This is a genomic window from Thermodesulfobacterium hveragerdense DSM 12571, from assembly GCF_000423845.1.
GTDB lineage: Bacteria > Desulfobacterota > Thermodesulfobacteria > Thermodesulfobacteriales > Thermodesulfobacteriaceae > Thermodesulfobacterium > Thermodesulfobacterium hveragerdense.
The window spans coordinates 1-57,412 of sequence record NZ_AUIT01000002.1 but is presented as its reverse complement, the minus strand read 5'-3'; the positions used below and the strand labels follow the sequence as shown (position 1 = coordinate 57,412).

58 protein-coding genes, 4 tRNA genes and 1 pseudogene (1 of these 63 cut by a window edge) are annotated in these 57,412 nt (G+C 36.3%); 32 read left to right on the top strand and 31 right to left on the bottom strand.

All coding sequences use genetic code 11. The features are described from left to right. The 3 genes in view from G580_RS0101435 to G580_RS0101425 are tightly spaced (at most 18 nt apart) and all read left to right on the top strand, a layout consistent with a single transcriptional unit that may run on beyond the window. Positions 1-17 carry the final stretch of a Rho termination factor N-terminal domain-containing protein gene (locus G580_RS0101435; protein WP_028840723.1) on the top strand. It extends 337 nt beyond the left edge of the window, so 17 of the gene's 354 nt are visible here — the last part of the coding sequence; the start codon falls outside the window, past its left edge; the stop codon is at positions 15-17. 18 nt (positions 18-35) lie between these two features. After that, a complete protein-coding gene (locus tag G580_RS0101430; protein ID WP_028840722.1) occupies positions 36-923 on the top strand; it encodes a phosphoribosylaminoimidazolesuccinocarboxamide synthase in 888 nt (295 codons plus the stop codon). After that, a complete protein-coding gene (locus G580_RS0101425; protein ID WP_028840721.1) occupies positions 923-1,858 on the top strand; it encodes a ParB/RepB/Spo0J family partition protein in 936 nt (311 codons plus the stop codon). Before G580_RS0101430 ends, G580_RS0101425 begins: the two co-directional genes overlap by 1 nt. A 5-nt stretch (positions 1,859-1,863) precedes the next feature. On the opposite strand, the gene holA is transcribed toward G580_RS0101425, so the two are convergent. Genes holA through G580_RS0101405 form a run of 4 tightly spaced genes read right to left on the bottom strand, consistent with a single transcriptional unit; the run spans position 1,864 to position 7,568 of the window. Beyond that, positions 1,864-2,934: a DNA polymerase III subunit delta gene (gene holA, locus G580_RS0101420; RefSeq protein WP_028840720.1), complete on the bottom strand. Its 1,071-nt coding sequence runs from the start codon at positions 2,932-2,934 to the stop codon at positions 1,864-1,866. A gap of 7 nt (positions 2,935-2,941) precedes the next feature. Beyond that, positions 2,942-4,378: a pyruvate kinase gene (gene pyk / locus G580_RS0101415; RefSeq protein ID WP_028840719.1), complete on the bottom strand. Its 1,437-nt coding sequence runs from the start codon at positions 4,376-4,378 to the stop codon at positions 2,942-2,944. Further along, positions 4,375-6,204: a putative bifunctional diguanylate cyclase/phosphodiesterase gene (locus G580_RS0101410; protein ID WP_028840718.1), complete on the bottom strand. Its 1,830-nt coding sequence runs from the start codon at positions 6,202-6,204 to the stop codon at positions 4,375-4,377. Before G580_RS0101410 ends, pyk begins: the two co-directional genes overlap by 4 nt. A gap of 14 nt (positions 6,205-6,218) precedes the next feature. Further along, entirely contained in the window at positions 6,219-7,568 is a 1,350-nt protein-coding gene (locus G580_RS0101405; RefSeq protein ID WP_028840717.1) for a PAS domain S-box protein, read from the bottom strand. Positions 7,569-7,729: 161 nt separating this feature from the next. On the opposite strand from G580_RS0101405, the gene G580_RS0101395 reads away from it, so the two are divergent. The 9 genes from G580_RS0101395 to G580_RS0101355 all read left to right on the top strand — a co-directional run bounded on the left by G580_RS0101395 (position 7,730) and on the right by G580_RS0101355 (position 17,191). After that, entirely contained in the window at positions 7,730-8,164 is a 435-nt protein-coding gene (locus G580_RS0101395; protein WP_028840716.1) for an RrF2 family transcriptional regulator, read from the top strand. 27 nt (positions 8,165-8,191) lie between these two features. Then, positions 8,192-9,517: a cytochrome ubiquinol oxidase subunit I gene (locus G580_RS0101390; protein WP_028840715.1), complete on the top strand. Its 1,326-nt coding sequence runs from the start codon at positions 8,192-8,194 to the stop codon at positions 9,515-9,517. Between the two features lie 24 nt (positions 9,518-9,541). Continuing rightward, positions 9,542-10,561 (top strand): cytochrome d ubiquinol oxidase subunit II, encoded by a 1,020-nt coding sequence (gene cydB, locus G580_RS0101385; RefSeq protein WP_038041275.1) that lies wholly within the window; start codon positions 9,542-9,544, stop codon positions 10,559-10,561. 178 nt (positions 10,562-10,739) lie between these two features. Continuing rightward, entirely contained in the window at positions 10,740-12,539 is a 1,800-nt protein-coding gene (locus G580_RS0101380) for an aldehyde ferredoxin oxidoreductase family protein (protein ID WP_028840713.1), read from the top strand. Positions 12,540-12,651: 112 nt separating this feature from the next. Beyond that, positions 12,652-13,689, top strand: a complete 1,038-nt coding sequence (locus G580_RS0101375) for a tungsten cofactor oxidoreductase radical SAM maturase (RefSeq protein WP_028840712.1) — start codon at positions 12,652-12,654, stop codon at positions 13,687-13,689. A 19-nt stretch (positions 13,690-13,708) separates the two neighbouring features. After that, positions 13,709-13,930 (top strand): MoaD/ThiS family protein, encoded by a 222-nt coding sequence (locus tag G580_RS0101370; protein WP_028840711.1) that lies wholly within the window; start codon positions 13,709-13,711, stop codon positions 13,928-13,930. A 36-nt stretch (positions 13,931-13,966) separates the two neighbouring features. Beyond that, positions 13,967-14,620, top strand: a complete 654-nt coding sequence (locus tag G580_RS0101365; RefSeq protein WP_038041313.1) for a ThiF family adenylyltransferase — start codon at positions 13,967-13,969, stop codon at positions 14,618-14,620. 19 nt (positions 14,621-14,639) lie between these two features. Continuing rightward, the gene (locus tag G580_RS0101360; RefSeq protein WP_038041273.1) at positions 14,640-15,095 is read left to right on the top strand and encodes a Fur family transcriptional regulator; all 456 of its coding nucleotides are present in this window, start codon (positions 14,640-14,642) and stop codon (positions 15,093-15,095) included. A gap of 143 nt (positions 15,096-15,238) precedes the next feature. Next, on the top strand, positions 15,239-17,191 hold the full coding sequence (locus G580_RS0101355; protein ID WP_028840708.1) for a methyl-accepting chemotaxis protein: 1,953 nt from the start codon (positions 15,239-15,241) through the stop codon (positions 17,189-17,191). Positions 17,192-17,193: 2 nt separating this feature from the next. Here the strand turns inward: G580_RS0101355 and era are convergent, their stop codons facing one another. Genes era through G580_RS0101325 form a run of 6 tightly spaced genes read right to left on the bottom strand, consistent with a single transcriptional unit; the run spans position 17,194 to position 22,702 of the window. Next, positions 17,194-18,126, bottom strand: coding sequence for a GTPase Era (gene era / locus G580_RS0101350; protein WP_028840707.1), 933 nt, complete (start codon positions 18,124-18,126; stop codon positions 17,194-17,196). Between the two features lie 28 nt (positions 18,127-18,154). Beyond that, positions 18,155-18,508, bottom strand: coding sequence for a DUF1284 domain-containing protein (locus tag G580_RS0101345; RefSeq protein WP_028840706.1), 354 nt, complete (start codon positions 18,506-18,508; stop codon positions 18,155-18,157). After that, the gene (rnc, locus tag G580_RS0101340) at positions 18,498-19,220 is read right to left on the bottom strand and encodes a ribonuclease III (protein WP_028840705.1); all 723 of its coding nucleotides are present in this window, start codon (positions 19,218-19,220) and stop codon (positions 18,498-18,500) included. The genes G580_RS0101345 and rnc overlap by 11 nt, the downstream gene beginning before the upstream one ends. Before the next feature lie 12 nt (positions 19,221-19,232). Continuing rightward, positions 19,233-19,994 (bottom strand): septal ring lytic transglycosylase RlpA family protein, encoded by a 762-nt coding sequence (locus G580_RS0101335; protein WP_028840704.1) that lies wholly within the window; start codon positions 19,992-19,994, stop codon positions 19,233-19,235. Positions 19,995-19,997: 3 nt separating this feature from the next. Then, positions 19,998-20,975, bottom strand: a complete 978-nt coding sequence (hemB, locus tag G580_RS0101330) for a porphobilinogen synthase (RefSeq protein ID WP_028840703.1) — start codon at positions 20,973-20,975, stop codon at positions 19,998-20,000. Between the two features lie 8 nt (positions 20,976-20,983). Continuing rightward, the gene (locus tag G580_RS0101325) at positions 20,984-22,702 is read right to left on the bottom strand and encodes a phosphoheptose isomerase (protein ID WP_028840702.1); all 1,719 of its coding nucleotides are present in this window, start codon (positions 22,700-22,702) and stop codon (positions 20,984-20,986) included. Between the two features lie 321 nt (positions 22,703-23,023). Between G580_RS0101325 and G580_RS0101320 the strand changes: the two genes are divergently transcribed. Then, positions 23,024-23,101, top strand: a tRNA-Asp gene (locus G580_RS0101320). Between the two features lie 29 nt (positions 23,102-23,130). Here G580_RS0101320 and G580_RS0101315 read toward each other — a convergent pair. Then, positions 23,131-24,507 carry a deoxyribodipyrimidine photo-lyase gene (locus G580_RS0101315; protein WP_028840701.1) on the bottom strand — a complete coding sequence of 459 codons (1,377 nt, stop codon included), beginning with the start codon at positions 24,505-24,507 and terminating at the stop codon, positions 23,131-23,133. 244 nt (positions 24,508-24,751) lie between these two features. On the opposite strand from G580_RS0101315, the gene G580_RS09525 reads away from it, so the two are divergent. From G580_RS09525 to tsaD, 9 genes are all read left to right on the top strand, one after another. Next, on the top strand, positions 24,752-25,963 hold the full coding sequence (locus G580_RS09525; RefSeq protein WP_051172959.1) for a class I SAM-dependent methyltransferase: 1,212 nt from the start codon (positions 24,752-24,754) through the stop codon (positions 25,961-25,963). Continuing rightward, positions 25,941-27,434 carry a phytoene desaturase family protein gene (locus G580_RS0101305; RefSeq protein ID WP_028840700.1) on the top strand — a complete coding sequence of 498 codons (1,494 nt, stop codon included), beginning with the start codon at positions 25,941-25,943 and terminating at the stop codon, positions 27,432-27,434. The genes G580_RS09525 and G580_RS0101305 overlap by 23 nt, the downstream gene beginning before the upstream one ends. 2 nt (positions 27,435-27,436) lie before the next feature. Beyond that, positions 27,437-28,417, top strand: coding sequence for a sensor histidine kinase (locus G580_RS0101300; RefSeq protein ID WP_028840699.1), 981 nt, complete (start codon positions 27,437-27,439; stop codon positions 28,415-28,417). A gap of 63 nt (positions 28,418-28,480) precedes the next feature. After that, positions 28,481-29,206 carry a LytR/AlgR family response regulator transcription factor gene (locus G580_RS09520; RefSeq protein WP_051172957.1) on the top strand — a complete coding sequence of 242 codons (726 nt, stop codon included), beginning with the start codon at positions 28,481-28,483 and terminating at the stop codon, positions 29,204-29,206. 2 nt (positions 29,207-29,208) lie between these two features. Continuing rightward, positions 29,209-29,673: an EAL domain-containing protein gene (locus G580_RS10890; RefSeq protein ID WP_051172955.1), complete on the top strand. Its 465-nt coding sequence runs from the start codon at positions 29,209-29,211 to the stop codon at positions 29,671-29,673. Beyond that, on the top strand, positions 29,631-30,293 hold the full coding sequence (locus tag G580_RS10885) for an EAL domain-containing protein (RefSeq protein WP_051172952.1): 663 nt from the start codon (positions 29,631-29,633) through the stop codon (positions 30,291-30,293). Before G580_RS10890 ends, G580_RS10885 begins: the two co-directional genes overlap by 43 nt. Before the next feature lie 177 nt (positions 30,294-30,470). Continuing rightward, positions 30,471-31,181 (top strand): YdcF family protein, encoded by a 711-nt coding sequence (locus G580_RS10880; RefSeq protein WP_169357053.1) that lies wholly within the window; start codon positions 30,471-30,473, stop codon positions 31,179-31,181. A gap of 13 nt (positions 31,182-31,194) precedes the next feature. Continuing rightward, positions 31,195-31,776 carry a D-sedoheptulose 7-phosphate isomerase gene (locus tag G580_RS0101280; protein ID WP_051172950.1) on the top strand — a complete coding sequence of 194 codons (582 nt, stop codon included), beginning with the start codon at positions 31,195-31,197 and terminating at the stop codon, positions 31,774-31,776. 2 nt (positions 31,777-31,778) lie between these two features. Then, positions 31,779-32,777, top strand: coding sequence for a tRNA (adenosine(37)-N6)-threonylcarbamoyltransferase complex transferase subunit TsaD (gene tsaD / locus G580_RS0101275; RefSeq protein WP_028840696.1), 999 nt, complete (start codon positions 31,779-31,781; stop codon positions 32,775-32,777). Here tsaD and G580_RS0101270 read toward each other — a convergent pair. From G580_RS0101270 to argF, 9 genes are all read right to left on the bottom strand, one after another. Continuing rightward, positions 32,767-34,146 (bottom strand): sigma-54-dependent transcriptional regulator, encoded by a 1,380-nt coding sequence (locus G580_RS0101270; protein ID WP_028840695.1) that lies wholly within the window; start codon positions 34,144-34,146, stop codon positions 32,767-32,769. The two genes, tsaD and G580_RS0101270, sit on opposite strands and share 11 nt — an antisense overlap. A 44-nt stretch (positions 34,147-34,190) precedes the next feature. Continuing rightward, the gene (locus G580_RS0101265) at positions 34,191-34,967 is read right to left on the bottom strand and encodes a ZIP family metal transporter (RefSeq protein WP_038041270.1); all 777 of its coding nucleotides are present in this window, start codon (positions 34,965-34,967) and stop codon (positions 34,191-34,193) included. A gap of 10 nt (positions 34,968-34,977) precedes the next feature. Beyond that, positions 34,978-35,760, bottom strand: a complete 783-nt coding sequence (locus G580_RS09505; protein ID WP_051172948.1) for a tRNA lysidine(34) synthetase — start codon at positions 35,758-35,760, stop codon at positions 34,978-34,980. 8 nt (positions 35,761-35,768) lie between these two features. Further along, positions 35,769-37,148 carry an FAD-binding oxidoreductase gene (locus G580_RS0101255; RefSeq protein ID WP_028840693.1) on the bottom strand — a complete coding sequence of 460 codons (1,380 nt, stop codon included), beginning with the start codon at positions 37,146-37,148 and terminating at the stop codon, positions 35,769-35,771. After that, positions 37,132-38,478 (bottom strand): chromosomal replication initiator protein DnaA, encoded by a 1,347-nt coding sequence (locus G580_RS0101250; protein ID WP_028840692.1) that lies wholly within the window; start codon positions 38,476-38,478, stop codon positions 37,132-37,134. The genes G580_RS0101255 and G580_RS0101250 overlap by 17 nt, the downstream gene beginning before the upstream one ends. A 371-nt stretch (positions 38,479-38,849) precedes the next feature. Continuing rightward, a complete protein-coding gene (locus G580_RS0101240; protein ID WP_028840691.1) occupies positions 38,850-39,803 on the bottom strand; it encodes an ABC transporter ATP-binding protein in 954 nt (317 codons plus the stop codon). Then, entirely contained in the window at positions 39,796-40,746 is a 951-nt protein-coding gene (locus G580_RS0101235) for an ABC transporter ATP-binding protein (RefSeq protein WP_028840690.1), read from the bottom strand. Before G580_RS0101235 ends, G580_RS0101240 begins: the two co-directional genes overlap by 8 nt. Before the next feature lie 41 nt (positions 40,747-40,787). After that, a complete protein-coding gene (locus G580_RS0101230) occupies positions 40,788-41,270 on the bottom strand; it encodes an FKBP-type peptidyl-prolyl cis-trans isomerase (protein ID WP_028840689.1) in 483 nt (160 codons plus the stop codon). 38 nt (positions 41,271-41,308) lie between these two features. After that, on the bottom strand, positions 41,309-42,220 hold the full coding sequence (gene argF, locus G580_RS0101225) for an ornithine carbamoyltransferase (protein WP_028840688.1): 912 nt from the start codon (positions 42,218-42,220) through the stop codon (positions 41,309-41,311). Between the two features lie 260 nt (positions 42,221-42,480). Between argF and G580_RS0101215 the strand changes: the two genes are divergently transcribed. The 9 genes from G580_RS0101215 to G580_RS0101175 all read left to right on the top strand — a co-directional run bounded on the left by G580_RS0101215 (position 42,481) and on the right by G580_RS0101175 (position 47,228). Continuing rightward, positions 42,481-43,029: a pyruvate ferredoxin oxidoreductase subunit gamma gene (locus G580_RS0101215; RefSeq protein WP_028840687.1), complete on the top strand. Its 549-nt coding sequence runs from the start codon at positions 42,481-42,483 to the stop codon at positions 43,027-43,029. Positions 43,030-43,041: 12 nt separating this feature from the next. Continuing rightward, on the top strand, positions 43,042-43,335 hold the full coding sequence (locus G580_RS0101210) for a 4Fe-4S binding protein (RefSeq protein WP_028840686.1): 294 nt from the start codon (positions 43,042-43,044) through the stop codon (positions 43,333-43,335). 1 nt (position 43,336) lies between these two features. Beyond that, on the top strand, positions 43,337-44,506 hold the full coding sequence (locus G580_RS0101205) for a transketolase C-terminal domain-containing protein (protein WP_028840685.1): 1,170 nt from the start codon (positions 43,337-43,339) through the stop codon (positions 44,504-44,506). A 4-nt stretch (positions 44,507-44,510) separates the two neighbouring features. Then, complete coding sequence (porB, locus tag G580_RS0101200) at positions 44,511-45,482, top strand: pyruvate synthase subunit PorB (RefSeq protein ID WP_028840684.1); 972 nt, start codon at positions 44,511-44,513, stop codon at positions 45,480-45,482. 48 nt (positions 45,483-45,530) lie between these two features. After that, positions 45,531-45,604: transfer RNA gene (locus G580_RS0101195), tRNA-Gly, on the top strand. 30 nt (positions 45,605-45,634) lie between these two features. Beyond that, positions 45,635-46,318, top strand: a complete 684-nt coding sequence (locus G580_RS0101190) for a metal-dependent hydrolase (protein WP_028840683.1) — start codon at positions 45,635-45,637, stop codon at positions 46,316-46,318. A gap of 11 nt (positions 46,319-46,329) precedes the next feature. Beyond that, positions 46,330-47,022: a molybdopterin-guanine dinucleotide biosynthesis protein B gene (locus G580_RS0101185; protein ID WP_028840682.1), complete on the top strand. Its 693-nt coding sequence runs from the start codon at positions 46,330-46,332 to the stop codon at positions 47,020-47,022. A 45-nt stretch (positions 47,023-47,067) separates the two neighbouring features. Beyond that, positions 47,068-47,140 (top strand) — tRNA-Lys (locus tag G580_RS0101180). A gap of 13 nt (positions 47,141-47,153) precedes the next feature. Beyond that, positions 47,154-47,228 (top strand) — tRNA-Glu (locus tag G580_RS0101175). Between the two features lie 58 nt (positions 47,229-47,286). Here G580_RS0101175 and G580_RS11385 read toward each other — a convergent pair. The 11 genes from G580_RS11385 to G580_RS11920 form a co-directional block, all read right to left on the bottom strand. Continuing rightward, positions 47,287-47,463 (bottom strand): vWA domain-containing protein, encoded by a 177-nt coding sequence (locus tag G580_RS11385; protein ID WP_156874757.1) that lies wholly within the window; start codon positions 47,461-47,463, stop codon positions 47,287-47,289. A 661-nt stretch (positions 47,464-48,124) separates the two neighbouring features. After that, entirely contained in the window at positions 48,125-48,244 is a 120-nt protein-coding gene (locus G580_RS11215) for a transposase (protein WP_083960773.1), read from the bottom strand. A gap of 249 nt (positions 48,245-48,493) precedes the next feature. Then, the gene (locus G580_RS11380; RefSeq protein WP_156874756.1) at positions 48,494-48,649 is read right to left on the bottom strand and encodes a hypothetical protein; all 156 of its coding nucleotides are present in this window, start codon (positions 48,647-48,649) and stop codon (positions 48,494-48,496) included. A 49-nt stretch (positions 48,650-48,698) separates the two neighbouring features. After that, complete coding sequence (locus tag G580_RS09500; RefSeq protein ID WP_156874755.1) at positions 48,699-49,154, bottom strand: hypothetical protein; 456 nt, start codon at positions 49,152-49,154, stop codon at positions 48,699-48,701. Positions 49,155-49,179: 25 nt separating this feature from the next. Next, positions 49,180-49,896 (bottom strand): DUF4198 domain-containing protein, encoded by a 717-nt coding sequence (locus G580_RS0101150; RefSeq protein ID WP_028840680.1) that lies wholly within the window; start codon positions 49,894-49,896, stop codon positions 49,180-49,182. Between the two features lie 2 nt (positions 49,897-49,898). Next, positions 49,899-51,251, bottom strand: a complete 1,353-nt coding sequence (locus G580_RS0101145; protein WP_051172944.1) for an APC family permease — start codon at positions 51,249-51,251, stop codon at positions 49,899-49,901. Continuing rightward, positions 51,241-52,068 (bottom strand): SAM-dependent methyltransferase, encoded by an 828-nt coding sequence (locus G580_RS09495; RefSeq protein ID WP_051172943.1) that lies wholly within the window; start codon positions 52,066-52,068, stop codon positions 51,241-51,243. Before G580_RS09495 ends, G580_RS0101145 begins: the two co-directional genes overlap by 11 nt. A gap of 25 nt (positions 52,069-52,093) precedes the next feature. Next, a complete protein-coding gene (locus G580_RS09490; RefSeq protein WP_051172941.1) occupies positions 52,094-54,373 on the bottom strand; it encodes a TonB-dependent receptor in 2,280 nt (759 codons plus the stop codon). 216 nt (positions 54,374-54,589) lie between these two features. After that, the gene (gene chrA / locus G580_RS0101130; protein ID WP_038041267.1) at positions 54,590-55,720 is read right to left on the bottom strand and encodes a chromate efflux transporter; all 1,131 of its coding nucleotides are present in this window, start codon (positions 55,718-55,720) and stop codon (positions 54,590-54,592) included. 1 nt (position 55,721) lies between these two features. Further along, positions 55,722-56,471 (bottom strand): sulfite exporter TauE/SafE family protein, encoded by a 750-nt coding sequence (locus G580_RS0101125; protein WP_038041264.1) that lies wholly within the window; start codon positions 56,469-56,471, stop codon positions 55,722-55,724. A 19-nt stretch (positions 56,472-56,490) separates the two neighbouring features. Continuing rightward, positions 56,491-57,129: a hypothetical protein gene (locus G580_RS11920; RefSeq protein ID WP_028840676.1), complete on the bottom strand. Its 639-nt coding sequence runs from the start codon at positions 57,127-57,129 to the stop codon at positions 56,491-56,493. Between the two features lie 77 nt (positions 57,130-57,206). Here G580_RS11920 and G580_RS09485 point away from each other — a divergent pair. Further along, a pseudogene (locus G580_RS09485) lies at positions 57,207-57,412 on the top strand (IS256 family transposase); the annotation flags it as partial.

The following is a 57,412-nucleotide window of genomic DNA, read 5'->3' as shown; positions in this document are numbered from 1 at the left end:
CTAAATCCATAACTTAATCCGGGGAGGAAAAAATGATGAACCAATTTGTTTGGGAAACTAACTTGGAAAAAGTCCCCTTTCTTAAAAGAGGAAAGGTTAGAGACATCTATGACTTGGGGGATAAACTTCTTATCGTAGCTACCGACAGGATTTCAGCCTTTGATGTAGTTCTTCCTACTCCTATTCCAGATAAAGGGAAAGTTTTAACTCAGATGAGCCTTTTTTGGTTTGACTTTTTAAAAGACATCGTAGACAATCATCTGATTACCGCAAACCTTGAGGAGTATCCTGAGACACTAAAAGAATATAAAGAAATCTTGGCTCAACGCAGTATGTTAGTCAAAAAAACTAAGGTTTTACCTGTAGAATGTATCGTCCGTGGCTACATTACCGGGTCTGCCATGAAAGAATATCAGAAAACAGGACAAGTCTGTGGAATACCTTTACCACCAGGTCTAAAAGAGGCTGATAAACTCCCTGAGCCTATTTTTACTCCCTCAACCAAAGCAGAAATAGGAGAGCATGACATCAACATTACCTATCAGGAGATGGAAAAATTAGTAGGGGTTGAGATAGCTCGATTTTTAAAAGAAACCTCTTTAAAGATTTATAAAAAAGCCTCGGAGTATGCAGAAAGCAAGGGGATTATCATAGCAGATACTAAGTTTGAGTTTGGGGTTTATGAAGACAAAATCATCTTAATAGATGAGGTTTTAACCCCTGATTCTTCACGTTTTTGGCCCAAAGATGAGTATCAACCTGGAAAACCTCAGAAAAGCTTTGATAAACAGTTTATAAGAGATTGGTTAAAATCTATTTCTTGGGACCCTCAAAATCCCCCTAACATTCCTGAGGACATCATGTTAAAAACCAGAGAAAAATATTTAGAAGCCCTCTATAGGCTTACAGGAAAGACCTTGTAGTGTTAGGCCCAATAACATGTAATACCATAGACCTATCTTCTGTGTCGACAGAAGATAGGTCTTATCTTTTTTCTTTTCCTAAAAGAGACATTTTTTTGATTGAAAGTATCAAAAATTGGGGGTTATTACAACCCCCTGTCGTTTATCTTACAAAAGAAGGAAACGTTCAGATAATCTGTGGAGAAGGTAGAGTTTTAGCCTGTAAAACCCTTAGATGTAAAGAGATTAAAGCTCTGGTCTTAGAAAATCTCTCTCCTAAAGAGCTCCTTCTTATTTCTTTAGAAAGCAATCTTTTTCGTAACCTAAATTTAGTGGAAAAAGCTTGCTTTCTAAACAAAGCCATACCTCTTTTTCCCTTAAACGAAATCTTTATTCTGATGAAAAAAATCGATCTTCCTCCTAATATTATATGGCTTAAAATTTTACTTGAAATAAATAAATTAGACATTGAATTTAAAAATTTAATCATTAATGATAAACTAAACCTTCATATTTTGCAATTTTTTCAATTTTTAAATGAAACAGAAAAAAAAGAGTTTTTGTTGGTGATAACTCGGCTCAATCTGAGTTTTAGCGAACAAAGAGAGGTGTTAGAAAAACTTTTAGACCTAAAGCGTCGTTTAAGGTTATCTTGCTTATTACCTGAAGAGCTAAAAGATGCCTTAAACCATGAGGAGTTTAACCAGAGAAGAAAAACTTTTTTTGAAAGACTAAAAGGGCTTTATTACCCTACCCTATCCGCAAAAATAATGACTTTAAAACCCTATATTGAAAAATTACAAAAAAAACAGATAAACGTAAAACTATCTCCTTACTTAGAAAAAAAAGAAATAGAACTACTTTTTAAAGTTAAAGATGGTCAAGAATTGTCTCAAAAAATTGAGTCTTTAACCCAAAATAAAGAAGTTATTAAGAAAATTTTAGAAACAATCTAAAAACTTTAGGGTTGTAAGGTCTTTTGCCAGAGTTTGATAAAAAGTTCTTTAAAAACCTGATAAGGGTTTTTAAAATCTCTTTTTAAAGAAAGGTCAGCCTTGTATAGTTCCTCAAACACTTGGGTAAGATTTTTTATTTTTTCTAAATGCTTTTTAAGATTAAAAATTCGATAGGGATGCCGTTCAGTTAACACTTTAGGAATTTCTACTATAGGGTCGGTTTTGATCTCCTCCCATTTTTTGGAAAATTGACTAAACCTTTCTTCTTTTTTCAATTCAGGGTGTTTTTCCAAAAATTCTGCTAATATCTGAAAAATCTTAAAAGATTTATACAGATAACTTAAAATTCTATGAGGTTCTTCTTTATGGTCCAAAAGTTGTGCAACTATCCTGTAGGCTTTCTCTGGGCCAGACTGAAAAAGACTTTCTTCCACCATAAAAAGCACTTCCTCTTCGAGAGGGATGGTTACGCTCCATACATCTTCTTCTGTAATCACAGCTCTTTCTTCAGTATATAGCAAAAGTTTATCAAGTTCGTTTAAAAAATGTTGATAATCTTTTCCTACCAAAGACAAAAAAAGTTCTGTAGTTTTTCTGTCCATCGTTTTTCCAGCTTCTTTAAGTTTTAGAATAAGCTCTGTTTCTAAGAAATCCTCTTCTTTTTTAAAGTTAAAAAAAACTATCGCACCTTTTTGCAAAGCAAACTGATACAAAGGTCTATTTTCTTCAAACCTTTCTGCTATGATAAACCAGGTAAACACCAGGGTTTCTTTTTCTAAACTTTTTACCATCTCCTCTTCTTTAGAAATTTCTATGTTTTCTCCTCCTAAGATTAAATAGACTTTTCGTAAACCAAAAAGTCCCTCTTGATATCCTTTAATCTTTGAAAAAACCCTTTTGTCTTCTTTATCGTTTAGGTTATAAACTTCTATGGTAGAACCTTTGTCCTGTAAAATATTATAGATTTCTTTTGCTTTTTCTTTACAAAGTTGTGGCTCTCCTATAAAAATATAAACCGGAGCAATCCGTTTTTGTTTGGCAAGTTCTAAAACCTTTGAAAAGGTTAAAACTGGCATAACAAATTTAGCTTTTTAAGAGAGCTTGGATTTGTTCTGGTTTAACCAACCTTATCAGGTTGGTAGACCCAACCTTTCCTACAGGATACCCCATGGTTAAAACTAACGTATCTTTTTTCTTAATAAGCCCTTTTTGATAGGCCCTTACCAAAAATTCTTTTACCATCCCGTCTACCGTTTTTACCTCAGAAAGCACAAAACAAGGATAAACCCCCCAAACTATCGTAAGACGTCTTAAGATTTCTTCGTCATGGACGTTGGCTAAAATCAACTCCTTAGGTCTAAACTTAGCTATCCGCATGGCAGAACTGCCAGATTTAGTAAAAACTACGATAGCTTTGGCTTTAACCTCAGAAGCTAAAACACAACTGCTATAGGCAATGGCAAAATCTGAGGACACTTCCTGATAAGTTTCTTTTAGATAAGGATACAGCTTTTCAGCTTCTTTGATGATTTTAACCATCATTTTTACACACTCTACAGGGAAGTTGCCTATAGCTGTCTCGTCTGAAAGCATCAAAGCATCAGCCCCGTCTAAAACCGCATTGGCGATGTCTGAAACGTCTGCTCTTGTAGGCATGGTAGAATCAATCATGGAGGTTAGCATTTGAGTAGCAATTATCACCGGTTTACCCAATTTTCTACCCTTTTCTACCAATACTTTTTGTATAACAGGAACTCGTTCGATAGGAACCTCTACCCCAAGGTCTCCCCTTGCAACCATAAGTCCGTCAGCTACCTCTAAAATTTCTTCTATGTTTTCAAGAGCAGTTTGTGTTTCTATCTTGGCAAACACAGGTTGCCCCTTGCCAAATTTCTCTATCACCTCTTTACAAGCTAAAACGTCTTCTTTTCTATTCACAAAGGAAAGGGCTACAAAATCTATTTCATTCTGAAGTCCGAACAAAAGGTCCTCTCTATCTTTGGGAGTAAAAGCCGGTATAGAAAGAGAAACACCAGGGAAATTAAGACCTTTTTTAGAAGAAATAACCCCTCCCTGCAATACTTCAGTAATAACTCTATCCTCTAAAACTTTAATCACTCTCAACTTAATTAAACCGTCTGCTACATAGATAAGGTCTTTCTCTTTTAGGTCTTCAAGGATTTCGGGATACTCTACAGAAACCTTAAAACAATCTCCTGTCTTTTCTCCCAAAATCTTGGTTTTATGTAGTTCAAGAATCTCTCCTGCATGGACTAAAAAGGGTTTTTTAACCTCTCCTATTCGGATTTTAGGGCCTGAAAGGTCTTGTAAAATACCTACCGGAAGTTTTAACTCTGCCGAAGCCCTTCTTATAAGCTTTATACTTTGCTTATGGTATTCATGGTCACCGTGAGAAAAATTTAACCTAAAAACATTAACCCCAGCCTTTATCAATTTTTTTATCAATGTAAGATTCTGGGTCTTGGGACCTATGGTGGCTACTATCTTGGTTTTTTTCATAGGTTAGGCTTTTTAAACTTTTTTAAATATTCAAAACATTCTTCTTCTGGCATAGGTTTGGCAAATAAAAATCCCTGAAAATAGTCACAACCTAACTCCTTTAAAACCTCAAATTGTTCTTTGGTTTCCACTCCTTCAGCTATGGTTTTTATGTTAAGTTTTTTAGCCAGGGTTATTATGGTTTCTAAGATAAAAAAAGTTTTCTTGTCAGTTAAGAAATCTCTGACAAAACTTTGGTCTATTTTTATAAAATCTATCGGTAGATCTTTTAGATAATGTAAAGAGGAATAACCTGTCCCAAAATCATCTATCGATATGTTGATTCGATAAAACTTGAGCATTCTCAAAAGTTTGTTTGCTTTTTCTAAATTAGTGGCTAAAGCATGTTCTGTGATTTCAATCCCCAAGCAACAAGGTATGTTTTTTAACAAGTCTACCTTTTTAGAGAGTATTTCAAAAATGTGCATAGTTTCTAAACTTTTAGAAGAGATGTTGATTGAAACAGGTTTTTGAATGTTTACCAAGGTTTCTAAATTTTTATCTATGCTTATTTCTTCAAAATCCTTCAAGTAAGGGCTGTTTTCTAAGTAATCTATAAAATCTCCTGGGTTAAAAACTTTTCCATCCGCTTTTATCCTAACCAGGGCCTCAAGCCCTGCAACCTCAAGGTCAGAAGTAAAATAAGGTTGATAGTAAAAAACAAAGAGATGTTCCTGAATAGCCTTTTTAACCAAATTTTCTACAAAAAATATGTTTTCTACGTGTTTTTCTACATAAGGATTAAAAATTTCTATCAGATTAGGACCTTTTTTCTTAACCTCACTCAACAAAACATTTGCTTTTCGCCACATCTCAATAAAGCTATTGCCATCTTCTGGATAAAAAACAATACCTCCTTGAAACTCTAAAAATACCCTTTCTCCTTCTTTTACTTCAATAGGTAGGGTAAAAATTTCGTGAATTTTTTTTATCAAACTATAAGTATCTTTTTTTTCATAATCTATCAAAAATAAAGAAAAACTATCTCCTACCAGACGAGAGATTAACGCATTAGGAAAAGACTCTTTCAACCTCTGAGCAACGGTTGTCAAAACTTTATCTCCTGCCTCAAGTCCGTAAAAATGGTTTATGTAAGAAAAGTTGTATATATCTAACAACACAAGGATACCTTCTTTCACCACCTGCAACAGGTCGGTTGTTTTTTGAGCAAATCCCTGGTAGTTTAACAAACCTGTAAGCAGGTCCTGAGTTAACATCTTTTGCTTTTCTATTTCAAAAATTATTTCTTTGGTGAGGTTTTTACCTAAGATGATAACTTTCTTATAATCGGCAAACTTAACTAAAGTTAATTTTATTTCTAAAAAACTTCGTTTTTTGGTTGAAGAAAGAGAAATAATCTTTTTTATAATATTTAAACCCTTTAAAACCTGATTTATTTCTTCAGAGGTAATACCTAATAACTTAAATATGTTAACTTCAAAAGGGTCTTCCTCAAACTCAAGTTCATGGAAGGCAACCGGATTTAAGTATTCTAACTTTCCGTCTACATCAGCAATGATTAACATGTCTCCGCTTTGTTTGATAAAGTCGTTAAAAATTTGTATTCTTAAAAACAAGTCTATTTTTTTTAAGGCAAAAGAAAGGTTGTTTTTAAGTTCTTCTAACAGCTCAAAGTACTCTTCTGTAAAAAAGTTGGGCTCATCCGCCCAAAGCACCAACACATGAGAAACCCGTTTTCCTTTCATTATAGGAACACTGCAAACCGATCTTACGTTTAAAGCCTTTAAGATCTCAGAAACATCTTTAAGGTAATGATACTTTTCCACATCAGGTATTATGTTTATTTTTTTTCGTGAAAAGCTTTATAAAAACTGAGGGTTTGATTTTCTAAAGAAAAAAGATAAGGATCAAGCCTATTTATAAAGCTTAGGGTTTCTGGATAATACAGAATAGGCTTAACTCTTCTGGTTAGTTCATCTATCTCTCCTATCCAAGTTCCTTTTAATTCCAGGACCTTGACCAAGGTTTTCACAACTTTATCAAACAACTCCTCTTCAGAATAACTTTCTATCATTAAATGATTAATCTCTTTTAACACTTCGATGAGCTTTTTATACCTTACCTCTGAGGTTATGTCTATTACTAAAGATAAGCCCCCAAAATCTCCTTGAAAAACTATGGTATCTTCATAAACGTTAAACCACCTTTTTCTGCCTTGTTTAGTTTTTACAGGCACTTCATTGTAAACGGTGGAAAAAAACTCTCCTGTGCATCTTTTTTTAATGTTTTCTCTTACCAACTTTTTAATCCTTTCCTCGGAAAAAAGATCTTCCATTTTATAGTCTTTTAAATCTTGAGGTTCGTAGTTTAGTCGTTTTAGGGCATATTCATTAGCCAATAAAACCTGGTCATCTCGGTAGATTAACATACCTAAATATGAAGATTTATAAAAAAGTTCATAAATCAAGGCCTTTTCCCATAGGGTTGACAAAAGTTCTGGCAGTATAGCAAAGGTTTTTATAAACTGTTCTTCTTGGGAGACAAGATCAACCTCTAATCCCTTTAAAGTAAAGGGGTTTAGAAAAAAGTCTCTTAACCATAAAAAATAAGGAGAACCTGGGTTGAGCATGAAAAAATGTATATCATGGTAAGATATGGGTAACCAGAAGTTAGATCTAAATATTTCTTGATTATTTTTTAAAAAATCAGCTGATAGTAAAGCAAGGTCTATGTGTTTTTTTAAAAAAGAATCTTTAATCTCCTTTTGAGAGGAAAACAAGATAGGCAAAACTCTATTTAAAGAAATAGGGAAATCTTGATATAATACTAAGAGCAAGTTTATCAGACAAGGATTTTTTAAAAGTCCTAATTTTAAAAATTCTTTTTCTTTGTGATTAAACTCTAAAAAATCCTTTCTGCTTATCAAACAAAAGTTGGAATGACCTAAACCTTTCACCTTAGCTACAGGGATAAAGCCCTTTTTAACAAGAGCACAACTGTTAACAAAAGAGGAAAAATAAATGTCTGGAAGAAAAGAATCTAAATACCTAAGCTCCTCTTCCAGATCTCTGAAGATTTTTAGCTCGATCTTTAACCCTGTTTTCTTTACAATTCCATCAACAAGTTCTTCCCAAACTAAAGACCTATCCTTTTGACAATTACAAACCGCAAAATTTAAAAATTTTTCCATAGTCCTTCAAAAAGATGTTTAAAGAGTATTTTAACATAACTTTTGTTTATAAACAAGTTAACCCAAATTGTATAAAATTTTAAAATCAGTATTGACATCAAAAAAATTTTTTTTAAAATAAAATTTAAGTAGACTAAAAACATCTACTTAAGAGGAAAACTGTGGAGTTTACAGCCGCACAGGACTATGCGATAAGGATGGTTCTTTATCTGTCCTGTATCTATTTATATCAAGGAAAAACGATCGCCTCTCGAGAAGAGATTTGTCGGACGATGGAAATACCTAAGGCTTTTTTAGCCAAGATTGCTCAGTTTTTAGAAAAAGCAGGAATTTTAACCATAAAAAGAGGTAAAACCGGTGGGTATCAGTTGTTAAAAAAACCTTCACAGATTTCTTTGTTAGAGGTAGTCGAAGCGTTTGAAGGCCCTATTACCTTTACCCGATGTTTTATCAAAAAGGAACAGTGTAAAAGAATCGAATTTTGTCCGGTAAACAAGGTACTGCATGATATAAACGAGTGTTTTAGAGAAAAACTTTCTTCTTACACCTTTGATAAACTTGCAGAGGCAGAAATATTAGCCCTTAAAAAAGAGTAAACATAAAAACTAAAAAAAGGGGGCTTTATGGATGTATTATGGTTGTCAAGGCTTCAGTTTGCAGCAGCAGCCATTTTTCATTTTTTGTTTGTACCCCTTACGTTAGGTCTTTCTTTTTTAACCGCTATCTATCAAACCCTATGGCTTAAGACTGGAGATGAAGATTTTAAGCGGGCTGCCAGGTTCTGGGGGAAAATTTTTCTGATCAACTTTGGTTTAGGGGTGGTCACAGGAATAACCCTTGAGTTTCAGTTTGGAACCAACTGGCGTTATTATTCTGAATACGTAGGAGATGTTTTTGGGCCTTTATTGGCTATAGAGGCTACCTTAGCCTTTTTCCTTGAGTCTACCTTTATCGCGGTATGGTGGTTTGGCTGGGAGAGGCTTAATCCTAAGGTTACTACGACAGCCATCTGGTTAACAGCTATAGCCTCAACCATTTCCGCGCTTTGGATTTTACTTGCCAACGGTTGGATGCAAAATCCCGTAGGTTTTGAGATAAGAAATGGAAGGGCAGAACTTACTGACTTTTGGGCCCTTTTAACCAATCCCTTTGGTTGGTCTCAGTTTTTACACGTAATACCAGCCAGCTTTACCCTTGGTGGTTTTTTTGTTTTAGGGGTATGTGGATACCATCTTCTTAAAAAAAGAGAGTTGTCTTTTTTCAAAAAATCCTTTAGGATCGCAGCCATTTGGACTTTAGTTTGGGCGCTTTTGTTGGTAGTTCTTGGACATCATCATGGTGCTATCGTGGCTAAAACCCAGCCCACTAAATTAGCTGCAATGGAAGCCATCTGGGAAACCAAAAAAAGTGCAGACTTTGCTCTTTTACTTATACCTGACGAAGAAAACGAAAAAAACGTGGTAGAGGCATTTAAAATACCAGGTATGGTAAGTTTACTGGCTTACCATAATTTTAATGCAGAGGTAAAAGGCCTTAAGGAATGGCCTAAAGAAGAAAGACCTCCTGTAGCCCTAAACTTCTGGAGTTTTAGGCTTATGGTTGGACTTGGCTTTCTATTCCTCTTTCTTGGTCTATGGGCTTGTATAAGAAGAAACAGTCCAGAAAACTACCCGCTCCTTTTAAGGTTACTTATCATAAACATACCCTTACCTTATATCGCTTGTCAGCTTGGATGGATCGTAGCTGAGGTAGGAAGACAACCCTGGATAGTTTATGGACTTATGAAAACTAAAGACGCAGTGTCCCCTCTTTCTGTCAGTCAGGTAGCTATTTCTTTTCCGGCTTTTATCATAGTATATGGAATTTTAGGTTTTGTGTGCTTTTGGTTAATCATCAAAACTGCGATCAAAGGGCCTGAAAAAGAAGCGGCAAAAACCTTGGGATATTAAAAATTAGAATAAGGGGGTGAAAAAATGGAAGGCAACATTTACCAAATAATATGGTTTGTTCTCTGGGCTGTACTTTGGACAGGGTATTTTGTTTTAGACGGGTTTGACCTCGGAGCAGGTTCAGCCTTCTATCTTCTCGGTAAGAAAGAAGAAGAAAAAAAGGCCATTTACCAGGCCCTTGGTCCTTTCTGGGACGGAAATGAAGTCTGGTTAATCACTGCAGGAGGGGCAACTTTCGCAGCCTTTCCTAAAACCTATGCGGTGATGTTTAGCTCCCTTTATTCAGCCCTACTTTTATTGTTATTTTCTCTTATCCTTAGAGGTGTTTCTATAGAATATCGCAACAAATACGACAAACCTCTCTGGAAAACCTTATGGGATTTAGGGTTTTTCTTAGGAAGTATACTGCCACCTTTTCTTCTTGGAGTAGCCTTTGCCAACATTTTTCAGGGTATACCTATAGATGAAAAGGGTATCTACCACGGTTCTCTCTTTACTTTACTTAATCCTTTTGGGATTTTAGGAGGACTTCTTTTTGTGTTTTGTTTTGCTGCTCATGGTTGTAATTGGATAGCCTTTAAAACAAACGGAGAGCTATCAGAAAAGGCAGCTACTCTTTCTAAAAAGTTTACGGCTGTCACTCTGATATTGGCTGGACTATTCTTTTTTGGTGCCTATCTTTCAACCAACCTCTGGCAAAATTACTTTAACTGTCCTTTACTTTTAGTCTTCCCTGTATTATCCTTAGCAGGTTTTTTAATGATATTTCCCTTTTTAATCAAGAAAAACTTCTTAGGGGCTTTTTTAGCTTCAGCTGTAGGTATCTCGGGTTTTTCTGCTTGGGGTTTTGCTGGCCTTTTCCCCAACATGCTCCCCTCTTCTCTTAATCCTGCCTGGAACCTAACCATCTATAATAGCTCTTCAAGCCTTCTCACCCTTCAAATTATGACGGTAGTAGCTCTGATTTTTGTACCCATAGTACTGGCTTATACTTTTTGGGCTTATAAAACCTTTAGTTTTAAAATCTCCTCTAAAGAGAATTAGTTTTCACAAGAGGGAGGCATTTTTAAGCCTCCCCTCACCAACCTAAAGAAATAACTCCTTTATTTCTGAGGTTTAGATCTTTAACAACAAAAAATTAAACTTGACTTTTTAAAAAGTTTTTATATAAAAGTTAAAAAGAAGTAAGTAATTACAAACATATCAAAAAAGGGGGTGTACTATGTACGGGTATGCTGGAAAAATTTTAAGAATTGACCTAATTAATCAATCTATTAAGGTTGAAGATTTAAATGCTGAATGGGCTAAGAAGTATATTGGAGGAAGAGGTCTTGCAAGTAAGTACTTGTTTGAAGAAATAGACCCTAAGGTAGACCCCTTTAGTCCTGACAATAAGTTGATAATAACCACAGGTCCTCTTACCGGTACCTCTGTGCCTACGGGTGGAAGATATATGGTGGTTACAAAATCTCCTCTAACAGAGGCTATAGCTTGTTCTAACTCAGGAGGTTTTTTTGGAGCTGAACTTAAAGCTGCTGGTTATGACATGATAATCCTTGAGGGAAAAGCCTCCAAACCAGTCTATATCGCCATAGAAGATGATAAAGTGGAGATAAAAGATGCAGCCCATCTTTGGGGAAAGTTGGTTTATGAAACCACCGACCTTTTAAAACAAAAATATGGAAATAAGGCCAAAGTCCTTGCGATAGGACCAGCGGGGGAAAAATTAGTAAGGATAGCTGCGGTGATGAACGATTATGACAGAGCAGCTGGAAGGTCTGGAGTGGGTGCTGTTATGGGGTCTAAAAACGTAAAAGCTATAGTAGCCAAAGGTAGTAAGGGTGTTTCTGTGGCTGACGAACAAAAAGTAAAAGATGTAGTAGCAAGCAAGATAAAAATCATTCGTGAAAACCCTGTCACTGGAGAAGGACTTCCTGCCTATGGAACAGCCATCTTGGTAAACATAATAAACGAACATGGTATCTTTCCTGTGGCTAACTTTCAAAGAGCCTATACCCCTGAGGCTGATAAAATAAGCGGTGAAACCATGGCCAAAACCATTTTAACCAAAAAACATGCCTGCTTTAGATGTCCTATAGCCTGTGGAAGGGTGGTAAGATTAAAAGACGGAAAAGAGGTTGGTGGCCCTGAGTATGAAACCGTATGGTCCTATGGAGCAAACTGTGAGGTTTACGATTTAAATGCCATTTCTGAGGCTAACTACTGGTGTAACCAGTATGGATTAGACACCATCTCTACAGGGGCTACCATAGCAGCTGCTATGGAGCTTTATCAAAGAGGATACATCAAAGATGATGAGATAGATAAAGACGGAATATCTCTTAAATTTGGAGACCCAGAAGCTATCGTAGGTTGGACGATAAAGATAGGAAAAAGAGAAGGATTAGGAGATAAGATGGCAGAAGGATCTTATAGATTGTGCGAAGCCTATGGTGCTCCTCATCTTTCTATGAGTGTCAAAAAATTAGAACTTCCTGCTTATGACCCAAGAGGGGTCCAAGGACATGGTTTAGTTTATGCCACAGCCAACAGGGGTGGATGTCATGTGAGAGGATACCTTATCTCTGCTGAAATCTTGGGTATTCCTCAAAAGCTTGACAGGTTCTCTACAGAAGGCAAGGCTGAATGGGCAAAAATTTTCCAAGACCTAACTGCAGTTATAGATTCTCTTGGAATGTGCCTTTTCACCTCCTTTGCTTTAGGGCTTAAAGACTATGTAGACCTGATGAATGCTGTTTGTGGTACCGACTACACAGAAGAAACCCTTCTTGCCGCAGGAGAAAAAATCTATAATTTAGAAAGACTGTTTAACCTAAAAGCCGGTATAGACCCATCTCAGGATACCCTTCCTAAGAGGTTAATAGAAGAACCAATATCTGAAGGACCTTCCAAAGGTGTAGTACATAAACTTTCAGACCTTTTGCCTAAATACTACGAGGTAAGAGGTTGGGACGAAAAAGGTTATCCTAAGGAAGAAACCTTAAAAAGGTTAGAAGTCTAAGAATTGAAAAGAGTTAGATGTAGAAATTAAAAAAGGGCTTCGGTAAAAATTTACCGAAGCCCCTTTTTAACGATCGATCCTTTTTCAACATTCCTTATACAGGAGGTATTTCTTGATTTTTGAAAAACTATACTTAGAACTTACCAACAGATGTAACTTTAATTGCAAAATCTGTTATCGTCATGGCTGGGAAGAAACCTTGCAAGATTTAGATTTTTTTCTTTTAGAAAAAATTTATAAGGAAATAAAAGATATAGATTTAAAAGAAATAGTCTTAGGGGGTATAGGAGAACCTCTATTCTATCCTAACATAAAAGAGGCAATAGAACTGTTTTCTAAATTTAATCTTACGCTAACTACCAACGGAAGTCTATTGAAGGATGACCTTGTAGAAATAGTTGCTACTAAAATAAAAAAGTTAGTGGTCTCTATCGACGGTAGTTTTGAAGTTTACGAAAAGATAAGGGGATATCCCTTAACCAATCTGATAGAAAATCTTAAAAACCTAAATAAGATTAAGCAAGAACTCAGGTCTGAATATCCTCTTTTATTGGTAGAGTTTGTGTTATCAAAAGAAAATCAGAAAGAACTTCTTAAGATTATAAACCTTTGTAATGAAATAGAAGCCTATCAACTTATCATTTCTCAGCTTGTGCCTCAGGTAGAAAGCAATAAAGATAATATACTCTATGAAAAGTACCTTAACCAAGAACTCAAGGATCTGTTTGAAAAGGTTAAACTTTATGCTTTAAGGAGTGGGTTAAAACTGGTTTTGCCTAAGGTTGAGCTTAAGACTGAAAGATATTGTCCTTTTATAGAGGAAAAAGCTTTGGTGATAGGGTCAGACGGCAGGGTTTATCCTTGCTACCGGTTTTCTCATAATATGATAGAATATATTTTTGGTAGAAAAAAGCAAATATTAAAACATCCCTTTGGAGACTTAAGAGAAAAAAGTCTAACAGAAATTTTTCAAAGTCCTCAATATAGAGATTTTTACTACCGGATCTATGCAAATAGGTACCCTTCTTGTATCGATTGTGACCTGGTAGATGGCTGTGAACTGGTAAAAACCTCTGAGTGCGATTGTTATGCTTTGATGCCTTCCTGTGGAGACTGTTTGTGGAGCAGAGGTTTTGCTCTATGTCCTTAAAATTGCAGGAGGTTTAAACATGATAAAGGTTAAACTTTTTGCCACCTTAAGAGAAGGAAGAGCAAATGAAATTGACTTTGAATTTTTTCCAGGTATAAACGGGAGATTTATCCTTGAAAAGCTTGGCATACCAGAGAAACAGGTGTCCATATTTTTGGTCAACGGAAGAGATTACTCCTTAGACGAACCGATCTCTGACGGTGATGTTATTGCCATTTTTCCACCAGTTGGAGGAGGTTAACCCTTGATAGAAAAAAAATACCTAAGAAACTTTAAAATGCTTTCTTTAGAGGAACAAGAGAGACTAAAAAAAACTAAGGTGTTGGTTGCTGGATGTGGAGGCCTTGGTGGATATGTGGTTGAAATGCTTGCAAGACTTGGTATAGGATGGATAACTGTGGTTGATGATGAGGCCTTTGAAGAAACCAACCTAAATAGACAGCTTTTTAGTACAGTTAATACCCTTGGGAAAAAAAAGGCTTTGGTAGCTAAAGAAAGAATCTTAGAAGTTAATCCTGATGTAGTAGTAAACCCTATTTTAACCAGAATAGAAGAAAAAAACGCAAAAGAGGTGGTCGCAGGTCATGAGGTGGTGGTAGATGCCCTTGATAGCATCCCCCATAGAATTCTTCTTGAAAAGGTTTGTGAAGAACTAAAAATACCTCTGATACATGGTGCGATAGCAGGATGGTATGGTCAGGTCACAACCGTTTTGCCAGGAGATAGGACTTTATCTATCGTCTACAAACACCATAAAGAAGGAATAGAAAAAGAGTTAGGAACTCCTTCTTTTTCTCCTGCTGTGGTAGCTGGGATTCAGGTGTGTGAGGTGTTAAAAATAATCTTAAACAAAGGAGAACTTCTTTCCAAGAAATTGTTATACATAGATCTACTTAATCAGGAATATCAAAAAATAGAGTTGCATTTTTAAGAAAGTTTTGTTTAATTAAATGATTATGAGACATGGTGGATGGTGTTGGAAAAAACATGGTTTTAAAGAGTGTGGTTTAAGAAAAACCCAGGCACGAGAGGCCATACTCAACCTTCTCAGTCAAACAGAAGGCCATCTCACAGCTGAAGAAATTTTTTGGAAGCTAAAAGAGATATTACCTGGTATAGGATTAGCTACTGTATACCGAACTTTAGAACTTCTTACTCAGCTTGGCATAATCAAAAAATTAGAATTTCAAGAAGGTAAAGCTCGTTTTGAATTCATAAAACAGGAAGAAAGAGACCATTATCATCTTATATGCAAAGTTTGTGGTAAAATTATTAACTACATGCCTTCTGAGGAATATCAGGTTTTAAAGGATTTAACCGAAAATATAGAAAAAGACTTTGACTTTAAGGTTGAAACCTTAGAAATTCAAGCCTACGGTGTTTGCAAAGACTGCAAAAAATCGTAAAACCAATCTTTCTCAACTAACTCTTTTTGTTTTTATGGGGTTCTCAAAAATTTTTTCTTTTTTCAAACAAATTTCTCTTGACTTTTATCATTTTTTAAATATAAAAATTTTTTAGTAACTTTTAAAAGTTAGGAGGTAACAGGATGTTTGATAGTTTAAACAAGAACCTCAGGTTGAGGTGGAAGCTTACCATACCCTTGGTTTTAGTTCTTTTTATAGGAATTGCAATTACTGTTTTTGTAACCAGTTATAGTCTATACTATATAAACCTTCATCAAGCTAAAACTAAAACATTACCCCATTATGCTAAAGCTGTAAAAGAAGCCTTAATCAAAGATATGGCAAGCCCTAATTATAAAGAACTAAGAAATTACTATCTCTCTTCTCTGGGTAACGTTAAAGTTTTAAAAAGCCCCAAAATTGAGGCTCAATTTGGCGGAAATAAAGAAGGTTCTTTTGATTTACCATCAAAAGAGAAAGAAGCAGTATTAGCTGGTAAAGAATTTTTCGTTAAAGAAAAAGATAGCTTAAAAGGAATTTACCCTCTTAAAGCTGAAAACAGATGTTTGAGTTGCCACAAGGTAAACGAAGGGGAGGTTTTAGGGGCTCTGGTGTTAACCCTCCAGTATAATGATATCTTTTCTATCATCACTAAAACTCAAATCTCTTACGGAGTGCTTGGATTTTTAGGAATCATAGGAGCCTTCTTAGCGGTTTATATAGCTTATATTGTCTCTCATAAACCTTTAGACCATCTGGCTTTAGTTTTGCAAAAGATGGCTGAGGGAGATTTAACGGTCAAAGTGCCTTATATAGACTATAAAGACATCACCGGAAGGGTAGCAAGAAGTATTCACAAGCTACTTACCTCTTTTATCGAACTTAACGAAAAATCTCTTTCCTATTCTTCTCGCTTAGCTGATGCAACAGACGAAAACTTTAGATATGTAGATAAAACCTCTGAGAATGCAAAACAGTTAGCAAATCAGGCCTCCCAAATAGCGGCAGCAATCGAGGAAATGACAGCTACCATCGGAGACATTGCTAAAAACGCAACCTCTGTGTCAGACTTAGCCTCTCATAATATCGAGGTTGCTTTTGAGGCTCAAACCCTTTCAGAAGAAACAGGTAGTATTGTTTTAAAAGCTAATCAGGAAACCATGGCCCTAAAGCAGGTGATGGATAGCTTAAATCAAAGGGCTGAAGAAATCGATTACATCGTTCAGTTAATAAAAGATATAGCAGACCAAACGAATCTCCTTGCACTTAACGCAACGATTGAAGCGGCTCGTGCTGGGGAGCATGGAAAAGGTTTTGCGGTAGTGGCTGATGAGATAAGAAAGTTAGCTGATAAAACATTAAAGGCTACCCAAGAAATCGCAGAAAAAATAGGCAACATCCAGCAAGATACCACCCAAGCCTTTAACAAGATGGAAACTACCGCTAAAGAGGTTGAGAATGCCTTAGCCTCTTTAGAAAAAGTAAAACAGGTTTTAAACCAAATCGTAACCTCTTCTCAAAATGTTAAAGATGCTATCTCTCAAATCGCTGCTGCCACAGAACAACAGTCTGTTGCCAGCGAAGAAATCAGTAAAAACGTCGAAAAAGTAGCCAAACTTTCGTCTGAAATAGATGGTTTTATAGAAAAGTTAGGGCAATCTATCTATCACCTAATTTTGATTTCATCTGATCTAAGGCATACAGCAACCGCTGTGGTTACTCAAAAACTAAAAGAAAGCCTTTTCGATATCTTTAAAGGAGACCATGAAAGGATGTACTTGAGAGTTAAATCTCATCTAAAAGGTTGGGAAAAGCTAAATGCTGAAATTATAGGAAACTATCAAGGCTGTGGCATAGGTAAATGGTATTATGGAGAGGAAGGGGCAAAGTTTAGAAACATACCTGTTTTTAAGGAGTTTGAAGAAGTTCACAAGAAATGCCATCTTTTAGCTAAAGAAATCGTTTTGGCCTATGACTCTGGTCAAACAGAAAAGGTTAGAAATTTAGAAAAGGAAATTGGAATGCATTCTCTGAAATTAAGAGAACTGTTAGATAAGATGCAAGAAATCTATCTTTCTGAGTTTAAAAAAGTCTAAGCTTACTCCCTAAACGGAATGGCTAAGTTTCTGATATAGGTTTCTTTTTCTCGCCAGTCTTTTAGTGTTTTTACCCAAAGGGCTAAGTATATCTTCTTTCCTAAGAGAAATTCTAATTCTTCTCTTGCAAGGGTGCCTATCTTTTTCAACATCTGGCCTTGTTTCCCTATGATGATACCCTTTTGAGAGTCTCTTTCGATAAATATCGTTGCCTGGATATAAAGCAAGTTTTTTTCTTCGTCTTCTTTTATTTGTTCCACTTTAACCGCGGTACTATAGGGTATTTCCTGATAGGTTAGTTGAAAAATTTTTTCTCTGACAATCTCTGCCACCAGAAGACTTAAAGGTAAATCGGTAACCCTTTCTGGTTCATAATAAAAAAAACCTTCTGGTAAAAGCTTCACCAGTTCATCGATGATCCTTTCGATTCCGTCGTTTTTCAAAGCAGAAACAGGGATGATGGCCTTAAAGTCATGTAGTTTAGAAAAATAGTCTATCATAGGAAGAAGTTCACTCTTTTTGATAAGGTCTATTTTATTTAAAACCAAGATGGTAGGCTTGTCGGCTCTTTTGATGATGTCTAAAAGTCGTTCTTCTTCAGGTAATCTATGGGTCACATCTACGACCCATAAAATGAGATCTACTTCTTCTAAAGCCTCTAAAGCTTCTTCTACCATCATTTTATTAAAGAGAGATTTTGCGTCATGAATCCCTGGGGTATCTATGAAAACTATCTGATAGTTGTCTTGGGTAAGAACACCTTTTATGTTAAACCTGGTAGTTTGGGGTTTTGGACTTACGATAGAAACCTTAGTGCCTATTATCCGGTTTAATAACGTTGATTTACCTACATTAGGAAATCCTACGATAGCCACAAACCCAGATCTGGTTTTAGACTCTTTTGTTTCCTCAAAACTTTTAGTTTCTATACTCATCTGTAAACACCTCTATGTTTAAATTTGTTTACTTAAAACAAAACTTTTTCCACAAACAGTCTATACAAGCCTCATTTTTCCATCTATCACATACCTTAGGAAGCTTATCCTTTATCTCTGCTTTTTTTACCAAAAAGCCTGGTTTTAACTTAAGAAGCTCTAACGCTAAACGATCTTTTTGAGATATCTTATCACTAAGCTTACAAACTTGGCCATCAAGATAAGGGCAGGCTTTACAAACCACATCAGGGCCTTCGACGATAAGCACAGGAGATTTTTCCCAAGCCTCAACCACCTTGTTTAGGTTTTCTACAAAAGCTTCATTATATCCTAAACCTTTGTAGAATTGCAAACAGATTAGATGATGTCCTCTAAGCTCCACCTTTTATATACTCCTCCCTTTCCTCAGCCTTCAGTTGTTTTAAGGCTTTTTTGGCTGCAAGGTTTTCTGCTTCTTTCTTAGAAGGACCTTTGGCTTTACCTAAGATCTTTCCGTTTAGTTTTACCACCACCTCAAACTTAGGGTTATGAGGAGGTCCAGAAACAGAAACCACCTCATACTCAGGTCTTTCATGATATCTACTTTGTAAAAATTCCTGCAATTCTGTTTTGTAATCATATCCTATAATTTTCGGAAAATTTACTAAGTAAGGTTTAAACCATGTTTTCACCTTTTCACAGGCAACTTCAAGTCCACCTTCTAAAAATATAGCCCCTATAAGGGCTTCTAAAGCTCTGGCAGCTATATTTTCTTTACTTTTCAAATCGAGGAATTGCTCTCTTTTACCTAAGTAAAGATAGTCTAAAAGATTCAATTTTTTAGCTACCTTTATCAAAGTTGCTTTACACACAAGGTATGCCCTTTTTTTAGTAAGTACACCTTCCTGATCTTTCTGGTATTTATGAAAAATCCACTGAGAAATGCAAAGATTTAACACAGCATCTCCCAAAAACTCAAGTCTTTCGTTATCTTCTAAAGCTAATTCTTTATGATTTATTTTATAAGACTTATGAGTTAAAGCACTCTTCAACAGGTCTTTATTATGAAATCGAAATTCTATGATTTTTTCCAGTTCTTCCAGATCTTTTTCCATAGATTAACACCGTTAACGAGCAACCAGAAAGGCATGTTTAAACCTTTGTTTTTTTAGCGTCTGTGAAAGAGCTAAGGCCTGTTGTAAATCGTTGCTTAAATAAACCTGCACCCTATAGAAGATACAGTCTCCTTTAATAAAAGGTTCTATCTCCACCTTAAAGGACTCTTTTTCCAATTGTCTCTTAAATTGTAAAGCATTTTCTCTTTGTTTAAACGACCCTACCTGAAGATAGAACTCGCCTTTATTAAAATCAGGAATAGAGGTATATACCATTTTATCGTCCTTGATTTCTCCTTCTCCCAGAGCCACGATTTTAACCTTAGCCGTGCCTTTACCGATAAGTCCTAACTCTTTAGCTGCGGCATAACTAAGGTCAAGACATCTTTCACCTACAAAAGGACCTCTATCATTAACCCTTACCACTACCTGTTTTCCGTTTTCAAGGTTTGTGACCAAAAGATAGGTTCCCATAGGTAGTATTTTATGGGCTGCGGTATAATCATACATGTTATATACTTCTCCACTTGCGGCAAACTCACCGTGAAAACCTGGCCCATACCAGGAAGCCACACAAACCTCTTCATACCCTTTGGCTGAAGGTAAAGGGTAGTAAGTTTTCCCGTTAATGGTATAAGGTTTTAACCAGCCTGGTAGGGTTGAGGAGGGGGCTGAGTGACTGTATTCGTCATTTAAAACTACTGGTTTAGGAGGTTTTGCACACCCGGTAAGAAACAAACAAAAACCTAGCACCCAGGTTAATCTTATTATCATAAACTATCTCTTAGCTAAGGCCTGAGCAACCTTTTTGGCAAAATAGGTGATAATTAAGTCTGCTCCTGCTCTTTTAATGGCTATCAAACTTTCAAACATGATCTTTTCTTCATCAAGCCATCCCAACTTAGAAGCAGCCTTTATCATAGCATACTCTCCGCTAACCTGATAAGCAGCTAACGGATGGTTAAATTCTTGTCTTATTGTTTTTATTACGTCTAAATAAGGCATAGCAGGCTTAACCATCAAAATGTCTGCACCTTCTTGAACGTCTAAATAAGCCTCTCTTAAAGCCTCTCTTATGTTAGCAGGATCCATCTGATATGATCTGCGGTCACCAAACTTAGGAGCTGAATCAGCAGCCTCCCTAAAAGGCCCATAAAAAGCTGAACAATATTTAACTGCATAGCTCATGATAGCGACATCAATAAAACCTGCTTCATCAAGAGCTTCTCTAATCCGCCCTACCCTTCCGTCCATCATGTCCGAAGGAGCAACCATATCAGCCCCTGCTCTGGCATGAGACAAAGCCACCTTAGCAAGTTGCTCTAAGGTAGCTTCATTATCCACCGTATGATTTTTGATTATTCCACAATGTCCATGAGAAGTATATTCACAAAGACAGACGTCTGTAATAACCATAAGGTCAGGAAATTTTTCTTTTAAAGTTCTAACAGTTTTTTGGACGATTCCTTCTTTAGCATAGGCTGAACTACCTACTTCGTCTTTTTTATCAGGTATCCCAAAAAGAAGGACAGCTTTAATCCCTAATTCCACCACCTGCTTTACTTCATCTATAACCTGGTCTAAAGAAAACCGGTAAACCTCTGGCATAGATTTTATTTCCTGTTTTACTCCCTTTCCTTCGCACACAAAAAGAGGATAGATCAAATCATCTACCGTAAGAATGGTTTCTCTTACCAAGGAACGGATGCTTTCGTTTTTCCTTAGCCTTCTTGGTCTATACTCTGGGAAAAACATCTTTCCTCCTATTCAAAACTCAAGGCTTTTTCTAATAGATGATAAAAAGTTTTCAAATCTTCCTTATAATTTTCTGTAAGATGGATAAGGATAACAGGCTTTTTCCTTTCTACCAGGGCCTTAAAATCTGCATAGGCCTGAGCAAACTGTTGGTCCCAAAAGGTATATCCTTCCCCTGGGATTATCTGCTCAGGGTTTCTACCTTTTCTGGTAAAAATCATAAACCTTGAAAGAATAGGACCCCCTTTATGCATCTGTCCTGTAGAATGCAGATACCTTGGTCCAAAACCAAAAACGGTGCTACAATTCTTTCTTTCACGAACAAGTGTCCTAAAATCCCTAAAAATGTCTTCAATCTCAGGAGTTGAGGGAAGATAAGCCAACAATCCCACATAAGTCCAAGGAGAAAAATCCTTAAAGAACTTCTTAAGTAAGGCTGAAAATTTAGGAAATTCGATCGATATGGTATCTTCATAATAGAAACTAATACCTGTAGATTCGTCTAAATAAAGTTCTATGCCGAAATCCCTCTCTTGTTTGAACTTTTCTAAAAATTCTCTGGTTTTTTCTTTGGTAAGCACCACATCCGGTTCATCAAAGGGATTTAAAGTAAGAAAATAACCACAGAGGGCGGTGGCTAACATCCAGCGAAAAGCTTCAGCAAAAATTTCGTATCTTTCATCCAAAACATAGGTTTTTACCCTGAAACCTTCTTCTGTAAGGTCTGAAATCAACCTCTGATAAATCTTTTCTCTGCCTTTAAGGGTTAGATAGATAAAAGTTCTATCGTTTCCATAAACAGTAGGAGATCCTGGAGATTCTCCTACTATGGGCACCAATCCTGTATAATTCTTCCCTAAACTTTCAGCCAATAGTTGCTCTAACCATAAGGCAAAGGGTTTAAGCAATGGATCGGTAATAAGAGAAATTTTATCCTGGCCCTGCACATAAGCCTCTACCAAAAACTCAGCCAAAGAAGCAGCTAAGTTATATCCCCAAGGAATGTCTGCATGGCAAGCCTCATACATCTTTTGGGCATAACTTAAGGCTTTATTCAGATCAAGACCCATCAAAGCCGCAGGTAAAAACCCAATTTCAGAAAGAGCGGCATATCTTCCACCTATAAAAAGAGGATGGGTAAAAACCTTCCTAAAACCAAGCTCTTTAGCCAGTTCTTCAAGAGGAGAGCCCTGATCGGTTAAAGCTACAAAATGATTACCAGGGTTTAAGCCCTTTCCTTCTGATTTCTGCCAAAAATACTTTAAATGAGAAAGGGTCTCTAACGTAGTCCCTGATTTAGAAACGATAAAAAATAAGGTCTTTTCTAACGGTAAGTTTTCTACTTGCTTGATAATCTCTGGATCATTGGTATCAACCACCAAAAATTGAGGATAGCCTGGCTGAGGACCAAACATCTGAGATAATACCAACGGAAAAAGGGCAGAGCCACCCATTCCACACCAAACTATGTGAGAAAACTCACCTTTTACCTCTTCTGCAAAAGTCTGATAATCTTTTATCTTAAGTAGAATAGGAGTAACTCCGTCTATCCAGTCTAAACGTTTTTTTATCTTCTCTTGAATTGCTGGGTCAGAACTAAAAAGAGAGGGATCTTTTTGAAACAACCTTTGTAAAAGCTCTTGTTTTTGTTCGTTAGACAGGTTTCTCGGGCGTTTGATGTGCCCAAAATCTCGATAAGTTTTAACAATCTTGGGAGGTTGAGACATTTAAAACTCCTTTTGGGTTGATTTATCCAAGTATTTTAAGAAAAAAGAACGATTTGTCAAGCCAAATAAGGGCATTTGAAAACGCTTTGTTGTAATTGCAGAAGACTGAATTATTTCTGCCTTACGCGCTTATTCTTTTGAGCTTCTTGAAAGATCTCTGCAAACAAAGGAGATACTTCTTTTTATTTGTAGAGACTTGGGATGCCTTAAAAAGGTTTTTTATATCAGAAAATTGAGGCAAAAAGAATAAAATTTTTTAAAACCTCTACACGTTGAGGGTTGCATTTTTAGAAAGATATGTTATTTTTATGTTTATAACGTGGGGCTGTAGCTCAGCAAGGTTAGAGCGCCTGCCTGTCACGCAGGAGGCCGCGGGTTCAAGTCCCGTCAGCCCCGCCATATTTGTAAGTTTCTTAAGTTAAGCTTATCTAAAGTCGATCGATTCTTTGTAAATATTTATCCATATCAAACTTTCTACTAAGTCCTTCTTTACTCATGTATCTTACTTTTCCAAAAATTTTCCTTTCTGGCCAAGGATGGTCGCAACTTCCAAAACACCATGATATTCCTAAATATCCATTTGGGTCCCTTCCATCTAAAGAGTACTTATCGTTTAAATAACAGGCTATGTTGAAGGCTTCTTTAGGATGAGTTGTCCACTCTATCAATTTTTTACACCAATACATTCTCATGTAGTTATGCATTTTCCCAGTCTTCAGAAGTTCCTTTTGTGCAGCATTCCAATAACTATCATGGGTGTTGGCTTCTTCTAAATCCTTTAGGCTATATACATATTCTCGCCTGTCGTTTAGATGTTCTTCTAAGGTCTGCTTGGCCCACGTGGGGATTCCTTCAAATTCGTTATACAAAGGATTGTAATAACAAAAGTTACGTGCAAGTTCTCTCCATACTATCAGTTCGTTAAAAAAAGCCTCCACGTTTTCATCCCTTCTGTCATAAAACTTAAGAATCTCTAAAACGACCCTAACTGGAGATATTTGCCCAAAATGCAAGTATGGGCTTAAGTCTGATTGATAGTTATAACCAGGATTTGATCGAAGTGTCCTATATTTGTGAAGTCTTTCTTTGATGAAAATTTCTAATTTATTAGAAGCTTCTTCCTCTCCCCCACGAAAATGTTTGGTTACCTCTTCTACGCTTTTATCTATGTTTAATCTCTTGATTAGTTCTTCAACCTCTTTTGGATGTTCTTCGTTAAAACCAAAGTCCATGGAAACTGATTTTATCTTTAAATCTAATTTTGGAGGTATTCTCAAATATTTAGGCATCTTAGAGTAAAGTTTATTCCTGATAGTCCTTGCATAAGGTTCTAATCTGGTTGAAACCACCTTAATCGGGACAACGACATTATCTTCCACACTATATACACAACAACCAACCCTTCTGGCTATTTCCTGTCTAATCTTTCTATGGTATTTTAAATAAGCTTTTTCTAAAACTAACACAGCAGCATCACGAGACTTTTCGATAACTACTTCGTAAAAAGGTTTGTTGGTTAACTCTAATAGAAATTTAATCCCTCTATCTTCGATCTTATTTTTTGTTTTTAGTACACCCTCAAGCATAAAAAAATAATATCTTTTATTCGAATGAAAATAAAAGTCTGTTATGGGAAAGTAGACAACAAGTGGTTTTTTGTGTTTATTAGAAAGAAAAATTGCAAACTCTAAGGCATAATTGAGATCTTCTCTCTGAGAATGATACATCCAGTATAGAATGTATTGACCCTTCTCATTAAATTTATGCTGATTTAAAAATTCAACCCTATCCAATATATTTTCCATAAAATTCATAGTTTGTAATCCAGTTATAAATCGATTTTGTGGGTTAATTTATCATCTTTACCAGGAGGGAAAACCCTTACCCCTTAAAATTTGGACACAATCAATGAAACATTAACAGTATAAAATTTAAAGTTTTTAAAGATTTTTTCAACTTTAGAATAATCTGACAAAAACAGGAACCAAAGAACAAAAAATTGTTTAAACTATTAATTTAAGGGTAAATAAAAATTGTAGGAGGATTTCGATGGATTTAAAAAAAAGAAGAGTTGAAGTTGTCTTACAAATTATGTGGGAAAGTTCTCTTGCAAAACATGTAGATGAGTACTTTTGCAGTGTAAACGTTTGGCGCGAAGGGGACCTTTTTCCCAGAAAAATTTCTGACCTTGTAATGTACGGTCAAGAAGGTGAAGAGATAGAGGTTAACTCTTCAGAGATAAAATCGATGATATCTTATGAAAAAAGAAAAGTCTATGAGTGTAAAAATTGGCAGTTTAAACCTCCTAAATCTCTTTCATACTTAAAACTAAAGAAAGGGAGGTTCTATCTTTTAGGATTTTTTAAAGGTCTTCCTGGGATATTTGAAGGTAATCCTTTTCCTGGAAGAATACTGGATATAGATTCTTCTGGGAATTTTGTTCTTGATGCTAATCATCCTCTGGCTCTTTTTGAAGTAAAGGCTAAGGCAAAGCTATTAAAGATATCAAAAAAAGACTCTGAGGTTGGAGGAAGATGTAAGAACTTCTGGGAAGCGAGTCTTAATGGTCCTGGAATGCAGGCTCGTTATAAGAACAATCCTACAGACTTTGAATTAGATAACCCTAAATCCTTTTCACGTTTAGATGAAAATGAAGATACCATTTTTTATCATGAACCAAGACTTATAGGTCATATTGATAGGACATGTCATCACAACTTAATCAGATTTTATGAGAACAAAATTCCCAAATCAGGAAAAGTGCTTGACCTTATGAGTTCTTTTGAGTCCCATCTTCCTGAGGGAGACTATGAGGTTTATGGGCTTGGGATCAACATGAGAGAACTTGAGGCAAATTCAAGGCTTCACCACAGGGTCGTTCATGACTTAAACGCTGACCCAACCCTTCCTTTTGAGAGTGACTACTTTGATGTCGTAGTATGTGATCTTTCTATCGAATATGTGGTTCGTCCTCTTGAATTGTTAAAGGAAGTAAAAAGGATTTTAAAGCCCGGAGGGAAAATCTTCTTTTCTTTTTCAAACCGTTATTTTCCTACCAAAGTAATCAAAGTTTGGATTGACCTTCACGAGTTTGAAAGGATGGGTTACGTGTTGGAATTATTAGCAAGAACTGAAGAGTTGGATGAGTTAGAAACCTACAGCCTCCGTGGCTATCCTCGTCCTGTAGAAGACAGATGGTCCTTTGCCTCTAATTTTTCAGACCCTCTTTATGTGGTTTATGGAAAGAAATCCGATCAATAAGGATGGAGCTTTGTTGATAATAGGTGGTGGAATAGGTGGAATTTTAGGAGCTCAACTTTTTAAAAGCCTTAGACATGAAGTGATACTCTTAGAGGCAGGTAATCGATTAGGGGGTTGTGCCTCAACTTTTAACCGAAACGGAACAATCTATAATGCAGGTGCCACAACCATCGCAGGTCTTTTCCCAGACTATCCCTTGGACCGTTTATTTTACATACTGGGGATAAAATCCAGGGTAACTCCGTTATTCAAATTTCTTGATCCAACTATCGAAGTAGACTTAGGTAATGATATTTCTCTGGCTGTATATTCTGATCCCGATAGAACCATAGAATCATTTAACCGATTCTGTAAACACAAAGGCCACAAACCTTTCTTTAAACATGTATACGCTATAACTCAAGAACTTTTAACCAGCCCTATATTTATACCTGAGGCATATACTTCTTATGAATGGCTGATAAAAGGGGTAGCATATTTTTTAAAAAACTCTCCCTCAAGGATTTTAAAGTATCTTACCCTATCAAAAACAAAAGGATTAAAGTTAATCAAAACATTTTATCCTAACTTACCAAAAAAACTTTTCGAAGTTTTACAAGGTCTAAACTTTATAGTTTCTCAGACGAGTTTAGAAAAAACTTCAGCCCTTGCCCTAACTTTGGCTTTAGGATATAACTTTACAGGTGTTTGTAAGGTTGAAGGTGGTTTTGGAAAACTCTGGGATTGCATCGATGAGGAAATTGAAATAAAATATAACTGTGAAGTAATAAAAATAAAACAAACCTCCGGTGGATACCTGATATACACCAACCAAGAAGTGTTACATACAGATAGGTTAGTTTTAGCCATACCTTTTTTAGAGAAACTCAGTCTCTTTCAGGAAGATATTCATCTTTTTGACTATTTCAAAAGGTTTAGAAATGGAATAAGTGATCTATCTGCTTTTGTTTTATATGGCAAGATAAAAAGGGATAAGCTTTCTGGATATAAAACTAATCCCAAAATTTTAGTTTTATCAGAAGATAAGCGACTTCTAAACTCAGGATATCTTTATCTGTCCTTTCTTGAACAAAAAGGAGATTACCTTACCTTTACTATTTCTACCCATACCCCATTAAAGCTGTGGATGGAACTTTCTGATAGCGATTTAAAGTTTGTACGAAAAAAACTTGAAGCATTAATCATCCAAACTTTTCTTGAAAGAACTGGTTTACGAAGGGAAGATTTGGAAGAATACTTTTCTGCCACCCCTTTTACCTATTTTAAATATGTGCGTAGGTTTTGTCTTGGTGGATTTCAACTTACGACAAAAACTTCTGTATGGAACATCCCAAACAATATAACCCCTTTCAGTGGGTTATATTTATTAGGAGACCACGCTTTTGCTGGACAAGGCTTTTTAGGAGTCGCTTTGGGTTGCCTAAACCTTTATAATCATATCCATCAAAAAACAAAAAAGATTCTTGTTTAAGTATGAACAAAATTTATGATCAAAATACCTTAATCGAGCTACAAATTGGAAAAACCGATGGTTTAATGTTTATAGGAGTTGGTATAGCTTATGCATCTATTCTCGCAGGTTTAATGTATAAACTTTTAGGTTATAGTTTTTGTGTTGGTTTATCTCATGGATCATTGCTTGGAATATTAATCGGAGCTGGAGCCTTTATCACAGTTTATCTAAACAACCGTTACCTGTTACCTAAATTAAATTCAGTTTTTCTTTGGTGGCTAATCTCCGGTCTCCTATCCTTCTTCGTGGGTGTAGTAGGGTTCCTTCTTACTTATCAAGTCGTTATAAACATGAATCATAATATTCCCTTAATCTTGAAAGAAAAGGATAATCTTTACATAACCGTTATCTCAGTTGGAGTGTTGACTTACCTTACCGGTCTTTTAATCTTTCAATTTGTTCGGATGAGAAATCGAAGGGAATTAATCTTAATACAAGCCCTTGAAGCAGAACACCTGCTTACTCTCAGAATTATGAACATCCATTTCTTAGCAAACTCCTTACATACTCTCTTAGAACTTATAGAAACTAATAGTCAAAATACTAATATGTATCTTAAAAATCTAATACATGTCGTTCGGACTGCCCTTAACAAACCAACCGAGGTTTCTCTTGAAGAAGAACTCAAACTAATAAAGTCCTACGTCTTTGTTGAAAAAGTGCGTAAAGGAAGAGAAATATTGCTTTTAGAAGATGTTGAAAAATCGGCTTATAAGTACAGGATACCCTCTCTTATACTTTTACCAATAGTAGAAAATGCTATAGTTCATGGTATCCCGGAAAAAAGAGAAACACCTCTTCAAATTATAATTAAAGCAAAAGTGACGGATAGAAACATTGTTTTTTGGATAACTAATAATGGAAAACTGATAACTGCTCTAACTTTTGGGACAGGACTAACGTTACTTGCTAAAAGACTAAAAAATATAATGGAAAATTAGTGCTTAAATCCCAACATCCTCCAAGTTTTATGATTATAATTCCTAAAGGTGATAAATAAAACCATGAAAGTATTGATAGTTGATGATGAGCCTTTGAGTTTGTCAAGACTTGAACGATTGCTTCGTGAGGCTGGAGTAAACATGATCTTAAGTGCTGAAAATGCTTATCAGGCCAAAGATGTTCTCAAGAAAAACCATGACATAGATGCTGTGTTCATAGATGTAAAGATGCCTGGGAAGAGCGGAATAGAACTTGCTTTAGAGTTGCGACAAGACCAGATGGACCTTTTTATAGTGTTTCAAACTGCTTATGAAGAATACGCTTTGTCCGCCTTTAAAGTTGGTGCGGTAGGATATCTAATAAAACCTTTTTTTCTTGAGGATGTGGTAGAAACAATAAACAGAATAAGAAAATTTAAAGGAGAAAAGCCCCAAATTTACTTTGTAGACAAAACTGGAAAAATTTTCCTTAGAAGTTGTGTAGAAATATATTTCTTTAAAGCACAGCTTAAACACTCGATTGGATATCTCAAAGAAGGTCAATTTAGATGTTTAAATAGCATACAAGTTTTAGAAAAGGCATTAAAACCCTTTGGTTTTTTTAGGATCCACAAGTCTTATCTTATAAACTTAAACAAAGTTAAAAATTGGAGTTCATTACCTGATGGAAAAATCGAGATAAATTTTTTAGATCTTAACATAACGTTAAAAACCAGCAGGCTTGGGGCTAAAAAATTAAGAGAATTTATAAGGGCAACCACAAAACCTTTAAAAAGGGGAGGTGATTAAAGATGGGATCAAAACTTTGTCCCAAATGTGAGATTTTACCAGAACTTCCTCAAGAACCTGTGATGGTATACCTATATTCTGAAATAGATTTTTTAGTAGAAAAATTGATGAAAGGGTTAGATAGTTTAAATATACCTTACAGTGCAGAAGGCACATTTATTAAGGTTTCAAACCAAAATCTTCCCGAATTTATACAGTCTTTGAAGTTTCTAAACCTTTCAGAAAATGAGAAAAAAGAAATAAAATTATGTTATTCTTCTGATGAGACTAACGTTATAGCTATACTGAAAACCCTCAGACCTATCTCCTATTTTCTCTCTTTGTTAGAACATCAGGTGTATTTTGAAATATTGAAGAACAATCGCTTAACGATTTACTTTCAACCTATCGTTGACCTTAAAAACCGAAAGATTTATGGGTTTGAATGCCTAACAAGGGGGGGGTTAAGGCAAACGGTGAGATTTTAAGTCCAGGGTATCTCTTTGAAGCTGCTCGGGTTACAGATACTCTCTTTTACCTTGATAGAAGTTGTAGAGAAACAGCCATCAAATTAGCAGCTGTAAAAGGTCTTAAAAACTATAAGGTTTTTATAAACTTTCTTCCTACAGTCATCTATGACCCTCAATTTTGCTTGCAAAATACCATCAAATGGGCCTATCAACTCGAGTGGATCCCAGATAACCTTGTTTTTGAGGTAGTTGAAACTGAAAAAGTAATAGACCTTTCTCACCTGAGAAACATACTTGATTACTACCGAAAAAATGGATTTCAGGTAGCCCTTGACGATGTAGGCACAGGATATAGCTCGCTTGATGCTCTTATTAATCTACATCCAAATTATATAAAAATAAGTCGAGAACTGATCAGTGAAATACATCTAAACCCCATCAAAAGAGACCTTATTAAGGCCTTAGTTGAGGTAGCCACAGCTCATAACATCTTAGTGCTTGCTGAAGGTATTGAAACCTTAGGAGAAGCAAAAAGCTTATATAATTTAGGTATCTATCTTATGCAAGGATTTTTGTTTTCAAAACCAAGTCCAGAACCAATATATGAATTACCTATATTAAAAAATTTCACACTTTAACAAATCTTATCTTTGAAAAATAAAATTAAGACTTGAAATTTTTATGGAATCTGATAAGCTTATCTAAACTTAAAAGGTTGTCTTAGGTTATATAGATTTATGCCATCCATTTCAGAGTTATTTTTTTCATTCAAAAAATTTTGTGTATTTTTCTTTCGTCCTTCTAGTTTAATTTTTTTGTTTTTATTAACTGTAAGTATATACGTTATTCTTGGTAAAAGAAGAGGAAGAAGGCGATTTTTTCTCTTTGTAGCAGTTGCATTATACTACCTTTCAACCACTCCATTTTTACCTTACTTTCTTTTAAAACAGTTAGAAAAAAATTATCCTATACCTTCTCAACAAGAGATAACAAAGGTTGAGAAGATAATAGTTTTAACAGGAAGAATTTATGGTCAAAAAGACCTTTCTTTAGACGAGAGGTTTAGTAAAGAGACTTTAGTTAGATTTTTTAAGGCTTTAGAGTTAAAAAAGCTTTATCCTGAGAAGAAGGTTATAATCGTTGGAGGTTCATACGAAACCCCTGACTCTAAGGGAGCTTCTTATCTCCAAGAGTTTGCTAATAAATTGGGTTATCAGGTAGAGGCTGTGGATATCCCTTTAGATACAGAAACCAGCGTTAAAGCTGTTAAAAATTTACTTAATTCTCCAGAAGAAAGGTTTCTTTTATTAACCTCTGCCTATCATCTACCAAGAACCACCCTTCTTTTTAAAAAAGAAGGGTTACTCCCTATTCCCTATCCTACAAACTATAACCACAAACTTTGTAAACCTGAGCTTTCAGTTACCACCTTTTTTCCAAACGACCTTTATCTTAACCTGACCAATCTGGCATTTCATGAATATTTAGGTATACTCTTCTATAAACTTAAATACATATTCTTTTAAAATTGAGGTAAAAATGGAGAAACTAAAGGAAAAAGTCCTGACTATAGGGGAAAGTTCAAGAAAAATTCAAGAAGAGTTTTTAAGGACTGAAGCTACTAAAATCGTTGAAGTGGTGTTGTTAGCCAAGGAGGTCATCCTTAAAGGTAGAAAAATTTTAATCTTTGGTAACGGAGGAAGTGCGGCTGATGCACAGCATTTAGCAGCAGAATTAGTAAATAGATTTAAAAAAGAAAGAAGACCTCTTCCAGCAATCGCCCTCACCACCGATACGTCAATACTTACCGCCATTTCTAACGATTATGACTTTTCTCAAGTGTTTGTAAAACAAATTTTAGCCTTAGGAAAAAAAGGAGATTTAGCTTTAGGCATTAGCACCAGCGGGAATTCTCCCAATGTTATAGAAGGCTTAAAGGTTGCTAAGGAGCTGGGACTTTATACCGTAGGGTTAACCGGAGGCACTGGAGGTAAGATGAAGCCTTTTTGCGACCACATGATAGTTGTACCAAGCAAAGATACCCCCCGTATCCAAGAAGGACATCTCCTTTTTCTTCATCTTTTTTCTGAATTGCTTGAAGATGTTCTTTTCCCTGAATAATCATGCTTTTGGCTATAGAAACCTCTTGCGATGAAACAGGGGTTGCTCTTTTTTCCGAAGACGGAAAACTTATCTCTCATCTTCTCTACTCTCAAGTAGCTATCCATTTGCCTTTTGGTGGTATTGTACCAGAAATTGCCTCAAGAAAACAACTTGAGGTACTTTATCCTCTTGTCAAAGAACTTTTAACCCAGAACCATACCGAAATTTCTCAAATCAAAGCTGTGGCAGCTACTTTTGGGCCAGGATTGATAGGTTCTCTTTTGGTAGGTGTGTCCTTGGCTAAAGCGATTAGTTTTGCCCTTAAAATACCTCTTATCGCGGTAGACCATCTCCAGGCCCACCTTTTGGCAGTATTCTTAGAAAAGGAGATAGAGTTTCCTTTTATAGGATTACTTGTGTCTGGAGGACATACAGCTCTTTTTTTAGTAAAGTCTTTTTCTGAATTTTATGTCATCGGACATACTAAAGATGACGCAGCTGGAGAAGCCTTTGATAAGGTAGCCAAACTCTTAGGGTTACCCTATCCTGGAGGCCCGATAATAAGTAAACTGGCTGAAAAAGGAGACCCTACGGCTGTATATTTACCCAGGCCTTTATTAGAAGATAAGTCTCTAGATTTTAGTTTTTCTGGGCTTAAAACAGCTGTTTTAAACTACATAAAAAACCACTCCTACAGGGTTGAAGACCTTTGTGCAGGGTTTGAAGAAGCTGTATGTGATGTGTTAGTCTATAAAACCTTTAGAGCCGTCGAAGTTTTAAAGGTTCCAAAAGTAGTAGTAGCAGGTGGGGTGGCTGCTAACAAAAGATTGAGGCAAAGGTTTAGAGAAAAGGCTTTTAATACGGGGGTTGAGATCTATTTTCCCTCCTTAGAATTTTGTACAGACAATGCAGCCATGGTAGGTCTGTTAGGTTATAAACAATGGCAAGAAAAAAACTATGCAGACCTAAATACAGAGGCTTATGCCAGGGCTGTTTTTAAAAAACTTTCTATTCCTTAACCTCTTCTTTTATCCCTAACTCTTTTATCTTTTTTTGAAGATAAGCCCGCTCTATTCCAATTTCTCTTGCGGTATAGGAGATGTTTCCACCATACTCCAAAAGCTTTCTTTTAATAAACTCTTTTTCAAAAAGTTGTTTAGCAAACTTAAAATCTTTTTCTTGAAACCACGGTTGGTCCTGCAAATAAAGAGAATCCTTTCTTTTTAAAAGCCTTTTAAAATCTTCAGGAAGGTCTTCATAACCTATCTCACTTTTGTTTGAAAGAATGACCAACCTTTCTATAAAATTTTTTAACTCTCTTACGTTTCCTGGCCAATGATATTCCATCAAAGCAGAAAGGGCATCTGGTTTAAGACGTTTTCTCCCTGAGGCTGTTTTATAACTCATCTCTTCTAAAAACTCTTCCACCAAAACTGGTATATCTTCTTTTCTTTCTCTCAACGGAGGTATATAAACAGGGAAGGCGTTAAGGCGGTAATAAAGGTCTTCTCTAAAAGAACCTTTTTTTATAGACTCTCTTAAATCTTTATTGGTTGCTGCAATAATCCTTACATCTACCTCTATAGAACGGGTTCCTCCAAGCCTTTCAAACTTTTTTTCCTGTAAAACCCTTAAAATTTTGGCCTGAGAAGGAAGGGTCATATCTCCTATTTCATCAAGGAAAAGGGTTCCACGATTAGCAAGCTCTAATTTTCCTGCCTTTGAGGTAAAGGCACCGGTAAAAGCCCCTCTCTCATATCCAAAAAGTTCGGCTTCTATAAGGGTATCAGGTATAGCAGCACAATTGACCTCTACAAAGGGTTCTTTAGCCCGATTAGAATAAAAATGAATAAACTTAGCCACTACCTCCTTTCCGACCCCTGATTCTCCTAAAATAAGGACAGTAGTATCGGTTGGGGCTACTTTATAGATAACCTCTCTTAAAGATTCAATCGCAGAAGAAACCCCGGTTAATTTAACCTCACCAAGAAGCTTTTCTCTTAATCTTTTGTTTTCTTCCTCTAAAGAACTAACCCTTAAGGCATTCTCTAAGGTAACCATTATTCTTTCGTAAGACAGGGGTTTTTCTATAAAATCAAAAGCCCCCATCTTGATAGCTTTGACCGCTGTTTCAATGGTGCCATGACCTGAAATAACAATAACCGGTAAATATGGATACAGCTTTTTGATAGTATCTAAAACTTCAAGTCCGTCTGCATCTTTAAGCCAAAGGTCTAAAAAAACCGCATCAGGAGGCCTAAGATTTATTTCCCTTAGAAAATCTTTTGCATAAAGAAAAGTCTTAACCTTATAGTTTTCATCTTTAAGAATATCCTCTAAAACCTCTAAAATTCCTATTTCATCATCAACTATCCAAATCTCTTTCATATCTTATAAAATATGACTTTGTTTCAGAAAATGTCAAGAAAGGTTTAACCTAAATAGGTATCAAGGGCCATCATGATAAGGAATCCTAAGCCAAACCCCAAAGAGGAATAATCTGTGTTCGCAGCCTTTTGAGCCTCAGGAAGAAGCTCCTCTATGGTTACAAACATCATAGCACCAGCAGCAAAACTTAAAGAATAGGGTAAAAAATAGGAAGAATAAGATACCACGCCAAAGCCCATCAAGGCAAAAAATGGTTCTATCACGGCTGAAAGAAAACTTAAAATAAAGGCCTTAGGCTTAGACATACCACTTAATTTAAGGGTTAACCCTAAGGCTAACCCTTCTGGTATATTCTGTATCCCTATACCTAAAGCCAAGTTTATGGCTTCCTGGATAAAATATCCCTCTTGGTTTACACTACCAAAAGCAACCCCAACAGCCAATCCTTCAGGGATGTTATGAAGGGTAATGGCTAAAAAAACTAAGGCGCTAACGCTTAAAGAAACCTTAAAACCTTCTTTTTCCTCCTCAGAACCAAAAAGATGTAGGTGAGGAACCAGCAAATCAAGCAACCTTAAAAATAAAACCCCTAAGACGAACCCTATGCTTACAACAACAAAAGGAGGAAAAGGGAACTTTTTAGCCATCTCCAAAGCTGGCGTTAACAAAGACCAAAAGCTTGCTGCTATCATTACCCCAGCTGAAAACCCTAAGGATATAGAAAAAAACTTAGGGTTTGGTCGTTTTAAAAGAAAAACTCCTAAACTTCCGATGCCTGTAGCAAACCAAGTAAACATCCCTGCTAAAAGTACGTAGAACATTTCAATAACCTTACCTCTGAAGATTGTTTTTATAAGATGGAACAGGTTTTTGGGGTAAATATTCTATCTTTGGGTTAAATACCGCGTTAAAGATACTTTTTTTAATTCTTGGATCCAGAGTGTAGACGTTCTCTTTAAGCCAGTGGTCTAAAAACTTTCTCTTGGTTTTGTCAGAAAAAGGGCAAGGGTTTTCTAAAATCTCCCAACCTTGGGCTTTTACAAATCTTGAGAGCATATCTTTTTCTACAAAAATAAGAGGTCTTATAAGATAAACCTTTCCTTTAAACATCTCCTGAACAGGTAAAATGGTAGAAAGTTCTCCGTGATAAAAAAGGTTGATGAAAAAGGTAGTCAAAAGATCATCTTTATGATGTCCAAAGGCTATCTTGTTAGCCTTCCAGGTTTCAGCTAACTTAAAAAGATGTTTTCTTCTATGCCAAGAACAAACGAAGCAAGGAGAGGTAGTCTTTTTTTCCGCAACCTCTAAAGCCTGCTCCCCACAGTTAGTTTTTTCTACATAAAATTCTATATCTAAACCATAACAAAATCCTTCAAGCCACTTAACTCCCCTGTTATAAACTTCTTGATCACAGGGAAACCCCATGTCTAAATGCACACCAATCAACCTGTAGTTTGCTCTTAACTTTTTTCTCCACTCACTTAAAAAATAAGCCAAAGCTAAGCTATCTTCTCCCCCAGACATAGCCACTATGATTACATCCTCAGAGGATAACATTTGATATCCAAAAATAGCCCTACCTACCAAGCGTTTTATCTTGTTATAAAGGCTCATAACAGTCTTTATAAATTAAAAGGGATTTTTATCTCTGGGTTTAAAAGATTTTCAGGGTCAAACACCTTTTTAAGACCTCTCATAAGTTCTAACTGAAGAGGGGTTAGTTCCCAGGCTACAAATGAGCGTTTTACATAACCTATGCCATGTTCACCAGAAAGGGTTCCTTTCAGGTTTAAAACCTCTTTCAAAATAGCCTCCCTTAAGGTCTTAGCCTCTTCTTCCTTTTCTGAAGAAAAAAGAAGATTTACATGAAAATTTCCGTCCCCAGCATGACCAAAACAGCATACATAGATCCCCTTTTCTTCTTCTAACTTCCTAACCTTCTTTAAAAACTCTTTCATGTTTCGTCTTGGTAAAACCACATCATCTGAAATCTTTCTTTCCCCTAACATCCTTACTGACGGAGAAACCGCTCTTCTTATCTCCCAGAGTGTTTCTATCTTTTCTTCTGTTTCAGCTTTATGATAAAAAATTCCCTTTATCTGATATAATTCCTCTACCTTTTTCAGTTCTTTCTTAACCGACTCTATCGTTCCGTCTAACTCTAAAAAGAGAAGGGCCCTAACCTTTTTGTCAGGTAGTTCTATCTGTTTGTTCTTTGATAAAGCTAAAAGAGTGGTCTTGTCTATAAATTCTGCAGAAGCAGGAGTAATAAGGGCTTTCAAAAGCTCTGAGATGATTTCTAACGGTTCTTCTTCTCTCTCATGGTAAGATAACAAAAGGACTCTTGTTTCTGGTAAAGGTACCACTTTTAAGACTATCTCAGTAAAAACCCCTAAGGTGCCTTCAGAACCCACAAAAATAGGGGTAAGATTATAACCAACCACCCCTTTAAGGGTAAAGGGACCTGTCCAGAATATCTTTCCTCCTGGCAATCCTACTTCTAAAGCTAACACATAGTCTTTGGTTGTCCCATACTTAAGACCTCTTGGGCCTCCTGCCCCTGTAGCTACATTCCCTCCTATCGTAGAGTAGTTATAACTTGCCGGATCTGGTGGATAAAAAAGGCCAAACTTTTTCAGATAGTTTTTAAGTTCTCCGTTTAACACACCAGGTTCAACCACAACTATCCTTTCTTCTAAGTTCAGTTCTAAAATTCGGTTCATACGCTCAAAGGACAAAATAAGGCCATTAGTGTGAGAAACTGCACTACCTGTGGTTGCAGTCCCAGCACCTCTTGGTACCAAAGGTACCTTATATTCTGCGATAAGTTTTAAAACCTCTATTACCTCTTCTTTTATTTCAGGAAAAGCTACCGCTAAAGGTACCCCGATAGCCGCAGAAGAATCAAAAGAGTAAACCACAACGTCTTTTGATTGAGTAAGAACCTTATTCTCTCCTAAGATGTCTTTAAGCCTCGAAAGAAATTTAGAGAAGGATTTCATCTGAAGTCTCAATCTCGGTATCCAAATTCTTATCGTTTAATTCTAAGTTAATTTCTTTTATCAGATAATCGAGCCGTGCTCTTAGTGAGACATCCTTCTGGACCTTTTGCTCAAAAGTTTTAAGGTTGTAGATGATCGTAGAGTGCTGTTTTTTGAAAATTTGCGAGATGTCTTTTAGAGGCTTTTTAAGAATATTCCTAAGAAGATAAATAATCACCTGACGTGAAAGAGAAAGTTCTTTTTTTCTGGAAGAAGAAAAAAGGTCTTCTTTGGCTATCCCAAAAAATTTACAGGTAGTTTCTATGACAAAATCTACTGAGTCAGAGCTATCCTTAAGACCTATTTCCTCGATAAGTTCTTTGGCTAAGGTTAAAGAAACAGGTTCTTTTAATAAAGAAGCCCGGGCAATAAGCCCTAAAACTACACTTTCTATCTGTCTCACATCTCCCCTTACTTTTCTTGCTAAATATTCTACTATTTCATACCCTAAGTTGTATCCCAATTTTTTAGCTTTATGTCTTATAATCTTTTTGCGAGTTTGAAAATCTGGTGCGTTAAGTTTAATGATTAACGATGAGTTTAACCTTGACCTAAGAGAACTTTCTATACTGTTTAGTTCCTGTGGCATCTTATGAGAGGTAAAGATTATAGTTTTTCCCTGGTCTAAAAGATAGTCTAAAAGAAAGGCAAGTTCATTCTGGGTGTACTCTTTTCCTGCAAAGAAATGAATCCCTTCTAACAGCAAAACCTCACAATACTCCTTAAAGTTTTCTTTAAAGGTTTCTATCATCCCAGACCTAAGGTATTTTACCATATAGTTTAAAAAATCCTGGGCAGTAAGATAGTAAACACGATCAAAACCTCTACTAAAGAGAGTATTCCCTACTGCCTGAGTAAGATGGGTTTTCCCTAAACCAAAGTTCCCATAAAGATAGATCAAATATCCCTTAGGCCTTTCCTCTGCTACTTGATAGCAGATGTTATAGGCAAATTCATTACATTTCCCTACCACAAAATCCTCAAAGGTATATTTAGGACTAAGTTTTCTTCCTATGAGATTTACAGGATTATAAGGTATGATTAACTGTTCAGCCTTAGGGATTTCATGTAATGCAAACCCATACCCTATCAATCCATACTCTGCTGTTATTTGACTTAATAAGGTTGAATAGTTTTCCTCTATCCAGTTTTTAGTAAACTCGTTTGGAACTTCTAAAACAAGCTTACCCTCGACCACCTCTCCGTTGAGAGCCTCAAACCACACCTTAAATATAGGTTCTGGTAACAACTCTTTTATCTTACTTTTAACTAAAGACCAACTAACAGACATAATACCTCCATACATCTCTTAAATGAACATCTTGAGTAAAAAGATGTTAAAGATTTAAATTTTTAAGACCTCTATCTTGTATTACTTAATTTAAACAAAGTCCCTGAGATTTTCAAATTTTAGAAAAGATGGTTTAGGTCGGTTTTTATTTTTTATTTTAATTTTTCTTTTTAACAAAGATTCAGATAGTTATTAAAAGGCAGCTATTGAACCTTAGTAAGGATAAAGAATCTAAGGTTAAGTTTTTATTAAAAGCCAAGGGGATAGTTTTTAACATCTCTTTTTTTCTTTACCGTTTTCTGTTTTTTGTTTTTTTTCTTTTTTTCCATTTTTTAACATAAAAGGAAGAAGTTAAAACAACATATAGTTAACTATACATTAAAACAAGCTATATATTGTAAATCAGTCTTTTTAACAAGTGATGGGTTTGTTTTATAGCAATCTTTGGTCTTAACAGGACATCTATCTAAGAAAACACATCCGTCAGAAATAGGAGGGTTAAGTTCTACTTCTATTTCAGGAAATATCTGAGAGGGAGCAAAGGGATCAAGATAAGACCGTATAAGAAGCTCGGTATAAGGATGGTGTTTAAGACGTTTAAACGAACTTTTATGACATAGCTCTACCAAAGTTCCAAGATATATCACCCCTATCCAATCAGCAAGATAAAAAACCACAGGCAAGGAATGGCTTATTAAAAGATAGCTTAGTTGGTAACGTTCTTTTAAAGTTTTCATAAGCTCAAGGATTTGTGCTTGAATGGTTACGTCTAACGCAGAGGTTGGTTCATCGAGAACTAACAACTCAGGGTTAACCATCAAAGCCCTGGCTAAGGCTACCCTTTGACGCTGACCTCCGCTTAACTCATGGGGATATTTTTCTAACACCGAGATATCCAGCCCTACCTGGTTTAAAAGCTCTTGAGCCTTACTTAATCCCTCTTTTTTATCAGGACTTATGTTAATGAAGTAGGGTTCTAAAAGTACATCTTTTATCTTATAACGAGGGTTTAGAGAAGAATAAGGATCTTGTAAAACAGCCTGCACTTTCGCCCTTAAGGCCTTATAAGTATTACCATTAAGATTTTTCAAAGACTTACCAAACCAAAAAACCTCCCCTTTATCTGGAGTTTCAAGACCTAAGGCTATTTTCGCAAGAGTTGACTTACCACATCCACTTTCCCCTAAAATTCCTAATACCTCACCCTTTTCTATCTTTAAACTTATCCCTCTTAGAGCCACCACCTCATAACTTTTTAATCCACCTAAAACCTTTACATGATAGGTCTTCCATATATTTTTAATTTCCAGTACAGGTTTATTCATACCTAAAACATCTTACCCAATGTTGAGAAGCAACCTCTAACAATTGAGGATGATAAGATTTAGCTTTGTCACAGGGATGATCACAACGAAGCTGATAGTAACAACCTTCAGGCTTTTTAGAAAGTTCTACCACCCCTCCTTTTAAATCTACCTTAAACTTTCCCTCTTTAGGATAGGAGTTTATTAAAGCCTGCGTATAGGGATGTAAAGGGGTTAAAAATAACCTTTCTACCGGTGCAAGTTCTACTATCTCTCCTGCATAAAAAACAGCAACTCTGTGGGCTATCCATCTTATAACCCCTAAATCATGAGAAATAAACACTATCGTTAGGCCTCTTTCCCTGTTTAGTCTTTTTAACAAGTTTAAAACCTGTATTTGCAGGGTTGGGTCGATGGCAGTAGTAGGTTCATCGGCTACCAATATTTCAGGGTCTCCAGCAAGGGCTATGGCTATCATTATCCTTTGTCTCAACCCTCCAGAAAGCTGATGGGGATAACTCTTTAATCGTATTTCTGGGTCTGAAATCCCAACTTCTTTTAAAAGATTTAACATCTTATCAAAACGTTCTTTCTTAGTAAGGTCAGGTCGATGAGCCTTTAAGACTTCTTCTAACTGTTCTTTGACAGATAAAACCGGGTTTAATGAGCTCAAAGGATCTTGCAAGATGATAGCAATTTTTTTCCCTCTTATTCGGAAAAGATCTTTTTCTTCCAAAGAATAAAGAGAAAGGCCATCTATCCAGACTTCTCCTGAGTAATAAGAAATCCCAGGAGGAAAAAGTCTGAGCAAGGAAAACCCTGTTAAGGTTTTCCCAGATCCACTTTCTCCTAAAACTCCAAGGACCTCACCTTTTTTGACCTCAAAACTTACCTTTTCCACTAAAGGAACGCGATTATAGGTTAACCCTAAGGTAAGGTTCTTTACTACTAAAAAAGGATTCACCCTCTAAGTCTCCAGAGAAACCTCTCTGGTAAAACCTATCTTCAACCCCCAGAACAAGCTTTCATCTCAGCAGCCATGATTTCATAAGGAGTAGCGGGTCTTGCCTCTAACACTTTAAGAGTAATCACCACGTTTTTACCTGCGGCAGGATGGTTGAAATCTGCCTTTATTTTATCTCCGTTGACCTCAAGAACTTTAAACGAAATCCTTGCTCCATAAGGGCTTACTTCGTCATACCATTCCCCTACCTTTATTTTTTCCGGATGCTTAAGACTGCTTATCTCTACCTCTTTTATTAAATAAGGAAGATGTGGTCCATAAGCTGACTCAGGAGGAAGCACTATTTTAACTTCGTCTCCTTCTTTTTTACCTAAAATAGCCTCTTCTATAACCCTCGGAATGTGTTCTCTTCCTAAAATAAAAGAAGTTTCAAGCTCCTGAGAAAACCATTCCGGAGCTTTTTCCTCTTCAAGACCTAAACGATAAAAAACTTTCACATAGAAATCTTCTTTAATCCCCTCCATCTTTTCCTCCAACAATTTTTAGTATTTTACTAAAAAATTTAACCACGTTTTAATAGAAATTCAAGCAGAGCCATATGAAACCACATCTTATTTTCTGCTTGGTCCCAAACTACGGAATATTCACCTTCTAAAACTTCTTCTGTAATTTCTTCTCCTCGATGAGCTGGCAAGCAGTGTAACACGATAGCCTCTGGACTGGCAAGCTTTAGAAGGTCCGCGTTAACTTGATAGGGTTGAAAAACTTTTCTTCTGGTTTGAGCCTCTTCATCTTGCCCCATACTAATCCAAACATCAGTATTGATAACAGTGGCTCCTTTTACCGCTTCTTTTGGGTCGTGTAAGATTTCTATCTGTAAATTATACCTTTGTTTTAACTCCTCTATAAAATCCTTAGGTGGTTCATATCCTTGAGGAGAAGCTACAGTGATTTTAAAACCAAGAACTGCGGCTGCTTCTATCCAGGAACAAGCCACGTTGTTTCCATCACCTATCCAAACCACCTTTTCTTTAGCAAGGTCTCTGCCTTTTTCTATTACCGTTAAAATATCAGAAAAGGCTTGACAAGGATGATGAAGGTCAGAAAGCCCATTAATTACAGGAATGGTTGCATACTTGGCAAACTCTTCTATCGTCTGATGGCTATAAGTTCTTAAAACTATAACATCTAAATATCTTGAAAGGACTTTAGCGGTATCCTTTATAGGCTCTCCTCGAGCAAGCTGTAAATCCCTTGAAGAAAGAAATAAACTATTTCCACCCAGTTTTATCATCGCTGATTCAAAAGAAAGACGCGTTCTGGTAGAGGGTTTTTCAAAAATCAACCCTAATATTTTACCTTTTAAAGAATCCTGAGGATAGCCCTTTGTCTTAAATTCAAGAGCTCTTAATAATAAACTCCAAACCTCTTCTCTATCGAAGTCACAAACCCTTAAAAAATGTTTTATCCTCATATTTGTTACCCCTTACGATAAACTATCAGAATTTTTTACTAAAAACTTTAGAATTTTTTAATTTTTAAACATATTTTTGATTTTGTAAAGTGTTTTTTTCAAAAATTTTTACCTTTGAGGTAAAAGGTCTTTCTACCATTAAATTTCCCCAGTTAAATGGTTTTTCAGATTTGTGATTTTTTTAACAAGACCCTTTATTTTTTAAATAATCATAGTAAATTATTTCAAATAAAATAGAATAATTAAAAACGAGGTGGGACATGGTTGAGATTAGATTGCATGGAAGAGGTGGGCAGGGGGCGGTTACCTCTGCTGAGCTTATCGCGGTTGCTGCCATCTCCCAGGGAGATTATGCCCAGGCCTTCCCAAGTTTTGGCCCTGAAAGAAGAGGCGCTCCTGTTCAGGCCTTCGCAAGAATCGACAAAAATCCTATCCGCTCAAGAGAAAAAATCTATGAACCTGACGTCATCCTCGTCCTTGACCCTACCCTACCCAAAATCGTTAACATAACCCAAGGCCTTAAACCCTCTGGTATCGCCATCCTTAACTCCAACCTCCCTGAACCTGAACTCCGTAAACTCCTTCATAACTTCCAAGGTAAAATCGCTGTGGTTGACGCTACCAAAATAGCCATCGAAGAACTGGGACTCCCTATCACCAACACCACCATGCTCGGTGCCTTCCTAAAAGCTACAGGTCTTGTCTCCCTTGAGGCCATCGAACAAGCTATCACCGCACGCTTCGGTCGCCTCGCTGAAAAAAACATCAAAGCCCTTAAAAGGGCTATCGATGAAACCAAAATCTATTAAAGGAGTTAAGCCATGCCAAAAGACCAAGGTCTTATAAGCTGGAAAGAACTTGCACCTGGTATGTATATCCTCGAACCAGGCAACTCTAAAAAATTTAAAACCGGTGACTGGAGAGCCTTTAGGCCTGTCCTTGATAAAGATAAATGCATCAAATGCGGTATGTGCTACATCCTCTGCCCTGACATCTGCTATCAACAAGACCAGGATGGCTTCTTCATCTGTAATCTTTTCTACTGCAAAGGCTGCGGCATCTGTGCCGCTAACTGCCCTAAAAAAGCCATTACTATGGTCTTAGAGGAGGAATAACATGACTAAAAAATTCGCTAAAGAAGTCTCCATTGCCGTGGCTGAGGCTGTGGCCCAGTGCAAAGTAGACGTAATCTCTGCCTACCCTATTACCCCTCAAACCCACATCGTCGAACACCTCGCTGAACTCGTTAACAACGGTGAACTCGATGCCGAATACATACCTGTTGAGTCAGAACATGCTGCCATGAGTGCCTGTATCGGGGCTGCCGCAACAGGTGCTCGTACCTTCACCTCTACCTCTGCTCAAGGCCTACTCCTTATGTACGAAACCCTCTTCATCGCATCTGGCATGAGACTACCCATCGTCATGGCTCTTGTCAACCGCTCAGTCTCTGCTCCTATCAGTATCTGGAACGACCACTCCGATGTAATGTCCATGAGAGATGCTGGCTGGATCCATTTCTTCGCTGAAAACGGCCAACAAGCCGTTGACCTCATCTATCATGCCTATAAAGTCGCCGAAAAAACCCTACTTCCTGTCGCCGTAAACATCGATGGCTTCATCCTCTCCCATGTGGTCGAACCTGTCACCTTCTTAGACCAAAACTTACTCGATAAATACCTCCCACCCCTTAAAATCAAATACAAACTTGACCCCAAAAACCCTATAACCATCGGTGCTATCGGTGTCCCTGAAATCTACACCGAGGCTAAAAAAGCTCAGGATGAAGCCCTTAAAGCCAGCTATAAAATAATCCTTCAAGCCTGGAAAGATTTCGAAAAACTTACCGGAAGAAAGTATCTCCCTGTTGAAACCTATCAGATGGAAGATGCTGAAGTAGCTATCGTCATCATGGGTAGCCTTGCTGAAAACGCCATGAATGCCGTTGATATCCTCAGGGCTAAAGGGAAAAAAGTAGGTGTGGTAAGAATCAGACTCTGGAGACCATTTCCTACCAAAGACTTCCTCAAAGCCATCGGTAAAGTCAAAACCCTCTGCGTGGTTGACAGGGCTGTCAGTCATGGCGCAACCGGTGGACCAGTAGGTATAGAGGTACGCTCTGCCCTGTATCAGTCTAACAAAAGACCTCGTGTCCTTAACCTGATTGCAGGTCTTAGCGGTAGAGACGTCACCAAAGAAGACTTCGTTGAAATCTTCGAAAAAACCTTTGAAACCTTAACCAAAAAACCAACCACACCTTATGAAATCTACGGTGTAAAGGAGTAAGCCTATGAGACCAGAACTCAAAAACTTTAAAGGCTTTACCTTAAAAAACTTACCTGAATATGAAGGCTTTGCTCAAGGCCATAGAGCCTGTCAAGGTTGTGGCACCGTGCTTCCTCTAAGGCTCGCCCTAAAAGCACTTGGCCCCAATACCATCGCTGTCACCTCAACTGGCTGCATGGAAATCGTCTCAAGCCCCTTCCCCTATACCTCCTGGAATGTACCCTGGATCCATGTTGCCTTCGAAAACTCCGCTACCGTTGCATCAGGTATCGAGGCTGCCATCAAAGCTCTTAAACGTAAAGGCAAACTTAAATCCAAAGAAAAAATAAACGTCGTTGTGTTTGCAGGAGATGGAGCTACCTTTGACATAGGTCTTCAGTGGCTCTCAGGTGCCCTTGAAAGAGGCCATGACTTTGTCTACATCTGCCTTGATAACGAGGCCTACATGAATACAGGGGTGCAAAGGTCTGGAGCTACCCCCTTTGGAGCACACACCACCACAAGCCCTGCAGGTAAAATCATCAAAGGTCAAACCACCTGGAAAAAAAACCTGATGGGCATCGTGATAGCTCATAACATACCCTATGCCGCAACCGCAAACCCTGCCTTCCCTATCGATCTCATGAATAAGGTTAAAAAAGCAGCCTTGGTAAACGGTCCTGCCTTCATCCATGTCTATGCAACCTGTCCCACCGGATGGGGAACAAAAAGCGAAGACAGCCTTCTTACAGCTAAACTTGCGGTAGAAACAAGGGTCTTTCCTCTTTATGAGGTCATAGACGGAAAATACATCATCAACCGTAAAGTCGATAAACCTAAACCTGTAGAAGAATATCTCAAGATCCAAAGAAGGTTTAGACACCTTACCCCTGAACAAATAGCCTACATCCAGGAGAGGGTAAACCAGGAATACGAAAAACTCCTTAAACTTGCTGAAAGCTTTGGCGAAACTCAAACAGAACAAAAAGATGAGTAAATTCTTCTTGACAGTAAGGAAAAATAAATTATAATAACTTCTTGTTAAGCGGGCGTGGCTCAGCCTGGTAGAGCGGCTGCTTGCCATGCAGCAGGTCGCGGGTTCGAATCCCGTCGCCCGCTCTTTATTTTTTCGATTAAAGGTGTGATGTCATGAAGTTAGTCTATTATGGTCATTCCTGTTTCAAAATAGTTTCAGAAAAAGGGAAAAAAATCATCATAGATCCATGGCTTACTAATCCTATTTCTCCTAAGGATGCTGACCAAGGACCTTATGACTATATCCTTATCACCCATGCCCATGGAGATCATTTAGGGGAAGCTTTATCCCTTTCTAAAAAAGGTGGTGAACTTGTCGCAATCCACGAAATTCAGCAATATCTCCTTCGGAAAGGTGCTCCTAAAGCCATAGGCATGAACATAGGTGGAACTTATCGTTCAGATGGTATTAGTTTTACCATGGTGCCAGCTTTACACAGTTCTTCTTTTCCTGATGGGAGCTACGGAGGAGAACCCTGCGGCTTTGTAATCACCCTTGAAAATGGCTTAATCATCTATCATGCAGGTGATACTGGGGTCTTTTCAGACATGAAGTTAATCGGTGAACTCTATAGCCCTGAGATAGCCTTATTACCAATAGGAGACCATTATGTAATGGGGCCTAAAGAAGCTGCAAAGGCTTGTGAACTTATCAAACCTAAAGTAGTTATCCCTATGCATTATGGGACTTTTCCTGTACTCTCAGGTAAGGTAGAAGATTTAGAAAAAGAGATAAAAAAATACGGGCTTGAGATTAAAATACATCCTTTAAAGCCCGGGGAAGAATTCAATCTATAACGTCATCTATCATGCCTTGTTTTCTCGCACTATCAGGTTATAGCGGATCTGGAAAAACTACCATAGGTTCCTTTTTAGTTAAAAAATTAACTGAAGAGGGATATAAGGTAGGGGTAGTTAAATCTTGTAAAGAGAAAGAAATCTTTACTGATTTTCCTAATAAGGATACTTGGACTTATAGAGAAAATGGAGCTTCTGGGGTTGTTCTTTTTCAAGAAAAATTAATTACTCTTTATTTAGTCCCTCAAAAAAACAATCTCACTTCTTTTAAAGATTGGTACAGTTATTTCCTATCAGTTTTTTGGGGATATGACTTAGTTTTGTTTGAGGGCTTTAAGAACGTAGACATTTTCCCTAAACTTTGGGTCTTAAAGGATAAAGAAGAGGATTTAAACTTAGTAAAAAAGGAACTTAAGAATCTTTTAGGCTTTGTGGTGAAAGAAGATATAGAGTGGTGGAAAAATAGATTTCCTGAAGAAACTTTTTTTAGTATAGAGCAAGAAAAGGAACTTTTGAGCTTTCTAAAAAATTTTATAGAACAAAAAAGAGAAAAGGTGATACTAAAGGTAAACGGCAAGAAGGTTCCTCTTAAAGATTTTGTAGCAGACATTTTAGCCTATCCTCTTTTAGGTTTTGTTAAAGCCTTAAAAGGTGTCCCAGAAGAAATCCAAGAGATAGAAGTAAAAATAAAAAACATATCTTGACAAAACCAAGAAACCGTTTATATTTAAGAAAGTTTAAAAAACGTTGGGCCGGTAACTCAGTCGGTAGAGTATCGGCCTTTTAAGCCGAGAGTCGCAGGTTCGAGTCCTGCCCGGCCCATATAGAGAGTTGTGCCCCCATCGTCTAGCCAGGTCCAGGACACCGGCCTTTCACGCCGGCGACAGGGGTTCGAATCCCCTTGGGGGCGCTTTTTATCGATCATTTTATTATAACTTCACCAATTAATAAAAATCTTTTAACCGAAGCTAAAGGTTTTTATGTGATCTTACGATTTCTAAGATAGTCTCTGCTTTTAGATCGTCTACTGAAATATATTTAGCTGAGAACCACTCAGCAACTTTTAGAGCAAGATCCTTTTTTATAGAATTATTTTTCTTTTCTGTATCAACCACGATAAAGTCAACTCCTGATAAATCTTTCATAGTAGTACAAATTTTTTAATCTCTTCAAAAATATCACCTGAGACATTTTTATTTAGGGGAACATTAGCTTTACCATCGGTAACAAGAATAATTAAGAAGCAACTTTCAGGCTCTTTAATTGAAACTCTTTTGGTAGTGTTTCATTAATTGTGTCTAAATTTTAGGGGTAAGGGCTTCCCCTGATAAACTTAAACTCAAAATTAAGAAGGAGGGGAAGCCTATGAAAAACTTAAAGGAGATTTTAAACCGAAAAATCTTCCTCTATTACTCTCCTTGCAAGCATTAGTCGACTTATAGAGGTAAAGATTCAAGAGATAGATAAATGAAAAAATCGAGAGGTTGAAGAGGAATATTTTGCTTTGTATGTAGATGCTACGTTTTTAAGTGTAAGGAGCTGCTTGTTGTAGTTCTCCACCCACCTTTTCACTATTTCCCGAACTTCTTCAAGGCTCACAAATTTCTACCTATCAAGCAATTCCTCCCTCATGCTCCGATGAAAACTCTCTATATGCCCATGTGAAAAGGTTGCCCCGGCGGTATCACTTCTTCCTCGATCTTCAGATTGACGGTAAAAAGAGCTTCTTGGGATGTCGAATCGTTTACATAGGACTGCTATGGGAATGTTGAATTGATGGAGGCCTTTAAATTTTTGTCTGAAGCCTTAGATGTTGTTAGGATTGATGCCGTATTTTCTTGCTACGGAAGCCACTGAATTGTTTGGGAGGTCTGCCTCGGCGAGGATTTTAATGATTTGCTCGGTTGAGAATTTGGTTTTACGCATGCTTTTTACCCCCTTTTTTAAAATTTTTCACACCATTCTAAATTATAACTGTCTCAAAAATGAGGAGCACTCCAAGTTTACCTGGATTTAAAGAAGCGATATCTAATTTTAGGAGGAAGGCTTCTTACCCCAAATTGGTAGACACAATTAAAAAATACTATGATCAAATTTGTAAAAAATTTAAAAAATTTTTAAATTTTAGCGATATTAATGTGAAATAACTAAAAAGAAAATGTTACTAAAATGAGATTAAAAAAGAAAAGCTGAAAGCAACACAGAAATAAGAACTACGTAAACAAGGTTAACCTTTCGATAGAGAGCAAAGAAACTCACCATAGCCATCATGGCTTTCAACAAATTCCAGTCTAAAGAAACTATAGACTTAATCGCCACAAAAAGAAGCAAACCAGAAAAAGAAGAGCCCCATAGTATTCAAAAAATGAAATAAGCATCTTTAAACAGACTTTCGTGATTTTAAAAACAAATAAACACCCGTTATCCCAATTATCCAGCCTACAATTCCAAAAGCTATAAAAAATCTTGTATGGGAAGCAATCAATGGTTTCTTAAAACCCTCTACCTCTAACCTATCTTTTATCTTCATTTCAACTTCTGCCCCATGAAGTCCGTGTTCTGTTTCTCCTTTAACCACAACTCTCCAAATACCTTTTTTATCTGGCATAAAACAAAAAATCCCGTTTTTATCAGTCCTTGCCTTCTGAAAAGGTATTCTTTCATCTGGTGCATAAACTTCTATCTTCGCATAATTCATCGGAGATTTGTCTGCAAAAAAGAAGCTTACACAGATACCCTCCCTTTCTCTTACCTGATAATTAACCTCGTGAGCAAACACCTTTTCTCCAAGATTTATACACAGTAAAAAACACATTACTAATAAAATTATTTTCAACTTTTTACCCTCCTCTTTATAAATTTTATTTTTGCCAGGTAAGAGAGGTAATAAGCCATAGATAGTCAGCTTTAGGGTCTGAGATTTTTAACTTATAAAAACACACCAAGGCATAGTAGTTTTCTTTCATCTTAAGGTCTTCAACCTTTATTCTTGCTATCCCATTTATATCAGTTTTAGCTACTTCTTTATGAAAAGGATTAAAAATGATTACACTTTCAACTGGTTTCCCTTCATATAAGACCTTTATTACAACTTCGTCTTTTACTTCATAAGGAGCTTTTACAAAAACTGGTTCAAGCCTTAAACCCAAAGTTTTTTTTAGAAGAGAAGAATCTGTAAAAATAGCTTTGGTTGCTTGAATCACATAAAAACTTTCTACCACTTGTAACCCTTGTTTTTGAGCTTCAATTTTATCCATTCTTTTCCTTCCTTCTGGTGTAGTAACCAAATAAACTCCATCCATAGAAACAAGGATTAAAGAAGGCTTTTCCTTACCTGAAAGAAGGAGTTGATTGTTTATTATCTCTTTTTTAAGTGTTACAGATTTTTCTTTTTTATCAAAAGCTTTAATTTCTTTTATTGCTGCAGGGTTATAAGGTTCAACCTTGCCCTTATGTCCCCAAAACACTGTAAACTTTCCATCAGTTTTCTCGATCCAAAGCATATGACAAAAACCGATCGTTACCCAGAACAAAAAAGTTGAAAACATAAAAACCAAACTTAGAATAAATTTTTTCATACTTAACCCCCTTTTGTTTTTAATTTTTGATTAAATTTGAAATAATACAGTGTTAAGCCCGCTAAAATAGTTAACATTCCTGCTAAAAGGGTTAGAGGCTTAGTAACGATAGTAAAAATAATCATCCAGAGGTTAACCAAAATAAAAGCAAAAGCTGAGAAAATAAATTTTTTCTTAAGTTTCATAAGACCTAAAACTGTTAAACTTGCACATAGAGATAAAGTAAATCCTATATAAAGAAGAAGAGCTTCAAAGGTTGAGGTTATTACCATAAAAATAGCAATTAGTGCCTGAAGAAGGATAGAAAAAATAGGAGTCTTTTTTTCTGTATGAATTTTTGAAAATACTTTAAAGAATACCCCATCCCTTGCCATAGCATAATATACCCTTGGTCCGGCAAGTATCATAGCACTTAAAACAGAAAGAAGACCTAAGGTAATTCCAGCAGTAAAAATAAAAGAAAGTTCGTTTCCAAAAACTTTTTCGGCTGTCTTAGCCCCTAACTCCACAATGCCAGCCATTTCTTCAAAAGAAAGAACTTTAACATAAAGGTAGTTTGTCCCCAGATACAAAGTTGCAATCACTAAAATTCCTAACAAAAGGGCTAAAGGGATGTTTCTTTGCGGATCTTTGATCTCATCTCCTATATAGGTTGCAGCATTCCATCCACTGTAGGCATACATAACATAAATAAGAGAAACAGGAAAACTTAAGCTTAATAGTGCCTCTTTTTTTGGAATTAAACTTCCTATATCAAAGTTAGTCATTCCTTCTTTAGTGTATATGAATCCAAAGAAAATAAAGGCAAAAAGAAAAAGAACTTTAAAGAAAGTTATTCCTGTTTGGAAATTAGCAGCTATTTTAATTCGTTGTACGTGAACTAAAGAAAGAAGTAAAATCACTGAAATAGCTAAAAGTTTAGAGATTAATTCTGAGGTTTGTATTGAAAAAAGTTCTAAAAAATATTTTGAAAAGGCAATAGCTGTTGCTGCAATAGGAGCAGAAAAACCAACAATAAGTGAAATCCAGCCAGCAAGAAATCCAAAAACCTCACCAAAAGTTTCTTTTAAAAAAACATATTCTCCCCCTGCCCGAGGAAAAAGTCTACCAAGCTCAGCATAACTAAGAGCACCAAAAAAAGCAATCAAACCTCCTAAGAGCCACAGAAAAAGAAGAGCCCCTGGATCTCTAAGTTCCTTTATAATGAATCCAGAGGTGGTAAAAATACCTGTTCCTACGGTGTTTCCAACAACAAGCATGATAGCAGGAATAAGCCCTACCTCTCTTCTTAGGTAAACAGTTTTTTTCTCAGAAACAGAAAAATTCTTTATTCCAGTAAGTTCCTTAATTTCCACCAAAATCTCCTATATAAACCAAATATTCAAAGGGTAGCTGAACCTCTCTAATTTTTTCATAAATATCTTCAAAGGTTCCTGCTATAACCCTTTCTTTGTTTTTATAACCTGCATGCAGTACAAAGATTACTTGAGTTTTTGGGGAGTAATATTTTTCTATCTTCTTTAAAACCTCGGTTATGTCTTTTATTCTCATGGTAAAAATAACAAGGTTTGTGCCTGTTTTAGCAAGGGCCTCGAGGTCAGAAAATCCTGCAGCAAGGGTTACACTTTGGGCTTTACCCCCAGTAATGCTTTTTTTAATAGCCGCATTAGCTGCATTAAAAGAGCTCACCCCAGGAATGATTTCTGGGTTTAAGTCTTTAAACGCCTCCACATACCATATATGGGGACCGTAGATAGTAGGATCACCGTCTTCAAGAACGGCTACCACCTTACCTTGCTTAACAGCTTCTCTTATGATCTTGGTTATCTTTTCAAGCTCTTTTCTTTTTTCTTTTTCATCGAAACTTAAAGACTTTATTTCTATCTGAGATTTAGGGTTCCCTCTATCTTTTCGATAGAAAAGGTGAAAAATACCAAAGCCTGCATCATAAACCTCTTTTCCCTTAATTAAATCTCTTACCCTTTCACAAGTCCATTTACTGCAAAAGATAACATCAGTTTTTTTGATAACTTCATAAGCCCTTAAGGTCAAATTATCAGGGTCTCCAACCCCGGTGCTAACAAGATAAAGTCTACCTTCTGCTTGAGCTAAAGAAAAAGTAAAACCTATAAAAAAGAGACTTAATAGTAAAATTTTTTTAAGATTTTTCATTTTATAACCCCCCTTTTTTTAACTTTTAAAAATTAAAAGATACAAACCCAAAGACGTTAAAAGGAGTTCCTGGGTAATAGCTACCGGTACCAAAAATATATTTTCTATCAAACAGGTTGTTAAGCTCAACGGCTAATCTAAGGTTTTTAAGCCTTAAACTTTTTATTTCTTCTTTACTATAAGAAACCATTAAATCAAACACTTCATACCCAGAGACCCTCTCTGTACGTGCTAAATTTCCATAATAACTACTTACATACCTAAATCTGGGAACTATTTCAAGCCCTTTATACCTTGCTATGAGTCCTGTAGTGAGCATTTTTTCTGGAACCCCTGTTACTTGTTTTCCATCAACAGGATAACGGGTCCCAGCACTTATGATGTCTCCGTCGTATTTCATCTTTACATAAGATGGGTTGAAAAATAAGGAAATTTTATCGGTAATATAAAACGTTGAAGCAAGTTCAAACCCATATCCTTTTGCCTTACCGATAAAGGTATTAAAACTTACAGGTAAACCAGTAGAAGGATCAATCAAAAGCTGGTCAGGATTATCTGGGTCTTTCCAGCCTGGAGTAAAAGGTGTGTTTAAGTTTTTATGTTTAGAGAAGTAAATGGTTGGGTATAATTCAAACTTCTCAGTTCTAACCCTAAGCCCCAAATCCCAGTTATAAGTTTCTTCACATTTATAATCATTAAACAGATCATCCAGAGTTATACCCATCTTTTTAAACTTATTATAAAGACGATAGTAAAGATTTACTATTGGCATATACATATAAGGGGTTTGGAAGGTTTTACCAAAGCTTGTATATACCTCTATCTTATCGTTAAAAGTATAGGAAAGCCCAAAAGATGGAACCCACGCAGAATAACTTCTTCCACCATAATCAAGCTTAGGTTCTCTTAGTAAGTAAGGCACTGTTCCATTGTATTGAGTAATGTACCCTTCATTTTTTCCGTCTTTTTTCTTTATATATTGAAGACCTGCTTGCCAGCTTAGTCTACCTATGTTTCCTGCAAACTTAAGGTAAGGACTTGAAGAGTAGCCATCAGAAATACTTTTGGTAAATCTACCCCATCCAATAAAAGTTAAGCTCCCATCAGGGTTTAACCAATAGTTTTTAGAAGGTCTGTCCTCCCATTCTTGGACTTCATAATGATAGCCTAAAAGTCCTCTAAAAAACTTTAAATCAAAAACAAGTTGAGTTAAAACCCCTTTTCTTTTAACCTCCCATCCACTCCAAGTTACCCCTGGTTTACTTTGTCTCATAGGACCTGATATGCTTCTACTTCCGCTCCAATCCCCTTTTTCTTCTATTCTGTAATAAGGTTTTAATTGAAGCATCAATTTGTCTAACAATCTTATATCTAAAAAGGCATAATAGTCTTTATTTGTCCATCCAAGTTCCTGATATTTATAGTAATACCAATCTCTTGAGGGATTGCCCGTAAAGTTTTCATTATAATCTAACCATCTATCTTTTTTAGCATCTTGATAGGAAAGAGAAGCATACTTATGATGGTCAAGATCATTATAGTTTGCCCAAAGTTTTATGTTAATTCTTTCTCCTAAAGCCTGAACTAAAGTAAAGTTTAGGTTTTCTCTTGGACCAAGTTTTCCTTTTCCTCTCCACTTATCTGTCTCTGCATTAGAGTAGGAAAGCGAAAACTTAGTCCCTAAGGTAGGTAATTTACCTGAATCAACTCTTACAAAGGTTTTAGTATAATCATTCATCCCTAAACCTTGTTTAAATTCAAACCCAAATTTATCTTTAGCCCATTTTGGTTTTAACTCAACCGTTCCCCCTCTTGTTCCTGCACCTGTTCCAAGGTCAACAGGAATAACCCCTTTATACACATCAATTGCCTCCATGTTTTCTAAGTCAAAAATATACTCCCTTGGACCGATAGGGTTTCCTCCGTAAACAGGGACTCCTTCAACAGACATTGTTCCCAAGGAACCAGAAACACCTCTTATCGTTATACTTCTCTGAGTTGAAGAAATACCTGCAGGATCAGGAGTTTCAAAATATACCCCTGGTAAAATATTTAAGATAGACCAAACGTTGCTACTACCCCTTTCTCCAGATAGTTCAATCCCTTTTTTGGTAATCCCTATCCCTGTATAAACTGTTTCTGCTGTCTCTTTAGTAGGAGTAATTATTTTTTCACCAGTAACTATGATCTCAGGTAAAGTTCCCTCTTTTTCCAACCTTTCCTTATCAATCCCTTCTGCAAAACCCTTAGAAACAAAAAACATTTTTAAAGCCAAAACAAAAAATAAAGCTTTTTTGCCCCACATTTCAACCCCCCTATCAAGAACTAATTTTCATTAGTTGCAACTTGAAACATATTTTTAAAAAAATATTATTTATTCTGATAACATATTTTTAAAAAATGTCAATAAAAAATACTTTTATATTTTTCATATCTTGAAATTGTAAAAAATTTAAAAAATTTTTAAATTTTAGCGATATTAATGTGAAATAACTAAAAAGAAAATGTTACTAAAATGAGATTAAAAAAGAAAAGCTGAAAGCAACACAGAAATAAGAACTACGTAAACAAGGTTAACCTTTCGATAGAGAGCAAAGAAACTCACCATAGCCATCATGGCTTTCAACAAATTCCAGTCTAAAGAAACTATAGACTTAATCGCCACAAAAAGAAGTAAACCAGAAAAAGAGGCTAAGATTCCCTGTTTTGCTTTTAAAAAAATTTTTAATTGATTCATTTTATCTGAAAACTCGCAGAATAATGCCATGATAATAAAAGATGGGGTAAAAACAGAAATCGTTGCTATCAAAGCTCCCAAAAGACCTTTTAATAGATAACCTACAAAAGTAGCTGTTATCACTATCGGACCTGGAGTAACTTGTCCAAGAGCAATACCATCTATGAAAGTTTTATTATCAATCCAGACCAATCTATCTACAAATTCATGCATCATAAGAGGTAAAGAGGCATAACCTCCTCCAAAAGCAAAAAGGTCTATTTTTATCATGGTTAGCGAAATCGTAAAAAGGGTCTTATCTACAAAATATAAACAAAATAAGCCTATCAAAGGAACAAAAATAAGACATACAAGACCTATAAAATTTATTTTTTTTGAGTTTCCTGGTTTGTAGACAGAAACATCTCTAAACAGTAACTGGGACAAAACTAAACACATAAAGATGATCAAGAAAGGACTAACCTTAAGCCAAAAAAGTAAAAAAGAAAAAAAACCTATCAACATCTCACCCTTTGACTTAACCAAAGGTCTTGCAAAACTTAGAAAAGCGTTAGCCACAATACTTATCACTACCACTTGAAGTCCGTTAAAAACTGAAATAACCTCTGGAAGGTCATGTGTCTTAACATAAAAATAAGATAAAATAAGCATTAACAAAAAAGCAGGTAACCCAAACCCTGTAAAACTGGCGATCCCTCCTAATATTCCCCTGGTTTTAAATCCTACATAAGCTGCAACCTGCATAGCAGTAGCTCCTGGGATTGCCTGAGCTATCACCACTCCATCCTGAAAAGTCTTACTATCAAGCCATCGCTTTTTTTCAACTGCAAGATCTTTTATGTAAGCTACCATCGCAGGACCACCAAAAGCAGTGAGTCCGAGTTTTAAAAACGATACAAAAAGGTCTGCCAACATCTTAATGACTAAACATGCTAAGAACTTTATATAACGTTACTATTACAAGCACTACTCCAAAAAGTTGTTTGAGGCGGTTACTTGGCAACCATATACTCGTAAGCCTCGCCCCAATAAAAGCCCCTATAGCACCTGCTATTACCAAAGGAATCACTAAAGACAAATCCCAATGTGCGGTTTTAATGTGTGGAATAAGAGCAGAAAAAGACGGAGGTGTTACTGCCCAGGCGTTTATGCCTGCTGCTTTTTTAGGTTCAATACCCACTATAATAAGGGTAGGCATAAGTAAAAATCCAGGTCCAACTCCAAGGAATCCACTTAAAATAGAGATTGGTATAGCAAGTATTAAAGCTAAAGTAAACTTTTCTTCTGATTCCTTTCTTTTGATTGGTTTAAAAAGTCTATAGGCAAGATACACCACAGCAAAAAAATAAACAAACCAGACATATTTTTGTTCTACAAAATGGACTATATACGCTCCAATAGGTGCAAAAACAGTAGTTACTACTGAAAGCACAATCGCTTTTTTCCAGTCCACAAGACCACTTTTTCCAAACCCTAACGTGGCTAAAAGTGCAGTTATACCGTTAAGAAGAAGACTTAATGGTTGTATCTGATGAATTAAATCCTGTAAAAAAAGACCAAGAAAAGGAATCGCGGCAAAAGCTACCCCCAGTCCAAGCATTCCTGAAACAACAGAAAGAATAAATAGACCAACTGTTAAAATAATATACAGGTATTCAACTTGCATAATTCATCTCCTGCAATTTTTATGTTAGTTTTTGTTTAATACATCTCGTGTTATATAGTAATAGTATGAACAACAACGAAATAAAGAGGGACAAGGACCCCATGGCTCTTAGGCTTAAAAGCCTCAAAAGGAGGCTGTCCCCCTGTCCCTCAACTCCAAATAAGTTGGTTAGGCTCCCTAAGCCTCTGCCACACGGGAGAATGGAGCAAGAGACTTCTACTAAATCAACTCCACACAAGAAGGTGCGAACATGGGTTCCTTCGTCGGCGTTGACCTCTCCAAAGACCCCTTTTTTAACATCGCTGTCCTCAAAGACCTCAAAGAGCAAAACTTCATCCTGTCCCAAACCTTCCCTATGTCTCAAGAAGACTTCTCTCAGTTTCTTTCCATCTTTAACCAACTCATCAACCCCATCGTAGCCATGAAATCTACTGGTAGATTCTTCCTCCCTCTCTATCATTTCCTCCTTGCTAATAGCTTCCAGGCCTTCATCATCAACCCCAAAATCCTTCATCGCTTCTTTAACTTCATCTCCGCAAACTACCCCTCTAAATCTGACCCCAAAGATGCTAAAATCCTTGCACTTTTTGCTCTCTCTAACCCCCAATTCGGGAGTAGAATATAAATTGTGTCTTTTAATAAAATATTTTAGAGGCATAATAAAAATTTTTAATATTTTTTAAATTAATGATAACATAAAACCTAAAAGACTAAACTAACCAGGAGGTCTGTAAAATGGAAAACTTAGACTTAGATTTAGAAAAAGTTTTAAGTGAAATCTCAAAAATTGAATCAAAAGAGGGTATCAAAATGGCTGCTGCACTCCTCTTAAACGCTCTCATGAAAAAAGAAAGAGAAATATTCCTTAGAGATAGTATTGATAATAAAGCTAATGGTTACTATGAAAGACAACTTGCCTGTTTCTTAGGTAACCTTGGTAT

Bases quoted from the DNA above. Each gene is read 5' to 3' on its own strand.
- G580_RS0101430 (WP_028840722.1), top strand. From the start codon at position 36: ATGAACCAATTTGTTTGGGAAACTAACTTGGAAAAAGTCCCCTTTCTT.
- holA (WP_028840720.1), bottom strand. From the start codon at position 2,934: ATGCCAGTTTTAACCTTTTCAAAGGTTTTAGAACTTGCCAAACAAAAA.
- pyk (WP_028840719.1), bottom strand. From the start codon at position 4,378: ATGAAAAAAACCAAGATAGTAGCCACCATAGGTCCCAAGACCCAGAAT.
- G580_RS0101405 (WP_028840717.1), bottom strand. From the start codon at position 7,568: ATGGAAAAATTTTTAAATTTTGCGGTTTGTAATTGTCAAAAGGATAGG.
- G580_RS0101390 (WP_028840715.1), top strand. From the start codon at position 8,192: ATGGATGTATTATGGTTGTCAAGGCTTCAGTTTGCAGCAGCAGCCATT.
- cydB (WP_038041275.1), top strand. From the start codon at position 9,542: ATGGAAGGCAACATTTACCAAATAATATGGTTTGTTCTCTGGGCTGTA.
- G580_RS0101380 (WP_028840713.1), top strand. From the start codon at position 10,740: ATGTACGGGTATGCTGGAAAAATTTTAAGAATTGACCTAATTAATCAA.
- G580_RS0101370 (WP_028840711.1), top strand. From the start codon at position 13,709: ATGATAAAGGTTAAACTTTTTGCCACCTTAAGAGAAGGAAGAGCAAAT.
- G580_RS0101365 (WP_038041313.1), top strand. From the start codon at position 13,967: ATGCTTTCTTTAGAGGAACAAGAGAGACTAAAAAAAACTAAGGTGTTG.
- G580_RS0101360 (WP_038041273.1), top strand. From the start codon at position 14,640: ATGATTATGAGACATGGTGGATGGTGTTGGAAAAAACATGGTTTTAAA.
- G580_RS0101355 (WP_028840708.1), top strand. From the start codon at position 15,239: ATGTTTGATAGTTTAAACAAGAACCTCAGGTTGAGGTGGAAGCTTACC.
- era (WP_028840707.1), bottom strand. From the start codon at position 18,126: ATGAGTATAGAAACTAAAAGTTTTGAGGAAACAAAAGAGTCTAAAACC.
- rnc (WP_028840705.1), bottom strand. From the start codon at position 19,220: ATGGAAAAAGATCTGGAAGAACTGGAAAAAATCATAGAATTTCGATTT.
- G580_RS0101335 (WP_028840704.1), bottom strand. From the start codon at position 19,994: ATGATAATAAGATTAACCTGGGTGCTAGGTTTTTGTTTGTTTCTTACC.
- hemB (WP_028840703.1), bottom strand. From the start codon at position 20,975: ATGTTTTTCCCAGAGTATAGACCAAGAAGGCTAAGGAAAAACGAAAGC.
- G580_RS0101325 (WP_028840702.1), bottom strand. From the start codon at position 22,702: ATGTCTCAACCTCCCAAGATTGTTAAAACTTATCGAGATTTTGGGCAC.
- G580_RS0101315 (WP_028840701.1), bottom strand. From the start codon at position 24,507: ATGGAAAATATATTGGATAGGGTTGAATTTTTAAATCAGCATAAATTT.
- G580_RS09525 (WP_051172959.1), top strand. From the start codon at position 24,752: ATGGATTTAAAAAAAAGAAGAGTTGAAGTTGTCTTACAAATTATGTGG.
- G580_RS0101305 (WP_028840700.1), top strand. From the start codon at position 25,941: ATGGAAAGAAATCCGATCAATAAGGATGGAGCTTTGTTGATAATAGGT.
- G580_RS0101300 (WP_028840699.1), top strand. From the start codon at position 27,437: ATGAACAAAATTTATGATCAAAATACCTTAATCGAGCTACAAATTGGA.
- G580_RS09520 (WP_051172957.1), top strand. From the start codon at position 28,481: ATGAAAGTATTGATAGTTGATGATGAGCCTTTGAGTTTGTCAAGACTT.
- G580_RS10890 (WP_051172955.1), top strand. From the start codon at position 29,209: ATGGGATCAAAACTTTGTCCCAAATGTGAGATTTTACCAGAACTTCCT.
- G580_RS10885 (WP_051172952.1), top strand. From the start codon at position 29,631: ATGCCTAACAAGGGGGGGGTTAAGGCAAACGGTGAGATTTTAAGTCCA.
- G580_RS0101280 (WP_051172950.1), top strand. From the start codon at position 31,195: ATGGAGAAACTAAAGGAAAAAGTCCTGACTATAGGGGAAAGTTCAAGA.
- tsaD (WP_028840696.1), top strand. From the start codon at position 31,779: ATGCTTTTGGCTATAGAAACCTCTTGCGATGAAACAGGGGTTGCTCTT.
- G580_RS0101270 (WP_028840695.1), bottom strand. From the start codon at position 34,146: ATGAAAGAGATTTGGATAGTTGATGATGAAATAGGAATTTTAGAGGTT.
- G580_RS0101265 (WP_038041270.1), bottom strand. From the start codon at position 34,967: ATGTTCTACGTACTTTTAGCAGGGATGTTTACTTGGTTTGCTACAGGC.
- G580_RS09505 (WP_051172948.1), bottom strand. From the start codon at position 35,760: ATGAGCCTTTATAACAAGATAAAACGCTTGGTAGGTAGGGCTATTTTT.
- G580_RS0101255 (WP_028840693.1), bottom strand. From the start codon at position 37,148: ATGAAATCCTTCTCTAAATTTCTTTCGAGGCTTAAAGACATCTTAGGA.
- G580_RS0101250 (WP_028840692.1), bottom strand. From the start codon at position 38,478: ATGTCTGTTAGTTGGTCTTTAGTTAAAAGTAAGATAAAAGAGTTGTTA.
- G580_RS0101240 (WP_028840691.1), bottom strand. From the start codon at position 39,803: ATGAATAAACCTGTACTGGAAATTAAAAATATATGGAAGACCTATCAT.
- G580_RS0101230 (WP_028840689.1), bottom strand. From the start codon at position 41,270: ATGGAGGGGATTAAAGAAGATTTCTATGTGAAAGTTTTTTATCGTTTA.
- argF (WP_028840688.1), bottom strand. From the start codon at position 42,220: ATGAGGATAAAACATTTTTTAAGGGTTTGTGACTTCGATAGAGAAGAG.
- G580_RS0101215 (WP_028840687.1), top strand. From the start codon at position 42,481: ATGGTTGAGATTAGATTGCATGGAAGAGGTGGGCAGGGGGCGGTTACC.
- G580_RS0101210 (WP_028840686.1), top strand. From the start codon at position 43,042: ATGCCAAAAGACCAAGGTCTTATAAGCTGGAAAGAACTTGCACCTGGT.
- G580_RS0101205 (WP_028840685.1), top strand. From the start codon at position 43,337: ATGACTAAAAAATTCGCTAAAGAAGTCTCCATTGCCGTGGCTGAGGCT.
- porB (WP_028840684.1), top strand. From the start codon at position 44,511: ATGAGACCAGAACTCAAAAACTTTAAAGGCTTTACCTTAAAAAACTTA.
- G580_RS0101190 (WP_028840683.1), top strand. From the start codon at position 45,635: ATGAAGTTAGTCTATTATGGTCATTCCTGTTTCAAAATAGTTTCAGAA.
- G580_RS0101185 (WP_028840682.1), top strand. From the start codon at position 46,330: ATGCCTTGTTTTCTCGCACTATCAGGTTATAGCGGATCTGGAAAAACT.
- G580_RS11385 (WP_156874757.1), bottom strand. From the start codon at position 47,463: ATGAAAGATTTATCAGGAGTTGACTTTATCGTGGTTGATACAGAAAAG.
- G580_RS11215 (WP_083960773.1), bottom strand. From the start codon at position 48,244: ATGCGTAAAACCAAATTCTCAACCGAGCAAATCATTAAAATCCTCGCC.
- G580_RS0101150 (WP_028840680.1), bottom strand. From the start codon at position 49,896: ATGAAAAAATTTATTCTAAGTTTGGTTTTTATGTTTTCAACTTTTTTG.
- G580_RS09495 (WP_051172943.1), bottom strand. From the start codon at position 52,068: ATGAAAAATCTTAAAAAAATTTTACTATTAAGTCTCTTTTTTATAGGT.
- G580_RS09490 (WP_051172941.1), bottom strand. From the start codon at position 54,373: ATGTGGGGCAAAAAAGCTTTATTTTTTGTTTTGGCTTTAAAAATGTTT.
- chrA (WP_038041267.1), bottom strand. From the start codon at position 55,720: ATGTTGGCAGACCTTTTTGTATCGTTTTTAAAACTCGGACTCACTGCT.
- G580_RS0101125 (WP_038041264.1), bottom strand. From the start codon at position 56,471: ATGCAAGTTGAATACCTGTATATTATTTTAACAGTTGGTCTATTTATT.
- G580_RS11920 (WP_028840676.1), bottom strand. From the start codon at position 57,129: ATGCCTCTAAAATATTTTATTAAAAGACACAATTTATATTCTACTCCC.